Genomic DNA, 56,219 nt, shown 5'->3' on the forward strand with positions numbered 1-56,219 from the left:
GCGGCCGAGTAGACACGCTCCACGTTTTCACCCTTCCGGTCCGGTTGCGTCGCCCCGGAACCGTACTTGAACGAGTCGGCTCGCGCAGGTGAACGGTGAACGACGCCTCGCGATATGCGCGGCCACGTCCTCCGTTTTCAGGGTGTCCCGCGCGCGAAGGTCCCTGCCCCGAGCCGCGCGGTCCCCCCACTGATGAAGAGGATGGAGCACCCATGACGACGAAGCCCTGGCTCCTGGCGGTACTCGGCGCGCTGCTCATGACGGGTTGCGCGAGCAGCCCGCGCAAGACGCTGATGGAGCGCACCAGCAGCTATGTGGTTTACGACCTGCCCGCGCAGCAGGTGATGGACGCCGCGGAGGAGGTGCTGGGAGAGCGAGGCTACGCCCTGCTGCCCAGCACGGACCCGCTGCTCCTCCAGACCCCCTGGAAGGTCTCCGGCAACTTCGACGTCTGGTCCGCCTGGTCCCGCCGCTACGTCGAGGGCCGCAAGCGCGCCGACGGCCGCATCGTGGTGCGCGCATTCGAGGTCGCCGCCAACGTGCCCGCCCGGACCCAGCTCCTGCCGGGCATGGCCTCTTCCGTTTCCGGGACACCGGAGGACAAGCAAAACACCACCCCCACCATCATCCTGGCCACCGAGCCCGTCCTGGTCCGCTCCGCCAGGCCCGTCCTCCGCCGGGACTTGGAGCTCGAGTGGGCCATCATGGAGCGCCTCAACCCCGAGTTCGCCGGGCGCGTCAAGGAGCAGGTCGACGATTACCTCGCCCAGGGCGCCGCCCCGGACCTTCGGTGAATCGGCCGGGTGACGTACTTGAAATGTCCTCACCGGCTCCGATATCCCGCGAGGTACTCCAGAGGAGCGTCCCCGCGTGAAGCGAAGCCTGTCCGGCCTGGTCGTCGCCCTGTCCCTGTTCGCCTGCAAGGAAGAACCCCGAGGGAAGATGGAGCCCATTCCCCGTCCCCCGGGGATGAATGATGCACCCGCCCCCGAGGCGGACACCCCCGCCGCGCCTGCACGTCCCGCCGTGGACCCCTCCAAGGTGGTGCTGCGCTGGAAGCTCGCCTCGGGCGCGCCCGCTGCGTGGCGCCTCACCGTGGAGCGCACGGGCGGCGAGCCTGCGGCCAGCGAGCCGGAGGACAAGCCCGCCAAGGGCCGCAAGGGAAAGGGCAAGGCGAAGGAGGAGAGCCCCTCGCCCCGCTCCCCGGCGGCCGCGGCCTTCCCCAGCGCCCTCACGTACGTCATGGAGCGCACCGACTCCGGTGACTACCGGCTGCGCGTCGTCCCCGAGGGCAGCGGCGCCACGGCGGACGAGGCCACCATGAGCGAGCGCGGCTTCGTGCTGGAGGGCCTCCAGGGCATCACCCGCAACACGGCCACGCTGGTGCTCGAGCTGCCCCGGGACGCGGTGGGCCCCGGCGACACCTGGTCGCTGGCCACCGAGCTGGTGTCTCCGGACGAGCTCGGCACCACGTTCCAGGGCGCCCCTCCCGAGCGACGCAACCGCGTGAAGCTTGCGTCCCTGGCCCCCGCCGACGGGGGTGAGCAGGTGGCCACCGTGGAGTACGACCTCTACGAGCTGCGCTCCGGCAAGTACCGCCCCCCGCGCAAGCCGGCCACCGTGCCCGCGCGCGAGGCCGACGAGGAGTTCGACCGGAAGAACGAGGGCGACACGGGCGAGGCCGACGTCAGCGCCGAGGTGAAGGTGACCGGCCGCGGCGAGTTCCTGGTGAAGGCTGGCCGCTGGCGCTCCTGGGAGGGCACCCTCACCACCGTGACGAAGGGCCCCTTCCCCGCCGCCGCCCTCCAGGTGCCGCCGGGCACGCTGAGGCTGCGCCTCACCGAGCTCGAGTCGGCTCCGCCGTCGCCCCAGCCCACGGCCCAGCCGCAGCAGTAGGCGCGGCGTCCGACTCGCGCACCAGCCGCACCACCGCGTCCACCCACGCCGGGTGGGCGTTGAGGGAGGGGACGAGCGTCAGCGACTCGCCCCCCGCCTCGACGAACTGCTCCCGGGCGCGGATGCCCACCTCTTCCAGCGTCTCCAGACAGTCCGCGACGAAGGCCGGGCACATCACCGCCAGCCGCTTCACGCCCCGCTGCGCCAGCTCCGGCAGCACCACGTCCGTGTAGGGCTTCACCCACGGCGTGCGCCCCAGCCGCGACTGGAAGGACACTGTCCACCCCTGCCCCTGTGGCCCCAGGCCCAGCCGCTCGGCCAGCCCCCGCGCCGTCGCGAAGCACTGCGCGCGGTAGCAGTGGCGGTTGGCCTCCGTCAGCGCGTCACAGCAGCTCGAGGACGCCAGGCAGTGCGTCCCCGAAGGGTCGCTCTTCTTCACGTGCCGCTCCGGCACGCCGTGGAAGCTGAAGAGGACGTGGTCCGCGCGCGCCTCGGCAATCACCGGCCGCGCCACGGCGGTGAAGGCGTCCAGGAAGCCCGGGTGCGAGTGGAAGGCCGGCACCGCGCGGACGTTGGGCACGTCCCACCCCTCGGTCATCACCTCGTACGTGCGCGCCAGCGACGACGCGGAGGAGGACGCGGCCTCCTGCGGGTACAGCGGCAGCACCGTGAAGTCCGACACCCCGCGCGCCCGCAGCGCCGCCACCGCGTCCGGAATGGACGGGCTGCCATAGCGCATGCCCAGCGCCACCTCGTACTCGCCCGCCAGCCGCTCGGACACCGCGGCCGTCAGCTCCCGGCTGAACACCAGCAGCGGAGAGCCCGCCTGCGTCCACACCTTCCGGTACGCCTCCGCGCTCTTCGCCGGGCGCACCGGGAGGATGATGAGGTTGAGCAGCAGCCAGCGCCCCACCGGGTGGATGTCCAGCACGCGCGGGTCGCTGAGGAACTCGCGCAGGTAGCGGCGCACCGGCCCCGTCTCCGGAGCGTCCGGCGTGCCCAGGTTGAGCAGCAGCAGCCCCCGCTTCGCGCCCGGCGTGGCCATCAGTGCAGGGAGTTGGGAAGGGTGAGGGCAAACTCGGCGATGCGGGCCTCGAAGGTGGCACCGTCCGGCCGCACCATGTCGTAGGTGCCGCGCATGGTGCCGAACGGCGTGCGCAGCATCGCCCAGCTCGTGTACTCGAAGCGCTCGCCCGGCTCCAGGCTGGGCTGGCGTCCCACCACGCCCTCCCCCTTCACCTCCTCCACCTTCCCGGTGGCATCGGTGATGACCCAGTGGCGCGACTTGAGCTGCGCGGGCGCGCTGCCCTCGTTGGCGATTTCCACTGTGTACATGAAGGCGAACTGCCCGGCCTCCGGAGAGCTGCGCTCCGGCCAGAAGGTGGGCTTCACGGTGACGCGGATGCCATCAGTGGTGGCAGTGGAAGACATGCCTCCACATTTGGCGCCAACCCCCTCCGGTTGCAAGGAAAACGCCGGGTTGCCGGCCCGGCGGCCGCTCAGGTCTTCGCGCTCTCGCGGTCATGCCCCGGGTCCGGCGTCTTGGGCCAGATGAGCGAGGCGACGATGGAGCCCACCAGGATGCCGGCAATCACCCCCAGCGACAGGCCGATGGGCACGTGGATGTCGAAGTACGTGATGAGCATCTTCACGCCCACGAAGCCCAGGATTCCGCTCAGCCCCACCTTGAGGAAGTGGAACTTGTCCATGAGGCTGGCCACCACGAAGAACAGCGAGCGCAGGCCCAGAATCGCGCACACGTTGGACGTGTAGATGATGAAGGCGTCCTGGCTGATGCCCAGCACCGCGGGGATGGAGTCCAGGGCGAAGAGCAGGTCCGTGGCCTCCACCACCAGCAGGACGATGAACAGCGGCGTCACCTTGCTGCGCCCGTCCTCCTTCACGAAGAAGCGGCTGCCCTCGCCCAGGCGCGACACCGGCAGCACCCGGCGGGCGAACTTGACGATGCCCTTCTGCTCCGGGTCCAGCTCCTCTTCCTTGGACACCAGCATCTTCACCGCGGTGAAGACGAGGAACGCGCCGAACAGGTAGATGAGCCAGTGGAAGCGCTGCACCAGCGCCGCGCCCGCGATGATGAGGACCGCGCGCATGATGAACGCGCCGACGATGCCCCAGAAGAGCACCCGGTGCTGGTGCTCGGGCGCCACCCGGAAGTAGCTGAACACCATCAGGAAGACGAAGAGGTTGTCGACGGAGAGCGCGTACTCCACCACGTACGCCGTCAGCCACTGCAGGCCCTGCTCGCCGCCCCGGAAATGCCAGAGGCCCGCGCAGAACAGCATGCTGATGGTGATCCACACCACCGTCCAGATGCCCGCTTCCTTGGGCGTCACCGCATGGTCCTTGCGGTGGAACAGCCCAAGGTCCACCGCGAGCATCGCGAGGACGAAGACGTTGAAACCAATCCAGAGCGCGGCTTGCGTGTTCACGTGTGATTACCCGGTGCAGTGTCCAACCGGGCGCACCCTACTGGCGGCGCGCCCGGGCGTCGACCCTTCCGTGAGGAAAGGTCCTCCTCGACTCGACCCCACCACCGTCCCGCCGTGAGCTACTCCGTCGCCGGCCGCCGCAGCACCACCACGGAGCGGCCGGCTGCCTGCACCTTGCCGCCCGCGGGGGTGTGCGTGCGCTGCGACTCACCCGCCGCCGCCGTGTCCACCACCAGCTCCCAGTCCGCTCCCCACTCCATCGCCGGCAGCAGGAAGGTGATGGGCTCGTGGTGCGCGTTCATCAGCACCAGCAGCGTGTCCCCGACAATCCGGTTGCCCTCGTCGTCCGGGGTGGCGATGGCGTCTCCGCCCAGCAGGAAGGCCAGGGAGCGCACATACGGCTTCTCCCAGTCGTCCTTCTTCATCTCCTTCCCGTCCGGCCGGAACCACGCCAGGTCCTTCAGCTCGCTGTCCCACATGTGGGCGCCGCGGAAGAAGCGCCGCTTGTGCAGCACGGGCTGCTCGCGCCGCAGCTTGGCCATGCGGCTGGTGAACTCCAGCAGCGCGCGCTGGGTCTCGTTCAGCTCCCAGTTCACCCAGGACACCTCGTTGTCCTGGCAGTAGGCGTTGTTGTTGCCCTTCTGGGTGCGCCCCATCTCATCGCCGCCCACCAGCATGGGCACGCCCTGGGACAGGAAGAGCGTGGCCAGGAAGTTGCGCTTCTGCTGCTCGCGCAGGGCGTTGATTTTCGGGTCGCCCGTCTCGCCCTCCACCCCGCAGTTCCAGGAGTGGTTGTCGTTGGCGCCGTCGCGGTTCTCCTCGCCGTTCGCCTCGTTGTGCTTCTCGTTGTAGGTGACCAGGTCGTGCAGCGTGAAGCCGTCATGCGCGGTGACGAAGTTCACGCTCGCCGTCGGCTTGCGTCCGGAGAGGGAGTACAGGTCCGAGCTGCCGGTGAGCCGGTAGCCAATCTCCGCCGCCTGCCGGTCATCGCCCTTCCAGTAGCGGCGGATGGTGTCGCGGTACTTCCCGTTCCACTCGCTCCACAGCACCGGGAAGTTGCCCACCTGGTAGCCGAAGTCGCCCACGTCCCAGGGCTCGGAGATGAGCTTCACCCGGCTGAGCACCGGGTCCTGGTGGATGATTTGGAAGAAGGCCGCACGGGTGTCGTAGCCGTGCCTGTCGCGCCCCAGCGTGGTGGCCAGGTCGAAGCGGAACCCGTCCACGTGCATCTCCTCCACCCAGTAGCGGAGGGAGTCGGCGACGAGCTTCAGCGAGTACGGGTTCGTGGCGTTCCACGAGTTGCCGCACCCGGTGACGTCCATGTAGTAGCGCGGGTCCTTCTCCGTGAGCCGGTAGTACGCGCTGTTGTCCACGCCCTTGAAGGACAGCGTGGGGCCGTGGTGGTTGCCCTCGCAGGTGTGGTTGTAGACGACGTCGAGGATGACCTCGATGCCGGCACGGTGGAGCTGCTTCACCATGCCCTTGAACTCGTCCACCTGCTCGCCCCGCGAGCCCGACGCGCTGTAGCGCGCATCCGGCGCGAAGAAGCCCAGGGTGTTGTAGCCCCAGTAGTTCACCTTCCCGCGCTGGATGAGGAAGGGCTCGTCGACGATGTGGTGGATGGGCAGCAGCTCCACCGCGGTGACGCCCACCTTCTTCAAATGCTCGATGCTGGCCGGGTGGGCCAGCCCCGCGTAGGTGCCGCGCAGGGGCTCGGGCACGCGCGGGTGCAGCCTGGTGAAGCCCTTGACGTGCAGCTCGTAGATGACGGTGTCGGGCCAGGGGATGCGGGGCGGGGCGTCGTCCTCCCAGTCGAACGTGTCCGACAGCACCACCGCCTTGGGCACGCCCGCCGCGTCGTCGCGGGCATCCAGGAGGAGGTCCTCGTCCTTGCCCGTGGCCGGCGCCGGGTAGCCGTAGATGGGGGCCTTGTAGTCCACCTTGCCGTGGATGGCCCGGGCATACGGGTCCACCAGCAGCTTGTGCGGGTTGAAGCGCAGCCCCTTCTTCGGCTCGTGCGGGCCGTGGACCCGCAGGCCGTAGAGCGTCCCCGGCTGGAGGTCCGGCGCGTAGCCGTGCCACACGTGGTGGGTCGACTCCAGCAGGGGGAAGCGGCGGGTCTCCTTGGAGGGGTCATTCGCATCGAAGAGGCAGACCTCCACCTTCTTCGCATGCTCGCTGAAGACCGCGAAGTTGACCCCGTGCCCGTCAAACGTGGCGCCCAGGGGGTACGGCTTCCCTGGAAGCACCTCGGCCCTCCTCATCCCGTGCTCCTCTCCAACAACACCACCGGGAACTCCGCCAGGAGCGGTCCGAGGGGCAGCACCACGCCGCCCGGCCCACGCTCCGGCCGCACCTGACGCCCGGTAAAGACACTGCGGAACATCATGCCCGCATATGCCTCCGGGAGGTCGAGGAACGTGCTCCCATAGGCCCCCGACAGGCCTTCCGGGGATTCCAGGGCCGACAGGGTGTAACGCGGTGCACAGGCCACCACCACGTTCTCCCCCTGCTCGCGCGCGAAGCCCACCGCCGCCTGTGCCCGGGGGCCCGTCAAGTCGAGCGCCCGGTAGCCGCCGGAGCGGAACAGCCCCGGCTGGCGCTGCCGCAGCCGCAGCGACTCGGCCAGGACGAAGAGCTTCACCCGACCGTCATCCATGTCCTGCGTCAGCCGGGCGCACAGCCCGGGCCGGTCCGTCGCGGCCTCGGTGTCCAGCGCCTCCAGCAGCCGCGCGCGCAGGGAGAAGTCGACGGGGCGCCGGTTGTCCGGATCCACCAGCGACAAGTCCCACAGCTCGCAGCCCTGGTACGTGTCCACCACGCCGGGCGAGGCCAGCTTCATCAGGAGCTGGCCCAGGGCGTTGAGCTGCCCCGCGCGCTCGATGTGGCGCTTGAAGGCCCGCGCGTCCTCCAGGAAGGCGCCGCCCGTCTTCGGCTCGAAGCAGCCGTCCACGAAGCGGCCCACGGCCTCGTCATAGGCGCTGTCCGGGTTGGTCCACGAGGTGCGGACCTTGGCCTCCTTCATGGCCTTGCTCATGTACTCGCGCACCCGGCGCTGGAAGTCCGCCAGTTCCTCCTCCGGGTGGGACTCGCCCATGGGCCAGGCGCCCACCAGCGTCTGGAAGAAGAGGTACGCGTCGTTGGGGCTCGGCGCGGGGCCGGAGGGCAGCTGCGTCACCAGCCCCTCGGTGAGGCGGGCCCACTTCCTCACCCGCTTGCGCCACTCCTCGGGCAGCTCGGTCAGCACGTTGATGCGCGCGCGCACGTCCTCGCTGCGCTTGGTGTCGTGGGTGCTGGAGGTGAGCTGGCTCGCCGGCCAGTGCTCCGCGCGCTCCTGGTTGCGCAGGTGGAAGGTGGTGGCGCGCACCCCGAAGCGCTCCGGCTCGCCGCCCACCTCGTTGAGGCTCACCAGCCGGTTGTAGATGTAGAAGACGGTGTCCTCCAGGCCCTTGGCCATGACGGGCCCCGTGAGCTGCTGCAGCTTCATGGCGAAGCGCAGCATGACGGCGCGCTCGCGCTCCTGGGTGTGCTCCGGATAGCGGCGCAGGAGGATGTCGCGCAGGAAGTCGAAGATGGACGCGTTGGTGGTGGCGTTGCGCTCCTTGGCGCGCTGAATCGTCCACTCCACGTACTGCACGTCGCGCGCGTCCAGCTCCGGCCGCCAGCCATCCACATAGGTGCGGTAGACGGGGAACAGGGCGATGAACTCCACCAGCGCCCGCCGCAGCGAGTTGAGCGTGAAGTCGCGCGTGCGCCGGTTCATCTCGGAGATGCGGTTGAGCTCGTGGGCCAGCACGTTGATTTCGCTGGCCATGGACACGCGCATGATGAGCAGCTTCTTCTGGTAGACGAGCTCCGCGAAGTCGGCGCGCTCGCCGACGAAGGCCTCGTACGTCTCGGACAGGGACGCCTCGGCCCCCGCGTTGACGAAGATGCCGCTCACCGCGTTGGCGAAGCGGTAGCCGGTGGTGCCGTGCACGGCCCAGGACTCGGGGATGCGCTCGCGCCCGCCCTGAATCTTCTCCACCACCACGTACAGCGCCTTGCGCAGCGGGCTGTCCGGGTGTGCCGTCACCTCGGCCCGCCAGCGCTCGCGCAGCGACGTCTCCACCGAGGGCCAGCGCGTGTCGGCCTCGCCATGCTCCTTCAGGAAGAGGGCATGGGCCCGCTCCAGGAAGAAGCGCTCCTGCAGGTCCAGGAAGTAGGCGGTGGGGTCGAACAGGCCGTCCGGGTGGTCGATGCGCAGGCCCGTGACGAAGCCCTCGCGCAGCCAGCGGAAGATGCGCGCGTGCGCCTCCTGGAAGACGTCCGGGTCCTCCTCGCGGATGGCGGCCAGGCCGTTGATGTCGAAGAAGCGGCGGTAGTTGATTTCCTCGCCCGCCACCCGCCAGTGCGCCAGCCGGTAGCTGCTCGAGGACAGCACCGAGTCCAGCAGGTCGAACGAGCGCGCGTCACCGGGCTGGCCGTTGAAGACGCGGACGTTGTCCTCGATATAGGCGGCCACCTCGGGGCTTCCGGCCACCACCGCGGCGAGTCGGCGCTTGATGACCTCCTTCTCGCGGTGCCGCTCGATGACCTTGGCGCGCTCCACCTCCGTGCGCGCCGGCAGGTGCTCAATCGCGGTGAGGACGGAGAGCAGCTCCAGCATGCACGGGTGCTCGGCGCCGAGCTTCGCCTCCAGCCGCTCCAGGCCGTGGCGGAGGATGCGTCCGTACTGGCGGGGCGCCACCGGCAGCAGGTGCTCGTAGTAGTTGATGAAGAAGGCGCCCTCCCGGAAGGACAGCTTCAGCTCGCCCTTCTCCAGGGTGATGCCGTACTGGTCGCCCAGAATCGGCAGCAGCACCTTGTCGTGCAGCTCCTCCTTCACCGGTGCCCAGTCGATGTCGAAGAACTTCGCGTAGATGGACGAGGGGCCGTTCTCCAGCACGTCGAACCAGAGCCGGTTGTCGCGCTCGATGCCCATGTGGTTGGGCACCACGTCCAGCAGGTGCCCCATGCCGTGCTCGCGCAGGGTGGAGCACAGTGCGGCATGGTCCTGCTCGGTGCCCACCTCCGGGTTGAGCTGCTGGTGGTCCGTGCAGTCGTAGCCGTGGGTGCTGCCGGGCGTGGCCTTCAGGTAGGGGGACGCGTAGAAGTCGCTTATCCCCAGCCGGGCGAGGTAGGGCACCACCTCGCGCGCCTGCTGGAAGGTGAACCCCTGGTGGAGCTGCACCCGGTAGGTGGACAGCGGGGTGTGCGGGCGCGAGCCCAGCTCTCCCTGCACACGTGCGTAGAGGCCCTCGGCCAGGACCTCTGCGGACATGGTGGCGCCCCCCGCCTCCATGGAGGCGGCTCCCTTCTCTTCCAAACCGTCGAGCAACATGCGGCCCAGAGGTAGGTCCCCCTGCGTCCGTCCGCCAGCACGCAGATGCACGTCCGCCCTCTTTCCAACGCTCCATGGGCCCGCCAAGACTCCCTGGAACGGCGAGGGGCCCGCCGCGTGACGCGGCGAGCCCCCGGGTACAACCCACTGCCGGAAGAACCCGGCGGTGCGCAGCTCAGCTCAGCTGCTTGTTCACCAGCGCCGTCATCTCGAACATGGTGACGTTCTTCTTGCCACCGAAGATGGGCTTCAGCTTGTCGTCGGCGTTGATCTGCCGCTTGTTCTTCGCGTCCTGGAGGCCCTGCTTCTTGATGTAGGCCCAGAGCTTCTTGACGACCTCGGTACGAGGCAGCGGCTTGGTGCCGACGATCTCAGCGAGCGCGGCAGAAGGGGTCATCTCCTTCATGAACGAGGCGTTCGGCTTGCGCTTCGCCGCGCCAGCGGTCTTCTTGGCGGCGGGAGCCTTCTTCGCAGCAGCTTTCTTGGCGGCCATTCGTCTTGAGTCTCCTCCCCTCCGAAGGGGACGTTATACGGCTTTGCTTATGTGAAGCTGGAGCCGGATGCGGCGTAGAAGTAGCACGCCCGAGGCCGAAAAACAGCCCTCTGATGCGTTTTTCCCTCGGAGAATGCTCGGAGCAACGCCTCTGGAGCCCGAGAATCCGGCTCGGGAGCACGCTTTCTCCTCGGGCGAGTCCGGTGCGAAACGCCGCCGGAGGCCGAAAATCCGGCTCGGGAGCGCGTTCCTCCTCGGGGAATAGACTTCGGAACGCCTCCCGAGGCCGACAATCCGGCTCCGGCGCCCCCGGCTCCTCGGAGGAGAAGGCGACATCCCGCGGGGATTCTCCTTGCGGACCTGATGTGTTTTTTCGGATGAATCGCCCATGAAAGCTCTCATCACCGGTGCCGGCGGCTTCCTGGGAGCCTGGCTGGCGAAGGCCCTGGCGGCGCGCGGAGACACCGTGACGTGCCTGCTGCGCCCGGGAAGCGACGCCTCCGCGCTGGCCGGCGTCTCCTATAGACGGGTGGAAGGGGACGTGACGGCCCCGGCCTCGCTGGCCCCCGCGGTGGAGGGCCAGGATGTCGTCTTCCACCTGGCCGGCGTGCGACGCGGCGCGACGCGCGAGGACTTCATGCGCGTCAACGCGGAGGGCACCCGCTACCTGTGCGACGCCATGGTGGCCGCTGGCCACCGTCCTCGTCTGGTGCTGGCCGGCTCGCTGGCCGCCATGGGCCCCTCCTCCCCCACCCGCCCCCATGTAGAGGAAGACGCCTTCCACCCCCACGAGTGGTACGGCGAGAGCAAGGCGGAGGCGGAGCGCATCGCCTTCTCCTATGCGGACCGGCTGCCGGTGACGGTGACGCGCCCGCCGCGCATCCTCGGCCCCGGCGACAGGGAGAACCTCACCTTCTTCAAGCTGGTGCAGCGCGGCATCCGCCTGGAGCTCGTCGGAGGCCCCCGTCCGCTGACCATGGTGGATGCGGAGGACGTGGTGGACCTGATGCTCCTCCAGGCCGAGCACCCCAAGGCCGTGGGCGAGGCCTTCTTCTGCGCGGGCCCTGGCGGCCCCCTGTCCCTGGAGCAGGTGGAGGACCTGGGGGCGGCGGCCCTGGGCCTGCACCCCCGCACGGTGCGTCTCAGTCCCTGGATGCTCCGGGCCCTGGCCTCGGCGGCGGACGGGGTGACGCGGGTGACGGGCCGCAAGCTCCCGCTGAACCGGAAGCTGGCGCGGCAGCTGCTGGCCCCTGCCTGGACGTGCTCCGGGGCCAAGGCCGAGCGCCTGCTGGGTTTTCACCCTCGGCGTGATTTGCCGGACTCCATCCGCCGCAGCGCGGAGTGGTACCGCCAGCAGGGCTGGTTGTAGCCCCACTCCCGCCGGGGCATTCAGGCGCGCCCGCCCCCTCCCGCCATCGTTGACCACACCCCCCCAGGAGTGTCAGGAAGCCCGCTGCCCCATGCCCGCGAAAGCTGCCTTTTTCGATGTCGACGGGACGCTCGTGAAGACGAACGTCGTCCACGTCTACGCGTACTACGCGATGAACCGCGGCTCGGTCCTGGGCATCGCGGGACGTACGCTGAGCACCGCCGTCAGCGTGCCGCTCTTCGGCGTCATGGACGTGGTGAACCGGAAGACGTTCAACGAGTTCTTCTACCGCTATTACGCGGGGTTGAGCGAGGACCGGCTCGTCACCATCGCCCAGGACATGTTCGAGGACGTGCTGCAGCCGGCCCTCTTCGAGCAGTCCCAGGACCTCATCGACCAGGCCCGGCGCAGTGGCTGCCGGGTGGTGCTCGTCACCGGAGCCCTGGACTTCACCATGCGCCCGCTGGCCCGGCACCTGGGCGTGGACGACATGATCGCCAACAAGATGCAGTTCGTGGGCGGCAAGGCCACCGGCAAGGTGATTCCGCCCATCATCGAGGGCGCGAACAAGGCCAACGCCATCCGCGCCTACTGCGTGAAGGAGGGCCTGGCGCTGGACCAGTGCCACGGCTACTCCGACAGCGCCTCTGACTACGCCATGCTCGCGGTGGTGGGTCGACCCACCGCGGTGAACCCGGACATGCGCCTGCGCTCCATCGCGCGGGCGTACAACTGGCCCATCCTCGACCTCAAGTAGGCCCCGTTCCCATGCGCCCGTTCAAGACGCTCCAGAAGCTGTACGACGAGGAAAGCCAGGTCGTCATCACCGAGAAGGGCAGCCCCCCGCGGGCCCTCTTCTACGGCGAGGGCTTCCTGCAGGAGGACCTGCCCGTCGGTACGCGGGTCATCTTCCCCCGCCCCCCCATGGCCGGCGTGCCCAACGTCAAGGCCGCCATCCGCTGGGCCATCAACCACCCGGAGGGCATGGAGCCGCTGCACGCCCTGCTCAAGCCGGGCATGCGCCTGACGTGCGTCATCGACGACATCAGCGTGCCGCTGCCGCCCATGGTGACGCCGGACGTGCGCCAGTCCATCCTGGAGGTGGTGCTGGAGCTGGCCGCCGACAGCGGCGTGGACGACATCCACCTGGTCATCGCCAACGCCCTGCACCGCCGCATGACGGAAGGCGAGATGCGGCGCATGGTGGGGCAGAAGATCTACGACGCGTTCTACCCGGACCGTTACTACAACCACGACGCCGAGGACCCGGACGGCATCGTGGCGCTGGAGCGCACCTCCCATGGTGAAGAGGTCTCCGTGAACCGCCGCGTGGCGGAGAGCGACCTCATCATCTACGTGAACGTGAACTTCGTGCCCATGAATGGCGGGCACAAGTCCATGGGCACCGGCGTGTCCAACTACGCCTCGCTGCGCCACCACCACAACCCGAAGACCATCCGCGAGTCGGACTCCTACATGGAGCCGAAGGCGAGCGCGCTCTACAAGAGCAACGAGCGCATCGGGAAGAACATCGACAAGCACCTGAAGGTCTTCCACATCGAGACCTCGCTGAACAACCGCATGTTCGGCGCGCCCACGGACTTCCTCGCCAAGAAGGAAGAGGACTACACCGAGGGCGACCGGCTGAAGTTCCAGGCCATGCGCTACGCCCTGTCGAAGATGCCGCGCGCCGTGGCGCGCAAGGTGCTCAGCGCCGTGCCCGCGCCCTATGACGTCACGGGCGTGTACGCCGGGGCCACCGAGCCCGCGCACCAGAAGACGCTGGAGACGAGCTGGAAGCAGTACGTGGTGCCGGTGGAGGGGCAGAGTGACATCGTCATCTTCCCCATCCCCTTCATCTCCCCGTACAGCGTCAACTCCATCCTCAACCCGCTGCTCGTGCAGGTGATGGGGCTGGGCTACTTCTACAACCTGAACCGCGGCGTGCCGCTGGTGAAGAAGGGCGGCGTGCTGATTCTCCTGCACCCGGCCTACGACGAGTTCGACCCCGAGCACCACCCCAGCTACATCGAGTTCTTCAACCGGCTGCTGCCGGAGACGCGCGACTCGATGAAGCTGGAGCACAAGTACGAGAAGGAGTTCGCGGAGAACCCCAGCTACGTGCACCTGTACCGCAAGGGCAACGCCTACCACGGCGTGCACCCCTTCTACATGTGGTACTGGGGCGAGAATGGCCGGCAGCACGTGGGCAAGGTCATCGTCGCGGGCGCGGAGAACAACCACGTCCCGGCCCTGATGGGTTGGGACCGCACCGACACCCTCACCGAGGCGATTGAAGAGGCGCGCGGCTTCATGGGCCGCTCGGCCACCATCAGCCTGCTGCGGATTGCTCCGACGGTGATGGTGGACGTGAAGTGAGGTCGGACATGAGCCAGGGCCAGGGGCAGCTCCCGGAGCTGAACGTCTCCCGCGTCTTCACCGGCAAGCGCCTGCTGTTCGCGGGCTCCACCGGCTTCGTGGGCAAGGTGACGCTGTCCATGCTGCTGCACCGGTACGGGCAGGAGCTGGACAAGGTGTACGTGCTGGTCCGCAAGGGCAGCGCGGCCTCCGCCGAGCGGCGCTTCTTCGACAAGGTGGCCACCAGCGAGCCCTTCCAGCCGCTGCGCGACGCGTACGGCGACGCGGGCGCGCTGGAGTTCATCCAGAAGAAGTGCCACGTGCTGGACGGCGACATCACCGACCCGTGGGTGGGCCTCGAGGAGGCGCAAGTCGCGGAGCTCACCGGGAAGGTGCACGCCTTCATCAACTGCGCGGGACTGGTGTCCTTCAACCCGTCGCTGGAGGTGGGCCTCAACGTCAACACCCACGGCGTGAAGTTCGCCGCGGAGCTGGCGGTGCGCTGGGGCGTGCCGCTGGTGCACATGTCCACCGCCTTCGTGGCGGGCAACCGCGACGGGCTCGTCTTCGAGGACGAGGAGGTCCTCGGCTACTTCCCCAAACGGGACGAGCTGGACGGGCGCGACTTCAGCCTGGCGCAGGAATTGGCGGACGCGGAGCGCGTCGTCGCCCGGCTGCGCGAGCAGGCCGACGACAAGGCCCTCACGTCCACCTTCCGCAAGAAGGCCCTGGACCGACTCGTCGAAGAAGGCCGCGACGTCAACGACGAGAAGACGCTGCGGCTGGCGGTGGGCCGCGAGCGCAAGCTGTGGCTCAGCGGTGAGCTGGTGCGCGCCGGCATGGAGCGCGCCGCCCACTGGGGCTGGCCCAACACGTACACGTACACCAAGTCCCTGGGCGAGCAGGTGCTCGCGAGCACGCCGGGCCTGCGCTACTCCATCGTCCGGCCGTCGATTGTGGAGAGCGCGCGCCACTTCCCCTTCCCCGGGTGGAACGAGGGCTTCACCACCTCGGCGCCGCTGGCCTTCGCGGGCATCAAGAGCCCCGGCGGCATCCCCGCCGGCGAGAGCACCATCCTGGACATCATCCCGGTGGACCAGGTGTCCGGCGCCACCATCGGCATCACCGCGCACGCCATCGACGTGGAGGAGCGCCGCGTCTACCAGCTGGCCTCGGGTGACGTGAACCCGTTCTATGCCAGCCGCTCCGTGGAGCTGGTGGGCCTGTACCGCCGCCGGCACTACCGGAACAAGGAGACGGGCAACGCGCTGATGAACTCGCTGCGCTCGCGCCTGGAGCCGCAGCCCGTCAGCAAGAAGGAGTTCGAGCTGTTCAGCGCGCCCATGCTGGTGCGCGGCGCGAAGTTCCTGAAGAAGGCCATCGACGAGGTGCGACCCGCGTGGGGCGCGCCCGGCGTGCAGGCCATGCTGGACAAGGCGAAGGTGTCGCTGGACGACGTGGAGGAGCAGAACAAGGGGCTCATCGCCCTGACGGACCTGTTCCTCCCCTTCCTCTACGAGAACCGGTACGTCTTCCGCTGCGACAACACGCGCTCCGTCTATGCGCGCATGGAGCACTCGGACCGGCTGAAGGTGCCGTGGGACCCCGAGCACATCGACTGGCGCGCCTACTTCATGGAGACGCACCTGCCCGGCCTGGAGAAGTGGGTGTTCCCCGGCCTGGAGGAGGAGCGCGAGAAGCGCACCGTCATCCCCGCGCACCGCGACTTGCTGGAGCTGCTCGAGGCGACGGTGCACGCGTACCGCCACCGCGTGGCCTTCCGCATGGTGGCCGGCGAGCGCGAGGAGCGCTTCACCTTCGGCGAGGTGCACCGCTACGCCTCGCGCGTGGGCAGCTACCTGCTCGGCAAGGGAATCAAGCAGGGCGACCGCGTCCTGCTGGTGTCGGAGAACCGGCCCGAGTGGGGCATCTGCTACTTCGGAATCCTGCGCGCGGGCGCGACGGCGGTTCCGGTGGACCCGGGCCTGAGCGAGGCCGAGCTCATCAACATCTCCCGCCGGGCGGAGGCACGCGCGTGCCTGCTGTCCGAGGACGCCGCCAAGGACTTCCCCGGCCTCATCTCCGCGCTGGGTGAAGGCGTCACCGTGGCGAGCCTCGCCGAGGCGATGACGGGAAACCCGGCGCACCCGGACCGCATCGGGCCCGTGCGCAAGTCGGCCTCCGCGGACGACCTGGCCAGCGTCATCTTCACCTCCGGCACCACGGGCACGCCCAAGGGCGTCATGCTCACGCACCGCAACTTCGCCTCGCTGGTGGCGAAGCTGGCCGGCGTGTTCGACGTGGGCGTGGGTGACGGCGTGCTGTCGGTGCTGCCGCTGCACCACACCTTCGAGTTCTCCGCCGGCTTCCTCACGCCGTTCTGGCGCGGGGCGGAAATCACGTACATCGACGAGCTGACGTCGGACCGGCTGGGCGAGGTCTTCGAGACGGGCCGCATCACCGCCATGGTGGGCGTGCCCGCGCTGTGGCAGCTGCTGCACCGCAAGATTACGCAGGAGTTCGCCAGCCGGCCGCCCTTCGTGGAGCAGGCGCTGAAGGCGCTGATGGCCACGCACGGCGAGCTGCGCAACCGAGCCAACGTCAACCTGGGCAAGCTGCTGTTCTGGCCCGTGCACCGCAAGTTCGGCGGGCGCATCAAGGTGCTCGTCTCCGGCGGCTCGGCGCTGCCGGACGAGGTGCACAAGGCCTTCCACGAGCTGGGCTTCAACATCACCGAGGGCTACGGCCTGACGGAGTCCGCGCCGGTGCTGACGGTGACGGAGCCCGGCAACAAGCGCCAGCCCGGCACGGTGGGCCGCGCGCTGCCCGGCATCGAGCTGCGCATCGCCCACCCGGACAACGACGGGCTGGGCGAAGTGCTGGCCAAGGGCCCCAACGTCATGCCCGGCTACTTCGGGGACCGCGAGTCCACGGACGCGGTGCTCAAGGAAGGGTGGCTCCACACCGGCGACCTGGGGCGTCTGGACGCGGAGGGCCGGCTGTACCTCGTCGGCCGCGCGAAGGACGTCATCATCGACCACAACGGGAAGAACATCTACCCGGACGAGCTGGAGGAGCTGTACCAGGAGCACTCGCACATCAAGGAGCTGTCCATCGTCGGCCTGCCCGACGAGGCGGGCGGCGAGAAGGTGGCGTGCCTGTGCGTGCCGGACTACGGCGAGCGCCCGCGCGAGGAGGTGCGACGTGAGGTGGAGGAGCACTTCCGCAAGGTGAGCGCGGACATGCCCTTCTACCGCCGCGTGAAGGTGCTGAAGCTGTGGGACGGCGAGCTGCCGCGCACCGCCAAGCGCAGCGTCAAGCGCAAGCAGGTGGTGGAAGAGCTGCAGCGGCTGGAGCGCATGGCGGCCAGCGCCAGCAAGGCGCGCGAGAAGGCGACCCACCCCGGCACCGGCGGCATGGCGGACTGGCTCTACCCGCTCATCGCCGAGGTGTGCCACCGGCCCGTGGCGGACGTGCGGCCGGACGCGCTGCTCTCCGGAGATTTGGGCTTCGACTCGCTGATGCTCACCGAGCTGTCCTCGGCGCTGGAGGGCGCGGGCGTGCCCCTGCCCGCAATCGAAGACCTGACGCAGGTGCAGACGGTGGAGGACCTGCGCAAGGTGGTGGCGTCCTCCGGCAAGCGGCCCTCGGTGGAGACGCGGGCGAAGGACATCTCCAAGCAGAACGTGCGCGCGGAGGAGGTGGAGATTCCGGTGCCCGAGGTGGTGGTGGACGTGGGCCGGCAGCTCCTGGCCTTCGGGCAGAAGGTGCTCTACGGCGGCGTCTTCGACACGAAGGTGACGGGCAAGCCCTTCGTCCCGCAGAACCGCAACTTCCTCGTCATCGCCAACCACTCCAGCCACCTGGACGCGGGGCTGGTGCGCGTGGCGCTCGGGGACCAGGGCGAGCGGCTCGTCTCGCTGGCGGCGCGCGACTACTTCTTCAACACGCCGCTCAAGCGCGCCTGGTTCGAGAACTTCACCAACCTGGTGCCGATTGAGCGGCAGGGCTCGCTGCGCGAGTCGCTGCGCATGGCGGGCGAGGCGCTGCGCCAGGGATACAACGTCCTCATCTTCCCGGAGGGCACGCGCTCCACCACGGGGGAGATGCTGGAGTTCAAGAACACGCTGGGCTACCTCGCCCTCACGTACAACGTGGACGTGCTGCCGCTCTACATCGAGGGCGCCTTCGACGCGCTGCCCAAGGGCACCGTCTTCCCCAAGTCGAAGAACCTCGAGGTGCGCATCGGCCCGGTGCTGGGGCACGAGACGCTGCGGGCGCGAGTGCAGGGCATGGCGCGCTCGGAGGGCTACCGCTACGCCACCCGCATCGCCGAGGACGCGATGCGAGCGCTGAAGGACGGCCGGGTGTTGGACCTCGCCGCGCAGGAGCCCACTACGACGGCGCTCGTCCGCGCCTCCACCGGAGGGAAGGACTCGTGAAGCTGCTCGTAACGGGAGGCACGGGGTTTCTCGGCACGCACCTGGTGCCTAGGCTGGTGGCGGCGGGGCACTCAGTGCGGCTCATCGGCCGCTCGAAGCCCTCGGGTACGCCGTACGCGGGCACGGAGTACGTCCCCGGAGACTTGAAGGACCGGGACGCGGTGCGCCGCTCGCTGGAGGGCGTGGACGCCGTCTACCACCTGGCGGGGCTCGTCTCCTTCCAGCCTAAGGACGCGCGGAAGATGTTCGAGCTGCACGTGGACAGCACCCGCGAATTGCTGCGGGACGTGCGCGAGGCGGGCGTGAAGCGCGTGGTGCTGGCCTCCACCTCCGGCACCATTGCCGTGTCCAAGGAGGAGCGCGTCGGCACCGAGGACGACGACTACCCGATTACGGTGGTGGGACGCTGGCCGTACTACCTGTCGAAAATCTACGAGGAGAAGCTGGCGCTGGAGTACTGCCGCAAGCACTCCATCCCCCTCGTGGTGCTCAACCCCAGCCTGCTGATGGGGCCCGGGGATGACCGGCTGTCCTCCACGTGGACGGTGGTGAAGTTCCTCAACCAGGAGATTCCGGCCATGCCTGGCGGTGGCATCTCCTTCGTGGACGCGCGCGACGTGGCGGATGCCTTCGTCCAGGCGCTCACCCGGGGCGAGGTGTATGGCCGCCACCTGATGGGGGTGAATCTGCCCATGGTGGACTTCTTCCGGCGCCTGGAGCGCATCTCCGGCGTGCCCGCCCCCCGGCTGCGCCTGCCCTCGCAGGTCAACGTGCTGGGCAGCAAGCTGCTGGAGCGCTGGGCCAAGGTGCGCGGCACCAAGCCCGTGCTGGACCCGCAGGAAGTCGAAATCGGCGAGCACTGGTTCTGGCTGGACGCCTCCAAGGCCGAAGCCGAGCTGGGCTTCCGCGCGCGCGACATCCACGAGACGCTCTCCGAGACAGTGCAGCACATCTACGGGAAGATGCCGCCCCAGGCCCTGCCGGGCACCAAGGGCCGGCTGGCTGACTTGCGCGAAGGCACCTGAGTCACGCGCCGGACGTGGGGGCCCGCGAGTCGGGCTCCCGCGCACCGCCGGGCCTACCGCTCCAGCGGGCGCCGCGCCTCGTCCACCAGGCGCGAGGCCCAGGGCTCGGAGCGGTGGCTCCACACCCAGGCGGCGCCCAGGAAGCCGATGCCGAGCAGCACCAGCAGGAACCGCGCGAAGACGGAGGGGCCCGCTTCCTTCGCCACGGCCTAGCCCACCACCCGGTTGCGGCCCGTCTTCTTCGCCTTGTACAGGTTGGCGTCCGCGATCTTGATGAAGTGCGGGGGCTCGGTCATGTCCGCCGTCATCTCCGCCACGCCGATGGAGATGGTGACGGGAATCTCCTTCTCGTCGTAGACGAAGACCTTCTCCGCGATGAACCGGCGAATCTTCTCCGCGAACAGGCGCGCCTTGTCCGGCCCGTCCTCGGGCATGACGAGCGCGAACTCCTCGCCGCCGTAGCGCGCGAAGCACTGCTCACGGCGCACCATGCGCTTGATGGACTGGGCCAACTCCCGCAGCACGTAGTCCCCGGCCAGGTGGCCGTGGACGTCGTTGATCTGCTTGAAGTGGTCGATGTCGAACATCATCAACGTGAGCGAGCGCGTGTAGCGGCTGGAGCGCCCCATCTCCTTCTCGAGGTACTCGAGGAAGTAGCGCTTGTTGTTGATGCCGGTGAGGCCGTCCGCAATCGTCAGCGTGTAGATGGTCTCGTGGTACTGGGTCTCGATGTTGTCGCCATCGAGGAACTTGAAGATGGAGCCACCCACCTTGATGAGGTCCCCGCTGCGCAGCGGCGAGGCCTGCAGCACCTCCTGGTCGTTCAGGTAGGTGCCGTTGGTGGACCCCAGGTCCTCCACGAACATCCGCCCACCGCGGCCGAGCACGCGTGCGTGCCGACGAGAGACGTTGTCCAGGTCTACCCAGATGTGGTTGCCCTGGTCTCGTCCGATGGTCAGCTCGGAGTCGATGAGGTACTTCTTGCCAAGCTCCGGACCATGAATCTGCACGAGGCAGCACTCGGTGCTGCGCTCGGAGCGCACGTCCTTCAGCGTGGAGATTTTGGTAACTCGGGTTTCGTCTCCGGACATCGCCAGGGGAGGCTAGCAGCCCGCCCACCTTCGGGGAAGCCGCGCAACCCGTCGATCTGAGCCCGCACTCGGGTGGCCCGGAGCCCGCACCCGGAGCCCTCGCCCGGTGGCCCGGAGCCCGCGTCCCGGCCCCCCGCGCTCCCCGCGCGCCCCGCCTGCTCCCCTCGGGAACCCGGGGCGGAGCCCTTCTCCCACATCCGGCGCCCCCGGGGCGGCCGGGGGCACCTGAACAGCGGTTCGGCATTCAACGAAGGCGGGCAAGCGGGCACGTGTGCCCTTGTCGGGCAGGGGAGGACGGTTAACGTCGTCCGCCTATGTCCAAGGTACTGGCAATGATTCTGGCAGGAGGTGCGGGGACCCGCCTGGAGCCGCTCACCCGTGAGCGCGCGAAGCCGGCGGTGCCGTTCGGCGGCCGCTACCGCATCATCGACTTCGTCCTCTCCAACTTCGCGAACTCCGGCGTGTACCGGATGAAGGTGCTGACGCAGTACAAGAGCGACTCGCTGAACAACCACCTGTCCCGGGCGTGGCGGATGACGGCCTTCCTGGGCCACTACGTGGAGGCGGTGCCCGCGCAGATGCGGACCGGCGTGGACTGGTACAAGGGCAGCGCGGACGCCATCTACCAGAACCTCAACATCATCACCGACGAGGAGCCCGACTACATCTTCGTCTTCGGCGCGGACCACGTGTACCGGATGGACACGCGGCAGATGCTGGACTTCCACTGCTCGAAGAAGGCCGCGTGCACGGTGGCGGCGATTCCCGTCCCGATTGAGCAGGGACGTGAGTTCGGCATCATCGACGTGGGGCCGGACGGGCGGATGCGCCAGTTCCTGGAGAAGCCGAAGAATCCTCCGCCCATGCCGGGCAACCCGAAGATGTGCCTGGCCTCCATGGGCAACTACCTCTTCAGCACGGACGTGCTGGTGCAGGAGGTGGTGCGGGACGCGGCGGACGAGACGAGCGCGCACGACTTCGGCAAGTCCATCATCAGCGAGCTGTACAAGACGGCGCCCGTGTACGTGTATGACTTCGCCACGAACGAGATTGCCGGCCAGGAGGCGAAGGAGCGCGGCTACTGGCGGGACGTGGGGAACATCGACGTGTACTACGACTCCAACATGGAGTTGGTGCAGGTGGACCCCGTCTTCAACCTGTACAACGACCGCTGGCCCATCCACACGCAGCCCAACAACTACCCGCCGGCCAAGTTCGTCTTCGCGGACAAGGAGAACCACCGCGTGGGCAATGCCATGGACTCGCTGGTGGCGGAGGGCTGCATCATCTCCGGTGGCAGCGTGAATCGCTCGGTGCTGTCGCCGAAGGTGCGCGTCAACTCGTACTCGGAGGTGGAGGACTGCATCCTCTTCGAGAACGTCACCATCGGCCGGCGCTGCCGCATCCGCCGGGCCATCATCGACAAGAACGTGGAGATTCCGCCGGGGATGACCATTGGCTACGACACGGTGGAGGACAAGCGGCGCTTCCACGTCACGCCCGGCGGGGTGGTGGTCATCCCCAAGGGCATGAAGGTGACCTGAGGCACGCCATGGGTGCGGCGGGGGGGCTCCACCTGAGGCCGGCGCGCGAGTCGGACCGGCGCACCCTGTGGCGCATCCACACGCAGGCGGTGGAGGCGCTGTGCCGGGGCGTCTACGCGCCGCACGAGGTGAACACCTGGGTGCGGCTGCTGCGGCCGGAGGGCTACCTCCGGCCGGACAAGCCTCGCACGGTGCTGGTGGCCGAGCGCGGCCGGCGCATGGTGGGCTTCGGCCAGGTGGACACGCGCATGGGCGAGCTGGAGGCCCTCTACGTGGTGCCGGACGAGGTGGGCCAGGGCGTGGGCACCACCCTGCTGGCGGCGCTGGAGTCCGCGGCCTGGCGGGACGGGGTGCCGCTGCTGGGCCTGGACGCCAGCTTGAACGCCGAGCCGTTCTACCGGCGCCATGGCTACGTGTGGATGCACGCGGCCCGCAGGCCCCTCACGCCAGACGTGCAGCTGGCGTGTGTGCGGATGCAGAAGCGGCGGCCGGCCGCCGCCCATAGGGAGGAGCCGGCCACGCACTGAGTCCCGCTAGCTGAAGGAGGCCCGGACCTCGGGCTTGCGGAGCACCACCAGCGCCCAGATGCCCACGGGGATGCCCAGGCAGTAACAGGGGCCACAGCAGGGGATGATGGAGATGATGGCGGCCGTCATCGCCAGCCCGTAGCTCTGCAGGTTCTTCATCTTCAGGGCGCCGAAGAAGACCAGCGCGTTGAGGACGAGGAACGGCAGGGTGACCATGAGGCGCCCCCCGGTGGAGGACATGAACTCGGCGAAGCCCCGGAACTGCGCCAGGTCGGGGTTGTTGAGAATCTGGTCCATCTGCGCCGAGTCGACGGGCCGCACGAGGCTGAACAAGCTATAGAGGATGGTCAGCGCGGACATCACCATCAGCAGGATGGCCGGAATCGACACGGACTCCCGGGCCTGCGCGGGCGAGCCGCCCGGTGACATCGGTGTCCCGAAGTTGTTCTCCATGTGCCCCTCTTCCCCTGGGTTGCGTGGGTGTGGTGCGCGGGCACCAGCCCGGGCGGCGCCATTCCACCCGGAGAACGGCGAGCACGCCAAGATAAATGACGTGCCCGCCCGAGACTTCGAAGTCCGGAGCTCAGGCCTTGAAGGTGAGCAGGGGCGCCAGCCGCGCCACCTCGCGGACGATGCCGGCCTCCACCTGCGAGTCCACCACCGGGCGGATGGGCTTGTAGGCCGCGGGCGCCTCCTCCACCCGCCGCTCTGCCCGGAGGCTGATGCAGTCCACCCCGGTGAGCCCCAACGCCGCCTCGCTGTGGTCCGCCCCGCCGCGCGACATGCTGAAGCGCGAGCGCGCCCGGCCCGCGCCATGCGACGCGGACTCCAGCGACGCCGCGTCGCCACACCCCACCATGAGGAAGGACGTGGCCCCCATGGAGCCGGGGATGATGACGGGCTGCTCCGCCCCCGCCGGGCAGGCCCCCTTGCGCGCCAGCCACCCGCCCTCGTACGGCAGGGTGAGGTTGTGCGGCACGTCGTAGACGAGCGGCGCCTCTACCTCGCCGAACAGCTCCCGCAGCGTCTGGCGCAGCAATTCCGCCAGCAGCAGCCGGTTGAGGAAGGCGTAGTTGGCGGCGGTGGCCTCGGCCTCCAGGTACTCGGCCACCAGCCGCTCGTCGCCCAGCGGGAGGATGCCGCTGTCCGGGAAGGGCTGGCCCACGGGCCACGCCTTGCGCGCCCGCTCCTGCCAGGCCACGCCCACGTGCTTGCCCACGTCGCGGCTGCCGGAGTGAATCATGAACGCGAGCTGTCCCTCGCGCACACCCCACTGCCAGGCCCGCGCCCGGTCCTCCACGGCCTCCACGCGCTGCACCTCGACGAAGTGGTTGCCGCCGCCGATGGTGGCCAGCCCCGCGTCACGCACCACGCCCTCGCGGGTGAAGACGTCGGGCGCCCAGGACGGGTTGCCCTTCAGCCCGCCGCCCAGGTGGATGCGCTCCACCTCCGCGTCGAGCTGGGCGAGGTCCGCCCGGCCCGCGCAGCCCAGCGGGCGCTCCAGCGTCTCCAGCAGCCAGCCGGGGACGCCGTCGCGCAGCAGGGCCTCCGAGGCACGCGAGGACATGGTGACGTCCCGCGTGCCGAAGAAGTAGTGGCCCTTCATCCGCTCGACGAAGGCGTCGCGCTTCGCGAGGAAGGCGTCGACGGAGACGTCGGCGACGTGCAGGCGCATGCCGCAGTTGATGTCGGTGCCGATGGCACCGGGAACGACCAGGCCCCGCGTGTGCAGCACCGAGCCGATGGCCACACCGGAGTCACCGGGGTGGAAGTCGGGGGTGGCGCGCACGCGCAGCACCTGGCCGCCGCCCGGGTGCTTCAGGGCGGCAAGGTTGGCGAGCTGCCGGAAGGCCTTGCCCTCCACGGGCAGGTCCGGCGGGAGGAGCACCTCGGCGGGCGGCGCATGGGCGTCGTCCAGGAGGCGCACGGAGTAGAGGCGACCGTCATAGGTCACCTCGAGCCCCTCACGGGCGAGTGCCCGGAGAAGCCGATTCAGGTTCGGCTGCATGACCCAACTCAGGAATGGCCCCGGCTCCCGCACGCATGCGGGCCCCGGGGGGACGTGACAGAGAGATGGAGGGACCAGGGTTCAGCAGCCGCGGTCGCCGGACGGCACAAGGCCGTCCTCGCCGTGCACGGACGGGTGCAGGGGTGCTTCCTGACAGCGGGGACTACACGGCGGCGGACAGGCCGCCATCCACGTTGATGGCGGTGCCGCTGATGTAGCCCCCTCGCGGGGACAGCAGGAAGGCGACGAGGTCCGCGAACTCCTCGGCCCTGCCCACCCGGCCCAGGGGGATGCCCGCGTGGCGCGCCATCTCCTGCTGGAAGGACTCCACCGGCTTGCCCACCTCCTGGGCCCGGCGCACCCACTGGCCGCTCTCGACGATGCCCACCAGCACGGCATTCACGCGGACGCCGTGCGGGCCGAACTCCTTGGACAGCGCCTTCGTCAGCGCCAGGCCCGCCGCGCGCGACACCGACGACGGCGTGGAGTGCGCGCCCGGCGTCTTCGCGCCAATCGCCAGCACGTTGACGATGGAGCCGCCGCCGGACTCGCGGATGAGGGGCAGCACCTGCCGGGAGGCGCGCACGGCGGCGAAGAGCTTGAGGTTCAGGTCCTCCTCCCACTCCACGTCCGTCACCGACATGAAGGGCCGCGCGGCGGCGGAGCCCGCGTTGTTCACCAGCGCGTCCACCCGGCCGAAGCGCGCGAGCGCGGAGTCCACGAAGTGCTCCACCTGCCACGCCTTGGACACGTCGGCCTGGACGGTGAGCACGTCGCCGCCTTCCGCGCGCAGGGCCGCCGCGGTGGCCTCCAGGCGGTCCTGGCCCCGGGCACACAGGGCCACCTTCGCGCCCTCCCGGACGAGCCTCCGGGCCACCGCCGCCCCCAGCCCATCCGAGCCCCCCGTCACCAGCACCACCTTGCCACCGAGCTCCAGGTCCACGTGTCTCCTCCTTCACGGGCGCCAGGCCCGCACCGGAGGAGAGGAGGGCTGCTCCTCTCCCCGGGCTGACGCTCCGTGCGCCGGAAGCTACGCCATCAGGCCGGCTGCTTCATCGCCGACCGCTTCTTGTCGAAGGTGGCCAGCGTGGTGGCGATTTCCTGGTTGATGGCGCGCAGCATGTCCTGCTTCTCGCGGAACGGAAGGAAGGCGCTCTTGAAGCCGGAGACGATGATGGTGGCCAGGTCTTCCAGCGACAGGCCCAGCTCCTTGTGCGCCACCCACAGCTCCTTCGTCACCGTGGTGTCGGTGATGAGGCGGTTGTCGGTGTTGATGGTCACCCGCAGGCCGTAGTCGAAGTAGAACTTCAGCGGGTGCGCGGCCAGGCTGGACACCGCGCCCGTCTGCACGTTGGAGGTGGGGCAGACCTCCAGCGGAATCCGGTGGTCGTTGACGTAGTTGAGCAGGTCACCGTCCTCGCGAAGCCGCGTGCCATGGCCGATGCGGTGCGCGCCCAGGTTGTGGATGGCCTGGGAGATGGACTCGGGGCCGTAGGCCTCGCCCGCGTGCGCGGTGCAGTTGACGTTGTTCTTGAGGATGAGCTGGAAGGCGTCCCGGTGGTCCTTGGCGGGGAAGCTGGCCTCGGCGCCGGCGAGGTCGAAGCCGATGACGCCGCGGTTCTTGTAGGCCACGGACAGCTCGGCCAGCCGCATGGACGTCTGCGGGTTGATGTGGCGGATGCCGCAGACGATGACGCCGCACTTGATGCCCGTCTCCTTCTTCGCGGCGCGCAGACCCTCCAGCACCGAGTCGATGACGGTGGTCATCTTCAGGCCCTTCTGGAGGTGGAGCGCGGGCGAGTAGCGCACCTCCAGCCAGCGCACGTTCTCCGCCGCGGCGTCCACGGCCAGCTCGTACGCGGAGCGGTAGAGGGCGTCCGCCGTCTGGAGCACGGAGAGCGTCACGTCGAAGGCGACGAGGTACTCCTCCAGGCTCTTGCAGACCTCGCCCATGTGGATGGCCTTGGCCAGCCCGTCCTCGGTGTCCGCGGGCAGCTTCACCTTCTGCTGCTCGGCGAGCTCGAGGATGGTCTTCACCCGCATGGAGCCATCCAGGTGGCAGTGCAGGTCCGTCTTGGGTAGCGCGAGCAGCAGCTCTTCCGTCACCGCCAGCGTCGGAGGCGGCACGAAGTCCGTCCGCCGGGCGGAGGAGGGGATGCCGGTCGCGTTGGGAAACTCGTCTTCTCGAATGGTAGGCATGGTCGAAGTTCCTTCCTTGCGCCATCCTCCAAACCATGTCGCCCCGCGCCTGTCCATGGACGCCCTTGTTGCCCGCCCTGGCGCTGACTGTGGTGGCGGCCGCGGGGTGCCGGGAGCCCGCGGAGACGGCCTTCCGTTATTCCACCGACGCCTCGTCCCGCGCCGGGCTGGTGGCCCTGGCGGATGGCGTCGTCACGGGCAACGAGGCCGGCGCCGTGGTGCGGCTGGACCGGGACGGACGGCTGGTATGGCGCGTTGCGCTGGGCCGCGAGGTGGCCACCCGGCCCGCGCTGGCCGGGGACAGCGTCATCGCGGGCACGGTGGCGGGGGACCTGGTACGGCTGGCGCTCGCGGACGGGGCGGAGCGCTGGCGCATCACGGGAGAGCCGCCCGTCCTCTCACCCGCCGTGGTGGATGAGGAGGGGACCTCGGTGTACCTCGTGGCCCCGGACGGCGCCGTGCGGGCGCACGCGGTGGACACGGGCAAGGTGCGGTGGCGGCACCCCGCTCCCAAGGCCCAGGAGCCCGCGCCGGCCACCCCACGAGGGCTGCCCGCCCCTGCCCTCTCCGAGGGACTGCTGGTGGCGTGGCTCGGGAGCGCGGGGCTGGTGGCCCTCTCCACGGCGGATGGGACGCAGGCGTGGGCCCGGGACGTGCGGGACGTGGTGGGTCTGGAGGTGTGGCGGGGCGCCGTCTACGCGAGCACCCTCCAGGGGCGTCTTGTCGCACTGCGTGTGAAGGACGGAAGCCCCCTGTGGGAGCAGTCCCTGGCCGACAACCTCACCAGTCCTCCCTCGGTGGCGCTGGGGACGCTGTGGGTAGGGGCCGGGCCGGCCTTGCTGGTGGGGCTGAAGCTGGCGGACGGGAAGGAGGTGGCGCGCGTCACCCTTCCCGACCCGCTCAGCTCCCGGGTGACGTCGATTCGCGGGGAGTTGCTGCTGGTCCCCACCAGCGGACGCGAGGGCCGGCTCGTCGCGCTGAAGTCCGGGGGCTGGGAGCGCGCATTTTCCCTCCGCACGGACACGCCTCTGCGCACCCCGCCCGTGGTGATGGGGGACCAATTGTTCGTGCAGGGGCTGGACGGACGGGTGCTGTCGTGGCGGCTGCGGCCTCCCGAGCCTTGAGCCGGGGCTACCCGCGGTCCTCGGCGCCCCGGCGGTACCGTGCCGGAGTGAAGCCCGTGGCCCTGCGGAACGCCGTGGTGAAGCGACTCTGCGAGCTGAAGCCACACGCGAGCGCGATATCCGCGAGCGGCAGCTCCGTGTCTCGAATCAGCCCCTCCGCCTTCTCCACGCGGAGCCGCTCCACGTAGGCCCTCGGCGTCTCTCCCGTGGAGGACTTGAAGGCTCGCGCGAAGTGGTACGGGCTGAGCTGCGCACGCGCCGCCAGGTCGGCCAGATGGAGCGGGCCCTCCAGGTGCGCGATGGCGAAGAGGTGGACGCGTCGAAGCGCCGCGGGGGAGAGGCCGCCACGCGCGCGGTTCGGCCGGGGGCGACTGGAGGCCGGCACGCTCGCGAGAGAACGAAGCCGTGTGGCATGGGCCTCCTGGATGGCTCGCGTCTGGGCGAGGAAGCGCGCGACCACCGCCAGCTCGCCCGTGCGCCAGGAAGCAAAGAGCCGGAGTCCCTCGTCCCGGAGCGGGCCCCACAGGCTCTCAATCCATTCACGAGCGTGCGGGGTGAGCTCCACCCGGGCTTCCTGTCCGGAGTCCGAGGTGGGGAGCACGCGGACGTACCCCGCCAGCTCCAGCCGCTCGACCACCGCCGCGTTCTCACGCCTGCCCAGCCCCAGGGCAGAGACCAGCTCCGAGGCCGTGGCGGGCCCGTACTGCAGCCGGTCCAGGTACTGAAGCTCCACATGCCCCAGCGCGAGCACCGCCCCGGCGGCATCGTTCACGGCCTCCGCGGCGCTCTGGAACAGGGGAACCTCCCGTCCGAGCTCCATCAGCACCGCGTCACGCCTTGCATTGCCACGCCGGGAGGGAGCCTGGGCCATGCGGGATGTCCTCACCTGGGTCTCAGCACCACGGGCCCGACTCTGCCACGGCCCGCGGGGCCCCGCAGCCCGGCTGTCAGGCCCGCCTACGCCACCGCGTCCCTCACCGTGCGCCCGGCCGAAGAGGCCCTACACGCCCAGGACTTCGCTGGTTCGAATCCAGCCCCCTCCGCTTCGTGGAGGGGTAGCCAGGTGGTCGAAGGCACCAGACTGTAATCTGGCAGGTCTCCAACCATGGCTTCTCCACTCGGGCGCACTCCGCTTCCCCCACCGGGGTGACTCACCCCGGCATCAGGAAGCGGGCGATGACGCGCTTGAGGCCCACGCTTCCGCCGAACTCCACCGTCACCTTCGCGTTGGGCCCGCTGCCGTCCGCGGAGACGATGCGGCCGACGCCGAACTGCTCGTGGCGCACGCGCATGCCGCGCACGTCCCCGCCCACGCCGTCCATGTCCGACGACGCCTGCGAGTACGAGCGGTCGATGCGCGGCCCGTCATCCTCGTCCCACGTGCGCTTGCGCGGGGCCACCGCGACGGCCCGGGACGGCGCCGGCACCTCCTGCTCGCTGATGCCGAACAGCGCCGGGGGCACGTCCTGCAGGAAGCGGCTGGGCGGGTTGTAGCGCAGCTCGCCGAACAGCGAGCGGCACTGCGCCAGGCTCACGAAGAGCCGCTTGCGCGCGCGCGTGAAGCCCACGTAGCAGAGGCGCCGCTCCTCGGCCATGTCCTCGCTGGAGTCCGGGTCCTCGCCCTTGAGCGAGCGCGCGTGCGGGAAGACTCCGTCCTCCAGGCCCGTCATGAACACCGCGTCGAACTCCAGGCCCTTCGCCGCGTGCAGCGTCATCAGCGCCACCCGGCCATCGCCCACCTCCGCGTCCGCCTCGCCCACCAGGGAAATCTGCTCCAGGAAGGCCTGCAGGGGCGGCGTGTCCGCCGACAGCGGCGCCGCGTCCACCTCCGGAGGCACCTCGGCGGGCGCGTTCTGCGCCGCCTGCACCGCCGCTGCCGCCCGGTTCAGGTCGAACTCCTGCGCCGCGCCCAGGAACTCCTTGAGGTTCTCCGCGCGCGTCTGGGACTCGTCGCTGCCCTCGGCCTGCAGCGTCTCCACCAGCTTCGTCTCTTCCAGCATCTGGTGGACGGCGCCCGCCGCGTCCTTCGCGTCCTGCGCGAAGGCGGTCAACGAGGCCAGCAGCGCGCGGAAGCCCTTCAGCCGCTTCACCGCCGTGGAGTTGAGCGCGGGGATGCCCTCCGGCTCGGCCAGGGCTTCGTACAGACTCACCCCGCGCGAGTTGGCATGGTCCGTCACCCGCTCCACCGTGGTGTCACCGATGCCACGCGCCGGTGTGTTGATGATGCGCAGCAGGTCCGCGTCCGAGCGCGGGTTCACCATCAGCCGCAGGTACGCCGAGGCGTCGCGCACCTCCGCCCGGTCATAGAAGCTGCGTCCGCTCACCAGCGTGTACGGCACCCGCGCCAGCCGCAGCGCCTCTTCCAGCACGCGGCTCTGTGCGTTCACCCGGTAGAACACCGCCATGCTGGAGAACTTGATGAAGCCCTCCCGCTGGAGCGCCAGAATCTGCCGCGCCACCTCCTGCGCTTCGGAGCGCTCGTCCCGGTTGAGCAGGAGGTTGAGCGTCTGGCCCTTCTGGCGGTCCGACCAGAGCTTCTTGGGCATGCGCCGCGTGTTGCGGCTGATGACCTCGTGCGCCGCCGAGAGGATGTTCTGGTCCGAGCGGTAGTTCTGCTCCAGCTTCACCACCTTCGCGCCAGCGTACTGCTGCGGGAACTCGAGGATGTTGTCCACGTTGGCGCCGCGCCAGCGGTAGATGGACTGGTCGTCGTCGCCCACCACCACCAGGTTCGACGACGGGGGCGGCGCCAGCTGCATCAGCAGCTCGTACTGCACCGGGTTGGTGTCCTGGAACTCGTCCACCAGCACGTGGTGGAAGCGGCGACGGTAGTTGGCCAGCACGTCCGGCTTCGTGCGGAACAGCGTCACCAGCAGGAGCAGCAGGTCGCCGAAGTCCACCGCGTTCGCCGTGCGCAGCCGCGCCTGGTAGGCCGCGTACACCTTGCGGATGATGAGGCCGCGCTCGTCGCCCGGCTCCACCTGCATCTGCTCCGGCAGGCGGGCCGCGTTCTTCTCCTGGTCGATGCGGTGCAGGATTTCACGCGGCTGCATGGGCACCTCGATGCCCGCGTCGCGCATGGCCCGCTTCACCACGTTGAGCTGGTCCCCGTCGTCGTAGATGACGAACGAGCGCGTGAGCCCCACGTGCTCCGCCTCGCGCCGCAGAATCAGGGCCGCCGACGAGTGGAACGTGCTCACCACCAGGTCGTTCGCCTGGGCACCGAGCAGCTGGGTGAGACGCTCGCGCATCTCCCGGGCCGCCTTGTTCGTGAAGGTGACGGCGAGGATTCGCCACGGGAAGACGCCGCGGACCTTCACCAGGTGCGCCACCCGGCGGGTGATGACGCGCGTCTTGCCGCTGCCGGCGCCCGACAGGACGAGCAGGGGGCCGTCGCCGTGCAGCACGGCCTCGCGCTGGGGCGGGTTCAGGTCTTCGAGAAGGACGGATTCGTGGAGGCTCACAGGGGACTCGAAAAGGAACCCCTGCTTCTAACGTCTTTCACCGTCCGGTGGGCGTCCTTCCACCACCTGCCCGGTTGCCCGGTCCCCACCCTCGCGGGCCTCATATATAAGGATACGAGCCCATGTCCGACTCCCCGTCCGACCCGTCATCAAAGCCCTCGCAGGCCGACCTGGACCGCTACGCGGCGCTCTTCAACCAGAGCATCAACCTCCGCCACTTCGGCGCCCACCTCGCCTTCCCTGAGGGCCGCAAGACGGTCATCACCCTCCCGGAGCTCCGCCCTGAGCACCGCGGAGGGCTGGGCAGTGCCGCCGCCGTCAACGGAGGCATCCTCGCCGCCATGTTCGACCTGGCCATCGGCTGCTGCGGTGCCCTGGCGGACCCCTCCCGCCGCTGCGCCACCGTCCAGCTCTCCATGAGCTTCGAGCGCGCCGTCACCGGGGAGAACATGCGGGTAGAGGCGGAGGTGGACACCAAGACGGTCTCCCTCCTCTTCGTCTCCGCCCGGGCCCTCGACGGGCAGGGCCGCGTGTGCGCCCGCGCCCAGGGTGTCGTGAAGCTCTCCACCCTCCCCTGGCCCTCCGGCGAGAGCCCCGCAGTCACCTGAGCCCTGGCTCCGCCAACCGACCTTTGGCTACTCCTCCCCACATCTTCGCGGCACCCGCCGATATGTCCGCCACGGACACACGTTACCCGGGCACCGGGGAGCCGACGGGCCCCGGAGACGCCACAGAGCGACGGGAAGACGGCATGAGTGCAGCCGTGCAGGGCCTGCGGATGACGCTTCGGATGCCAAGGGAAGCCGAGGAACCAGTGGAAGAGGTGCCGGCGCGCGAGGGGGAAGAAGACGCCCTGTCGCGCCGGGCGCTGGTCGGCGACCGGGCGGCCTGGGACGCGTTGGTGGCACGCCACCACCGCCGGGTCGTGGTATCGCTGCTCGCCCGGGGCGTCCGGGTGGACCGGGCGCATGAGCTGGCCCAGGAGACCTGGGCGCGGCTCATCCAACAACAGCAGCGCGGGCTGCTGACGGAGCTGCGCCTGCCCAACCTCGCCCTCACCCAGGCGGCCTTCCTGGCCGCGGACGATGCCCGCCGCTCCCGGCGGGAGTCCATCTCCGGGGCGGTGGAGGAGCTACCGGAGCGGCAGCACCCGGTGGACCCGTCGGTGTCCGCGGAGCGGCGCCTCCTCTCGGAGGAGCAGCTGTCCCGCGCCCATGCCGCGCTGGCGCAGGTGTCGCCCGGCGCGCGCAACGTCTTCCTCCTGGCCTGTGACGGCCAGGAGCTACCCCATGCCGAAGTCGCCGCCCGGGTCGGACTGTCCGTCCAGCGCGTGCGACAGATCCTGTGCGAGGTCCGCAAGAAGCTGCGCACCGCGCTCGAGGAGGAGACCCATGCTTAAGCCCCATCTGACCCGCGACTCCGCGGAGCAATACATCCTGGGGGCGCTGTCACCCGAAGCGTCGGCCGCGCTGGAAGCGCACACGCTGGAGTGCGAGCCCTGCGCCCTGCTGCTTCAGGAAGAAGCCGTCCTGTCCGAGCAGCTCCACGAGGTGGCGCATGCCTTCCCTCCGGAGGACCGCGTCATCCGCCCCGCCCGCTGGCACGTGCGGCGCGTGGCGGCGGGCGCGGTCGGCGCGGCGCTGGCGGCGGCGGCCTCGCTGGCCCTCGTCCTGCTGCCCGGCGGCCGCGGCCACCATCCCACCCGCATCGACGGCGGCCTGGCCAGGCCGTCGCTGGAGCTGGAGGTGGGAGTGCCGCACGCCATCATCGTGGCCTGTCCGGACCTGGCCACCGAGGACTCCTGCACGCAGGAAGCCGCGGAGCGTGGGCTGCTGGTCCAGAACCCCTGGGGCACGGGTGAAGTGCCGCGTTACGAGGCCCGCACCGGCCTCCCCGAGGGCGCGGTGAGCGCGCGCGGCCCCGTGTCGCTGTGAGGACCCACGTCATGGACTTCCGGAAGAAACTCGCCACCCTGCTGCTCGCGCTGGCCGCCACCGCGGCCGGAGCGCAGCCCTCGGGTGGCGCCCAGAAGCTGCCGGTAGGCTGGTACGTGACGGAGAGCGCCCCCAAGCGCTACGAGGCGGCCGTGGACACCACCGCCACGTGCGAGGGCACCCGCAGCGCCTCGCTCCGCTCGCTGACGTCGGACGAGAACGGCTACGGCACCTTCATGCAGGCCTTCGGCGCGCAGGACTTCCGCGGCAAGCGGCTGCGCTTCTCCGCCGCCGTGCGCGCCAAGGACGTGGACGGCTGGGCGGGCCTGTGGATGCGCGTGGAGGGGCCGGACCCCAAGCAGCCGCTCGCCTTCGACAACATGCAGTCGCGCGCGCTGGTGGGCTCCAGGGGCTGCAAGCGCTACGACGTGGTGCTGGACGTGCCGAAGGAGGCCACCACCATCATGGCCGGCCTCATCATGAGCGGCACCGGCCAGGCCTGGCTGGACGGCGTGCGCTTCGAGGTGGTGGACACCTCGGTGCCGGTGACGGACCTGCTCGCCTCGCGCCCCGTGGTGGCGTCCGGCGGACCCGCCGGCCTGGAGGAGTCCTTCCCGGTCGCCTCGAACGACCAGCTTCCCCTGGGCCGCGTGGGCGACATCTGGTTCAACCATGGCCGCGTCGCCACGGACAAGCCGTATACCAAGCGCGGCGACGGCGTCTGGGTGAGCATCCTCTCCGAGGAAGTCTATGAGCACGGCATCGCCGTGACGGGCACCTTCGGTCAGCGCCAGCTGGACCTGAAGGTGAAGGCCGGTGGACCGAAGACGCTCGTCGACGGCACCTGGGGCGGAGAGCCGGTCAACATCCTCATCTCGACGGAGAAGGTCGTCATGCGCTGGGGCCGCCTCACGCGTGAGCTGCCGCGGGACAAGGGCGCGCGGGTGGACGGCACGTGCAACCGCTACCAGGTGAATGACGGGCCGCGCGTGACGGACCAGCTCGACGTGTGCGGCGCGGCGCTCGGCACCCGGCCTCCGGCGGCCCAGCTCGTCGTGGCCCTGCTGGCCAACGGCTTCCGCCCCACCCTGCCGCCGCAGACCTTCCCCATTCCGCAGCCGCCCGTGCGCAGCCGCCAGGCGCTCGACACGGAGCGCGGGTCGGGCATGGTCTCCCCCTGAGCGTGGGCGCCTCGTGAGCGCGGGGGCCCGTGAACAGCGGGCCCCGTCGCATCCGGGGTGCGTCCCTTCAGAAGGAGAAGTCGCGCTCCAGCGTCTCGCTGCCCGCCTGCACCGACAGGTGGGCCGAGCGCGCGCCCGTGGAGGACGCCGTCGTCAAATCGAACGCGAGCCCCTCGGGGCCCTGCGTGGGCTTGAGTGAGGGACGGCCGGGACTGAGGAACACCGCCGCCGTCACCGTCCGCCCCGACAGGGGCTGCACCAGCAGCCGGACGTGCTGGCGCTCACGGACCAGCACCACGCGGAAGTCGCGCCGCTCGTCCAGCACCTCGCGCTGCTCCGGGTGGCGGGCCGCGGAGGGACGCTGCGCCACCGGGGCGCGGGAGCTGCGCGCGGCGCGACCCACCGAGCCCTCCTCCATGTCCAGCGCCTCTTCCACCGCGTCCTCGCCCTCGCCCAATGCCAGCACGGCCTGGGCGCACTCGCCACAGCGGGCCGTGTGCGCGTCCACGCGCGAGCGCTCGTCCTCGGTCATCAGCCCCATGTCGAAACGCCAGAGGTCGTCCGCACTGAGGTGACGACGCGGGGGCGCATCCACCGGCGCCGCATCCGCCATGTCCGCGCGGCAGTCCACACAGACCTGGAGGTGGGAGGTCAGCGTCTGGGGCCTGCCCGTCCAGGTGGCCACCAGGTCATCGCAGTCGACCCGGGCGGAGAACCACCAGGCCGTGTCCTGCTCGGCGGGCTCGAGGAGGTCGCGCTCCTGCCGGCGCTGCGGATTGAGGGGAATGAACCAGCGAGCTCTCGGGCGGAGTGACGAATCCAATGTCCCGAGCGCGGTGAGAAAGCGCTCTCGAAGCTGCGCGGCCTCGCCGTCGAGGGCACCATGAAGGCCCTCCCAGGCGGCAAGTGCGCGGGCGGCGGAGGCGGCCCTGTCGCGGGCGGCAAGTCCCTCCATCGCCGAGGCCCTCCACATCTCGGCCTCGTCCCCCCCATCCAATGCAACTTCGACAGCTTCTTCCGCGGCCCTGAGCAGCACCGGCTGCAGCGACTGGGGCTTCTGTGCTTTCAGCCAGGCCTCCACTTGCGGTCGACCCAGGCCCCGGAGGGCGTCATCCACACCTTCAGTCCCCACCCGGGAGGAGCGCCGCAAGAAGTCTCCCGCGGCCTCGAGCACTTCACCGGGAGATGACTTCGCCGAAGACAGCTGGGAGCGGCGGGCGGAATAGCGGGACAGAGCGTCGACCTTCATGGATTCAATCCTCCTGGGTACCCGGGGTTGTGGCCGGGAAGGAGGCTCACGCTTCCTCCCCTTGCGACTCGCGCTGGAGATCCAACAGGTAGAGCTTCAGGTAGGCCTGAGCGCGACTGACGCGCTTGTAGGAGTTGACCACGCTGATGTTCAGACGGCGGGCACATTCTTCGTGATCCTCGACGTCCTCGTGGTGGTACAGCTCCCATGCGGAGGCCTCCTTCGGGTGCTCCTGCTGGAGTCTGGCAAACGCCGCCCAGTACAGCTCCTGGGCCTCGGCGCGCTCCTCGCGGCGCTTTCCTGCTTCGACAGCCTGGACCACCTGGGAAGGTGACTCCTCCATGGCGTCATCGGGGTCCGACGAAGGCGCCGCGAGCTCTTCGCGGTGCCTCCGGTAGAAGTCGATGGCCACGTGCTTGACGATGCGCAGGAAGAACGTCTTGGGAGACGCGCTGCGTCCGGGCATCTGCTCTGAGACGCCCCTGAACTGGTCCAGACCGCGGTCGATGAACTTCCCCACCGCGTCCTGGAAGAGCTCGTCCGCGTCCGCTGGGGAACCGCGGCCGTAGCTCGCCTGGATCTTGCTGATGACATAGCGCGCGGGGCGGCCCCACCGGTCCACCAACGAACCGAGGTGGGCCTTGAAGGGCTCGCCAGCGGCGCGGCGGCGGACCACCTCCGCGAACAATTCGTCATCCGTGAGCTGCTCGTACACCGGAAGGACCTGGGGGCTGTGCCGGGAGACCCCTCCCGGGAGATGGGATTACTGGGATGTGGCGCGGCAAGGTACCACGTTGGCATCCGCAGGCAGCCTCCGAGACGAGCACCTGTTACTTCCAGGAGCCCGACGCGGGCGGCGCCGATTTCCTGACAAAAACCTTCGAAAGGGCCTCTAAGGAGGGGAAGGCGGGCGGACGGCCGGAAAATCCCCCCGTCAGGAACGCCGGAAAAGCGGCGTCCCTGGCCGCATTGCTTTCGAGCGCCCGGCCGAAGCGGCCCTACAAGCCAGTGGTTCAACTCCACGCACCTACCGTCTGGTAGATGAACGTCGGCGGTCCGACACTGACCTCTCAAGTCAGCATCACCGGCTTCTTCACTCGGGCGCTCATTCTCTTTCGAGGTCCTGCGTCATGTCCGCCCGCACCATCGTCATCGGAGACCTCCACGGCTGCCTCGACGAGGCCCTGGAGCTGCTCGACAAGGTCGGCGCCACCTCCAGCGACCGCGTCATCTTCGCGGGGGACCTGGTGGACCGCGGCCCGAAGCGGCGCGAGTGCGTGGAGCTGGCGATGCGGCACGAGGCCATCCTCGGCAACCACGAAGAGAAGCACCTCCAGCAGCGCCGCCGGACGGACGACCGCCTGCTCCCCGACCACCTTGAGACGCGCCGCGTCCTGGACCCGGAGCACTACGACTGGATGGCGGGCCTGCCCCACTTCATCCGGTTGCCGGAGCACAACGCCATCGTCGTGCATGCCGGCATGGTGCCCGGGAAGCCGGTCGAGGAGCAGGACGCCTACCACCTGCTCCACGTGCAGTGCATCCAGCCGCCCTCTCCCAAGAGTTATTGGCCCTCCAAGGCTCCGGAAGGGTGGACGTTCTGGACGCACCACTGGAAGGGTCCGGAGCGGGTCATCTTCGGCCACACCGTCTTCGACAGGCCGCTCGTCACCGAGCACGCGGTGGGTATCGACACCGGCTGCGTGTATGGCCGCTCATTGACGGCGGTGGTGCTCCCCACCTGGGAGCTCGTCTCGGTGCCAGCCCGGAATACCTACCGGGGCGGCAAAGAGGTGGCGAAGATTCCGGTGCATGGCGACGTCTGCGTCTACTCCTGAGCACGTGCCGTCCGTAGCAGCCGGGGCCTTCCGCCCTCCCAGCACTGACAGCTTTCGCGCCCGTCCGACGGGGTCCAACACGCAAAGAGGTGCGGGTTCGAATCCCGCCGGGGCCGCCTATGGCCCCGTAGCTCAATGGTAGAGCGCTGGACCCTTAATCCAGAGGACAACCGGCCTCGTCACTCGGGCGCACCTTCTTCCCATGTCCCGAGAGGGGGACACCCATGACGACCCAGACGCAGAACACGAACCTGTTGCCGGAGGCGCAGCGCGGCCCGGCCGAGCGCCTGCTGGACCTGGTGCTCGGGGGCTCGGCGCACCTGTGGCACAACCGGCCCGGCATCGACCTGAACGGCACCTGGTACGCGGCGGCGCATGCCACCCCGGCCCAGAAGTCGCTCGGGCGTCCGGTGAAGCCCGGCCTCTTCGTGCCGGCGGCGGTGCGGCTCTACCGGCAGCTGCTGGACATCTACAAGCTCAACGCGGAGCTGATGGCGCACTTCGCGTCGTACGCGCTGACGCAGACGGACTGGCGTGACCTGAAGGTGGCCACGTGCGCGCTCATGCTGGTGCAGGAGCACGCGGGCCAGCCCGTGCGCGACGACCACGGCCAGGTGGCGTTCCACGACGACGACTGGCGGGCCATCGGCGAGGCGATGGTGCTCCACTACGAGCGCAAGTCCACGCGCATGCTCGCGCCCAAGGCCGTGCTGCGGGTGGCGGAGCTGCTCGAGCAGCCGGAGATTGCACGCCTGAACCGCGAGGCGGGCTTCGGTGACCCCGCGTCCCGCAAGGCGCCGCTGGGCCGCTGGAAGCGCGTGGCGTCCAAGTGGCTGGCGGCGCGTGAGGCGAACCTGCCGATGCTCCAGGGTCTGGTGAAGGCCGGGTACAAGGAGACGTTGAAGAAGCTGGCGCGCAAGGCGGGGTACAAGCCGAGCACGCAGGGCTTCTTCGAGGTGCTCGGCTGGAAGCAGAAGCAGTCCGAGGCAGGCCACCGCACGGTGGGCCTGAGCGGCCTGACGCTGGTCAAGCGGGAGCGCTTCGACGGCCTGTCGGAGGCGGAGATCTGCGAGTGGGTCGAGCTGGAGCGCCTCTCCTACAAGGAGGTGGTGGGCCGGCTGCCGAAGGACGTGGGTCTGACGCCGGCCATCATGGCGGCCCTGCTCCCGTCCCTGTCGGACCGTGACTTGCGGCTGATGACGCCGACGCTGGAGGAGCTGGGCTTGCTGGCGGAGCCCTCGGTGCGTGCGCGCTGGGACAAGGCCGTGGCTGCGTCCACGGACCAGCGGGCGCTGAACATCGCGAAGAACGTCCGCAGCGAGGTGCTGCGTCAGAAGCTGGAGGAGGCGAGCGACAACGCGGCACGCAACGCGGTGGCGGAGGCGACGGCCGAGACTGACGTGAGGGTGATGTTCCTCATCGACAAGTCGGGCTCCATGGAGGGGGCCATCGAGAACTCGAAGGAGGCGCTCGCGCGCATCCTCGCGGGCTTCCCGGTGGACAAGCTGCACATCGCGGCGTTCGACACGATGGGCACGGTGCTGAAGCCGAAGGCGGCCAACCGCACCGCGGTGCAGCACATGCTGGCGGGGCTGAAGGCGTCGGGCGGCACGACGCACGCGGCCGCGGTGCAGGCGCTGCACCGTGACGGCGTGAAGGTGCCGGAGGGGGCGAAGCTGGTGGTCATCGTGGTGGGAGACGAGGCGGGCGAGGCGGGTGACCAGTTCGCCCGGGCGTTCCGCGACTTCGGCTACACCGTGGCGGCCATGGCGTTGCTGGTGTCGGTGGCGGGTGCGCGCGGCAACACGGTGCGCACGTGCGCGGGGCAGCTGAAGGTGCCGTTCAGCGAGGTGAACGTGGACCAGTTCGCGGACCCGTACCAGGTGCCGCGGGTGCTGAAGGCGCTGCTGGATGCGCCGGCGGCACAGGGCGTCTCCAACACCACCACGCAGTCCGGGTGGGTGGAGCGGGTGATGCGCACGCCGCTGCTGAAGGTGGCGTGAGGTAACGGCAGCAGCAGTGGGAAAGGAGGAGGCGGCGTGGACTACCGGAAGTTCCTCGGGAAGGTGGAGTCGGCGGTGCTGCCGTATTTCGGCGGTGGCACCGTGGACGCCCCCTCGCGCCGCCTCCGTGTCGCCACCCCGGTCCGCCCGGGGTGGTGGCGCTTCGAGGTGCAGGGGCGGGTCGCCACGGCGCGCGAGCTGGCCGGGCCGGAGGGCCTGGAGGCGCTGCCGCGCGTGCGGGGGCATGTCTGGGGCAACCGGCTGGTGCGCGAGGGCGCGGTGGCCGAGCCCCTGGAGTTGATGCCGGAGGAGGAGCCGCCCCGGCTGGCGCTGGTGAGCGCCCGGCGGTGGCATGACGGCTCGCTGGTGTTCGACGGGCTGGAGTTCGAGGGCGAGGCGGAGGACGCGGCGCGCCGCGCGCTGGAGGAGGGCCAGTCCCTCTCTGGGGCGAAGGGCGTGAGCGCGGCCCTGCGGGCGGCGTTCGGCTACGCGCTGCTGGAGGCGGCGTCGCGGGCGCTGGCCATCCGCTTCGCGCCGGCGGAGGTGCGGGCGCGGGTGCTGGCGGTGGCGGAGGGTGGCCGCGCGAAGGCGGAGGAGTGCCTGCGGCACCTGGTGGCCGAGCGGGAGGCGCACCTGCGCGCCCGGGCGGTGCGCGAGGCGCGGAACCACGCGGAGCGGGCGGCGGCGGAGGCGCGGGCGCACACTGCGCAGGTGGTGGCCGAGGCGATGGCGCGGCCGCAGCCCGGGCGGCGGGGCTCGCGGGAGGACCCGGTGGAGCGCGCGGAGCGGGCGCTGCAGAGCGCGGGCGCGCGGCTGCGCGACGTGCGGCGGCTGGGCGGCAACCGGCTGGAGGTGACGTACGCGTTCATGGACGAGCGCTTCATCTCCATCGTGGACGCGGACTCGCTCCAGGTGGTGGACGCGGGGGTGTGCCTCGCGGGCGCGGACAGCGAGGTGACGCTGGAGAGCCTGCCGTCGGTCATTCGCGAGGCCATCGACACGGGCGTGCTGGTGATTACGCGGCACGCGTAACGGAGAAGGAGGAGGAAGCCATGACGACGCGAGAGGTGTGCCTGCTCATCGGCCGGGATGGCGCCGTGCTGTGGAGCGACGAGTCCGACAACCCCTTCCTCCTCCCCGACTCGCGCGAGCGGTGGGAGGCCATCTGGCAGTTGCGGGCGGAGCTGGCGGAGGTGGCGCACAGCCACCCCGAGGGCCCGCTCGGCTTCTCCGCCGAGGACGAGAGCACCATGTCCGCGCTCACCTCCGCGCTCGGGCGTCCGCTGCGGTTCTCCGTGGTGGCGCCCGGGGGCATGGTGGCGCGCGTGGACGGACGTGATGTCCTCGTGTCCGAGGAGCCCTGGTGGGCGGAGCCGCTGCGGCGCGTGTCCGGCATGCGCCACGCGCCCATGGCCCTCGCCTGACGGGCGTCAGATGGCCCGGCCCCAGAGGTCCCGCAGGTCCTCCGGGAGCTGGGACATCACGTCCTCCGCCTCGCCCTCGGAAATCTGGTGGCGGATGGCGTCCAGCACCGCGCGGACCACGGGCTCCACCGCGTCCGGGTTGAGCGACAGGTCCTCGCCCACGCGCCGCAGCAGGTGCTCCCGGCCGAACTTGGGTGGCAGCTCCTCCTCGTGCTTCTCGCAGCGGTGCAGCAGGTCCGTGAGCTTGCGAGGGAGCTGGGCCTCCATGTCCAGGGCCTCATCGCTGAGGATGCGCTGCTCCACCGCGCACAGCACCGAGACGGCTGCCTGCTGCGCCACGGCGGGTGACATGCCCCCTCGCTCGCACAGGTGGTCGAGGAACACCTTGTACGTCTGGCTCGCGCGCGACTCGTGCCGCAGCTTGCGCCGGACCTCGATGGGGACGTCGCGGCGGCCGGCTGGACGCTCGTCCTCCGGGGGGGCGCCCTTGCCCTGTTGCTCACGGTCATCGGCCATGGGGGTTCTTCCTCCAGGAGTGTCCTGTCTGGGCATCACGGTGCCCACGGCCTCCCGGAGGGGCACGCCCCGGACGGACCACACGCCGCCCGGCTGCCTCCTCGCCCGCTACGCCGCCTTGCGCACGTACGTGTCGAAGAGCGTCCCGAAGAAGAAACGCCCGAAGCGGGCGAGCGCCGCCAGTCGCTGCGCGGAGTCCCTCGCGTACAGCACCCGCAGGGTGGACAGCTGCACGGTGAAGTCCTTCGCGTTCAGCCGCAGGTAGCCCCGGTACACGCACGGCCCGGACTCGTCCTCGCCCCGGTGCACGGACACGAGCAGCCGCGTGGTGTCCAACCAGAGGTCCAGGCCCGCGTCGTCATGGACGTCCTTGTAGCCGTCGATGAAGAAGCGCTCGCCCGACTCGGAGACCACCGGGAGCTGGTAGCGCATCCGCCGGCCCCCCGGGCGAGCCTGGTCGCGCGTCATCAGGTGCAGCACGCCCCCCTCCACCGTCAGCGGTCGGGAGGACAGCACCGGCGCCAGGACGCAGCCGGAAATGCTCAGCCGGTGCAGCGGGTCCGCGAACACCGCGTCCAGGTCGCTCGCCTCCACCGTGAGGATGAAGCGGAAGGGCGAGGTGTCGCGACGCGCCGGGTCTCCCGCGCGCGCGAAGTCCTCGTCCACCGCGCCGGAGATGTAGCCGTACATCGTCTCGGTGAACTGGACGGACAGCGGCCGCGCCGGCAGCGGGGCCGGCGCCTCCGGCACGGGCGAGTAGTCCACGTCCCAGCCATGACGTCGCGCCATCAGGGCGACACAGCGCTCCGCCACCGCGGAGATGGTGAGCAGGGGGTTGGTGCCCAGCGGCCTCGGAATCACCGAGCCGTCGCTGATGTAGAGCCCCTCGTGGACGTCGGTGCCTTCCCCGCCCGCGAAGACGCGGCCCTCGTGGTCCACCACGCCCTCCTCCGCGCGCTCCGCCATGGCACAGCCACCCAGCGGGTGGGTGCACAGCAGCTCGTGGCCGGTGAGCTTGCTCCACAGCGGGTTGCGCACGAAGGTGCCGCCCAGCGCCTCCGTTGCGCGGCGCAGCCGCTCGTTCACCCGGGTGAAGACCGGCTGCAGGCCCGCTTCCGGCCAGTGCACGCGCACCCGGTCTCCCGCCATCCGCAGCTCGCCCACGCCGTCGTCGTGCGCCATGACGAGGAAGGTCTGCGTGTTGCGCATGGCGCCGAAGTACGGCCCGCGCAGGGCGCTCTCCGCCATGCGCCCCATTTCCTCCATGCGGTCCTTGAAGCCGCGGTCCGTGTCCTCTCCGGACACGGCCGAGGCCGCCGCGAGCAGCACCATCACCGGCCGGGCCAGGGCCCCGGGAATGGCGCCGTTCTCGATGACCATGCCGTCCTCCTGATGCGGCGTGGCCCGGTCATCGATGATGCCGCTGATGGTGGGGCCCACCGGCTCGAGCGTGCCGTGCGACTGGGCCCCGTGCCCCACCCCGTTGATGGTGACGTCCGTGTTGTAGCCGAAGGCCATCACATCGCCGTTGTTGCTGAAGCGCCGGCCGAGCTGCTCCGACAGCGACAGCCCCAGCGCCTTCGAGCGCAGCAATATCTCCGCCGTGCCCACCGTGCCCGCCGCGAGGATGACGCGGTCCGCGGTCACCCACAGGTCCGGCGCGTCGAAGCGCTCGCGGCCGGCGTTCATCGGCCGGTAGTAGATGCGCCAGCGCCCGCCGTCGCGCGCCAGGTAGCGCACGCCCACCTCGGTGAAGAGCTTCGCCCCGTGCCGGTGCGCGTCCGGCAGGTAGTTCATCAACACCGAGTTCTTCGCGCCGACGTTGCAGCCTGTCATGCAGTCGCCGCACAGCGTGCACCCGCCCTGGCGCACTCCCGCCGCGTTGACGCCAGGCTCGAAGGTGACGGCCAGCGGCGGTCGGCGGAAGGTGCCTCCCAGCTTCTTCGCGGCGTGCTCCAGCGCCTTCAGCGTGGCCAGCGGCGGCGCGGACTCGGGGTACGGCAGGGGGCGCAGCATGTGCTCCGCCCAGGCGAAGCCGTCCTCCAGCAACCCGTCCACGTCGTCCCGCAGCGCCTGGGGCCAGCGTGCGTCCAGGAAGACGCGCGGGTCCGGCCGCAGGGCCACGCTGGCGTTGATGAGGGACGTGCCCCCCAGGCCGCAGCCGTTGACGACCGAGACATCCCCGCCCCGGTGCACCTCGAACAGGCCGGTGGGGTTGCCCACGTCCAGGCCGCTCTCGGGGTCGAAGTGCACCTGCAATTCCCCGAAGAACTCGGACTCGGTGCGCGGGTAGTCGCCGGGCAGCAGCTCGCGGCCCCGCTCCAGCACGCACACCTGCTGGCCCGCGCGCGCCAGCCGGCTGGCGCTGATGGCGCCCCCATACCCCGAACCCACCACCACGACGGTGTAGTGGGACTCCAGCTCGCTCCAAGGTGACGACAGCCTGCGCATCGACGCTCCCAACTGGATTCTCCCGCCCTGCTCCGCCCCACACGCCGCACTGGTGCTACAGCCAGTGTGGCTGCCCGTGGAAGGGCGACCAGGGAGACAGACGCCCGAGCCGCCGTTCCTTGGCGCTGGGGAACCCTCTCCCCGCCCTCGGACATAGAAGGGCTTCTGGCAGCGGTCAAAATCCGTCCCACCTCACTCCAGCTCCGCAGCCTCCCCATCCGCGCGGCGGAGCGCGTTGACGAGCCGGTGCGCATGGCGTGTGGTCTCCGGCTCGCGGTACTTCGGGCTCACCTTCAGCACCAGGTCCACCGCGGTGGGCAGGTCCATCAGGTGGCCCGGAGACACATACACGGGCTGCACGCCCTTGCGAGTGCGCACCGCCATGCCCACCACCTCGCCCCGGTGGGTGATGGGCGCGGTGGAGCCCCGTGCCTCCCCTAACTTCCCGTAGGTGCCCACCAGCAGCGACTTGGCGCAGCCGACGGAGGGGATGTCGAACAGCAGCCCGCCATGGCACGCAATCCCCATCCGGCGGGGGTGCGCCGTGCCCTGCCCGTCGAAGATGAGCACATCCGGGCGCACGGTGAGCCGCTGCCAAGCGACGGCGACGATGGGCAGCTCGCGGAACGACAGCAGGCCGGGCACGTAGGGGAAGGCCAGCTCCACCGCCGCGCCCGACTGGGCCACCGGTGCCAGCGTGGCCGCGTCCAGCACCACGATGCCGCCGAACCCCGTGTCGCGCCCCTTCTCCGTGGAGATGTCCGCGCCTGCCACACGCTCCACCTTCAGCCCGGGCGGAGGCTGGAGCACCAGCAACTCCCGCAGCCGACGCTGCAGCGCCACCGCCTCCGTGGGCGTGACGTCCCAGCGGCTCACCTCCGACTGAAGCTCCATGCGCGCACGCCTCCTGTCACCCCCGCCCTCAATCTGGGGACCGTCGGCCCCGAGGCAACCCACCACGTCACGCTCCTCATACCCAACCGTGGACTAGCGGACGCGTGACGGCCCTCGGGAGCAAATCCCCTGTTCCTTGCCTCACGGCCTCGCGCGCCCCTCGTGTGGAATGCGGAGCCGACGGGCGTAGCGTGGGCCGTCCCAGGCACGGGAGGTCGTGATGCGTCGATTCCTTGCAGGTTGTCTCGCAGTGTCCGCGATGGTGGTGCCCTTCACCGCCAACGCCTCCGAGTGTGGCTACACATCCGCCGGCTGGAACGCCCCGAACGGCGCGGTGGTCTTCGACCGCGGCGAGGGCCCCATCCGCACCGTCATCGACGCCATCGGCGAGTTCCGCACGCACTCCATGCTGTCCCACGGCGCCATCGGCGGCGTGTCCCACGCCACCATGGAGGACCCGGACCAGAACTCGTGGCCTGGCGTGTGTGGGACGCCGCTCAACGTGAATCAGCTCCAGTACGGCTACCCGGGCCTGGAGCAGATCAACCAGGGCGGCATCTACCACTACATGTACAACCCGGACGGGAGCGGCCCGGTGTGGTCGGGGTGGCAGCTCGGCGACGCCATGGGCGCGGCCCAGGTGGCGGACAACCTCTGGTTCAACCACCCCTATGTCAGCGACGTGTCCCACTTCGACTCGGGCCAGTACATCGACCGGCCACTGTGGAACGGCGCGCGCGTGCCCTACTCGCTCTTCCAGTACCGGGACCTCCAGTCCGTCCACCAGATGCCTGGCAGCGCGGCGAACAACGGCATGGTGTGCTCCACCTTCCTCGCCTACGCGCACAACTACGCGGGCCGGGGCTTCGTGCCCGCGTACACGTATCCGCATGAGCGCATCGCCAACGCATCCAACTCGCTCTATTCGGGCGTCTACAACCACTGCAAGGCGTCGCTCGGGTGGTTCGAGAACGCGGCCCTGACGGTCATCTGCCCCATCTTCTGGAACGTGTGCGGCAACGCCGGCAACCAGGTGGCCAACTGCATGGCCGCCGGCCGCTGCGACACGAGCAGCAGCAGCGTCTGGAAGGGCGTGCGCGACAACGCCTCCACCACCGCCACCTCCATCAGCCCGGACCGCATCGGCGGCTGGGGCGTCCACCCCATCGCCTCCACGCTGTGGGCGAGCGACTACTCGCACCAGCTCCAGTGGAACTCGGGTGGCAACGTGTACGGCTGCTGGCAGTGAAGCGCTCCTGCTCCGTACCTGCTCCGGTGCGCCTGAGCGGCAACGCGTACGGCTGCTGGCAGTGCAGCACTCCCTTTCCGCTCCAGCTCCGGTGAGCCTGGGCGGCAACGCGTACGGCTGCTGGCAACAAGGCACTCCCTCTCATTGACCTGAACGCTCTGAACGGATGCGAGGCACCCTCGGATGAAGCCGGTGAACCCACCCTGCTGGAAGCGACGCTGGGCAATGATGCTGGGATTGGCGTTGGTGGTGCTCGGTGTCGGGTGGCTCCTCACCCTGAGCCCCACGACACCGTCCGCGCCGCCGCACACGAGCGCGAGGGCCTCCGTGCCAGACGAGCCTCCCTCCCCCGCGCCGGCGCCAGTCCCCGTCGGCGTCCCCCCCACGGTGGCGGCCGCGTCTCCGGCGGTGCCCGCGCCTCCGCCCGTCATCGACGCGGTGACTGTGGAGAAGCAGGAGGTGTGCTCCGGTGAGGACAACCTCATCAGCGTCCGGGCGCACTCGCCGGATGGCAATGACACGTACCTGCACACGACCATCGGCACGGGCACCGGAATGCGCGTGCCGCTGCGAGTGTGGCTGGAGCCGGATGGGACGTACGAGCTGCCCGTGGTGACGGTCTTCGGGAAGAACAACGTGGCCACGGAGGTGCCGGTGCCGCGCTACAAGGTGAAGCCCTGCGAGCCCGAGCGACTGGTAGAGGTCTTCTCCCGGCGACTCCCCAACGCCGACGAGGACTACGAGTTCCTCGCCCGCATCATCGAAGTGCCGAAGCGGGACGCGGCGCCACGCCCGCCCTTCACGCCGGTGAAGTACGTGTGGACGTTCGACGACCAGCACACGGTGACGACAACCACGCCGGTGGTGTCCCACACCCTGGGCGGTGCGGGAACGCAGCGCTGGGCCATGTACTTCCAGCACCTGGTCCGAGTGGACGTGTTCGATGCGAAGGGCCGGAAGCTGACAGGCCGCTCGTCGCTGCAGGTGCTCAACACGTCGTTCGAGAACTTCGACAAGAAGGGCGTCGTCACCGTGCTGGCGAAGGGCACCCCGCGCTTCCCGGTGCGTGGCGAGGACGGTGTGGTGCGACAGACCTTCCGCCTGTACCACCCATGGAAGGGACTGGTGCGGCTGGAGCGCGTGACAGCCCTTCGCGCCCGGGTGCCGGAGCCTGGCGCTCCGCCGCTGCCGGAGGACGCGGAGGAGGTGTCCCTGGGCGTGGACGCCATTCCCGAAGGCCAGGGCGTGGAGGTGACGGTGTCGCTGGACACGAAGGCCGAGCCCGACGTGTCCGTCGTCACCTACGCGCTGGAGGGGAACACGCTGGACGGACATCCTGCTCGGGGCACCTTCTCGGTGATGCGGCCGCCTCCCCAACCCACGAAGGAGAACAGCACGCCCATCACCGACCCGCTGCTGATGGCGAAGGTGAAGAAAGCCCGCGAGCTGCTGGGACAGCCCTTCGTCACCGACGAGGACCTCTGGCGACTGGAGCGCGAAGGGCGATTCGACGACATCAAGGTCCAGCGCGAGACGCCCTGACCGCCAAGCCTCGGCCGGAATGAACGCTCCTTCCAGGCTCCCCCCGCACCCGGCCAGACCACCCCCCTCCGGCGGAACGAACGTTCCTTCCAGGCGCATCCCCGCCGCCCGGCCGGACCGCCCGGCCGTCCACCGGTCCGGAACGACCGTTCCTTCCGGGCTCGCGACCGGCCACCTCCTGGGCCACCCCGGGTCCCCGGAAACGGAGTGACGTCTCCGAGCATGTCTGGAGATGCCTCTTCCCTCGGTGGCTGGCGGCCCTGGCTCCTGGTGCTGTGCTGCTGGTTACCGGCCTCCGTGCACGCGGAAGGCCCGCCTTACGATGGCGGCAACCCGGCGGTCCTTGCCGCGCCGGAGCCCACCACGGGCGCGCTCCCCACGGAGTCGCTCGATGCGCTGGAGCAGCGCATCCTCGGCAAGGGCTGCGAACCGAAGCTGCTCGGCGACGCCAGGCGACGCTTCATCGAGGCACAGCTCCTCTGTGACGCCCACCTGTCCTTCATCCTCATCCAAGCGGCGCTGGACGGCCACCCACTGCCCGACACGCCCAGACGCCTGAAGGCGCTGCTCGCGGATGCGCTCGGCAGGGCCAGGAGCCCCTTCCTTCGCGGAGAGAGCACGCGCGTCGAGGGGCACACGCTCCCCACCAGCGTGCTCTACCGGGGCTACGTGCTGCTGATGCTCGCGGGCATGGAGCGCGCGGGACTGGGTGATGCGGAGTCCACCGCCCTCTTCGACGCCCTGGCCGCGCAGCTCGTGGACGCGCTCGCGCACCAGCCGCTGCTGCCCAGCTTCGGCCAGTCCATCTGGCCCTGCGACAGCGCTCCGGCCGCCGCGGGCCTGCTGCTGCATGGGCGGCTGCGAGGAAACACCCGCTCACGAGACGCGGGCGAACAGCTCGTCGCGCGGCTCGTGGAGCTCGCGGGCCTGCCCACGGGCTTCCCCGCGAAGGTGGACGCGAAGGGCCGCCCCCTGGAGCCCACGCCTCGCGCCACGACGCTCGCCTGGACGGGTGCATTCCTGGCCATGGCGTCCCACCCGGCGGCGGGGACCTTCACCCGCACCCTGGTGAAGGACTACTGCGGCCGGCCGGCGGGAGACCTCCTGCCCTTCGCCGCGTGCCGGGAGTGGCCTCGGGGCGTGAAGGGGCGGGAGGACTCCGCCAGCGGCCCGCTCGTCCACGGGGGTTATTCCCTCGGGGCCAGCGCCCTGGCCATCGCCGCCACCCGGCTGTCCGGAGAGCACGGGCAGTGGCACGCCCACCTCCTCAACGCCGCGAGGGAAATGGGCATCCGCACCACGCTGGAGCAGCCCCGGAAGCAGCCGCTGGAGGCGTCGCTGTACTGGTGGGGCACCACCGTGCGCCCGTGGTAGCGCGCGGCGGAAGCTCGCGCCCTGGAGGCTACGGGGTGTCGCGCGCCTGGGCGGGCTTGCCCTCCTTGACCAGGAGGTAGCCGCGGTTCTCCTGCGTGTCCGTCGTGCGCATGGAGGCGAACAGGGAGGGCGCCTTCACCCACACCCAGCGCTGGTCCGTGGCATTGACGTCCATGACGAGGAACGAGTCGGACTTCGCGTCATACGCGGCCAGCGGAGAGATATGTCCGCCGCCCTGCTGCTTCAGCACGGGCCGGAAGTAGTTGACGATGACGTAGTCCCCTTCCGTCTTGAGGTTCTGCTTCAGCTCCTCGCGGATGGTGGTGTCCTTCAGCGAGTCGTCGAGGATGCGGAGCTTCACGTCCAGCCCCTGCGCCGCGAGCATCCCCGCGAGCTGGCGGAGCTGGATGCCGCCATCGGGCTTCGCAGCCTCGCCGCGAGGCAGACCGAAGACCTCCGAGCGGGTCTTCACCTCCTGCACCTTCTCGTCGAAGAAGTTGTTCTGGGTATAGCGGTGGAAGAGCGGGTCGAAGCCCGGGGGCAGCACCTTCCGGTCCTCGGCGGACACCAGCAACGGGTCCTGCGGCTTCGCCACCGCGTCATTCCCCATGCGCACGGCGTTGAGGACGATGACGGACGAGGTCGGCCCACAGAAGGCCTTGTTGCCCTGGGACTCGAACTGGTTGGCCAGGTGGAAGAAGTCCACCTTGTGGCGGCTGCGCTCGAGGCGCTTGATGGATTCCGGGGCGGCGAAGGTGACGAGGCCCGGGTCCGTGGGGGTGGCCCCCCTGGCCGGAGCCGTCATGGGCGCGAGGGCGATGAGCCCGCCGCCAAGGACGAGCAGCGTGGTGCGGAGCGTCTTCATGGATGGCGTTTCCTGGAGGAGTGCGCACGGAGCGCGCGGAGGAGCCTGCCACGGACCCGCACAGTGCGGAAATCCCGCACCCACGCCTCCCTGCCTGCTTGGGGCGGCTCCGGCACCACCGAACCGACACAGGTTTCACGCCTGTTCAATGACGGACCCCGCTCTCATCCCTCGGTGCCGAATCAGGGATAAACCGCATTTAGCGTCGATTCGTTTCACCAGGACAACCCCTCTCCTCAAGGTGAAACATGTATCGACACATCCTGAAGTGGACGCTCACGGTAGGCGCGGTGGTGCTGCTGGGTGGGTGCGCGTCGCAGCAGGTCCCGTGCAGGGACCCGGCCGCCGCCCGGGCCACGCTGAGCCAGAAGCGCACCGGGAAGTTCCTCACCGTGCGCAAGAAGGTGCCGGGTGAGTACATCGTCGTGCTCAAGGCGCCGGCGGAGAGCCTCCAGCAGGTCGCGGTGACGCAGGCCACCCAGAGCCTCACCGCGAAGTACGGCGGCGCCGCCTTCGTCGTTTACGAGCACGCGCTGCGCGGCTTCGCCAGCCGGATGAGCGAGGCCCAGGCGCGGGCCATGGCCAGTGACCCGGCCGTGGACTACGTGCAGGAGAACGGCGTGGTGTCCCTCTTCGAGAGCCAGCCGGGCCCCACCTGGGGCATCGACCGGGTGGACCAGCGGGACCTGCCGCTCGACAAGCTCTACATGTACAACGCATCGGGCCTGGGCGTGCACGCCTACATCCTCGACACCGGCGTGCGCTTCTCGCACCGGGAGTTCGGCGGCCGGGCGTCGGTCGGCTTCGACGCCATCGGCGACAGCATGAAGGGCAATGACTGCAACGGCCACGGCACGCACGTGGCGGGCACGGTGGCCGGGAGCACCTACGGCATGGCCAAGAACGCCACCGTCCACTCCGTGCGAGTGCTCGGCTGCGATGGCTCGGGCTCCATCTCCGGCGTCATCGCCGGCATCGACTGGGTGACGAAGAATCACCAGTCCCCCGCGGTCGCCAACATGAGCCTGGGTGGCGAGGGGGACCAGGCGCTCGACGACGCGGTCCGCCGCTCCGTCGCCTCGGGTGTCACCTACGTCGTCGCCGCGGGCAACGAGGACAAGGACGCCTGCAAGCACTCCCCGGCGCGCACGCCCGAGGCCATCACCGTGGCCGCCACCGACAGCGATGACCAGCGTGCGTCCTTCTCCAACTGGGGTGACTGCGTGGACGTCTTCGCGCCGGGCAACAAGATCACCTCCTCGTGGCACTACGGCGACAAGGAGACTCGCGTCCTCAGCGGCACGTCCATGGCGTCTCCCCACGTGGCGGGTGTGGTCGCCCTCTTCCTGGAACTCAACCCGAAGGCCACTCCGGACGAGGTCACCACCTCGCTGATCACCAACTTCAGCCCCGACAAGGTGGCCAACCCCGGCTGGTGCTCGCCCAACCGGATGGCCTACTCGGGCTTCATCGGTGCGGTGCCCCTGCTGCCCACCGTCATGAGGGAGCGCATCCAGGCGCCCGCCCCTGTCAGTGACAGCACCGCGCGGTAACCCTCCCACGCGCGGTGCGTTCCAGGCAGCCCGGCTCCCCTTCACGGGAGGCCGGGCTGTCTGCTGTCCGGAGCACGGCGGCCCAGGCCGCTTCCACGGGGCGTCAGGCAGCACGCCTCCGGGCGCATCCCGAAGCCCGGGCGTACCACCTCCGAAGGTGTCCGGCCCTCGAGCGCCCTGCATGGAGGCGTCAGGAAGCCACCGCCGGCCGCGTCCCGGCGGAGTGCCCGGCCGGCCGCGCTCCCGCGTCCCGCCTGGGGCGTGAGGAGGCACGAGAGGCCATGGCGACGCTCAACATCACCTATGACGGGATGTCCGCGGACGTGCCGGTGGAGCTGGACCGGCCGGTGTCGGACACGGACGTGCGGCGCATCGCCGCGGAGCTGGTGCGCTCCGGCGGAGTGCCCGGACTGCACCTGTCCACCCTGCGCGAGGACGCGTTCCAGCACTACGTCGTCGACCGGTTCCGCGGTGCGCGCGGCGACGAGCGCATCTACCTGCGCCCCAAGGTGCCGTTCGGCGCCCGGTGAGGTGAGGCCATGCGCATCGTCTTCTGTGGCGTGGGGGCCATCGGCTCCTCGGCGGTGGTGCTGTGCCGCAACCTGGAGGCCACGCTGGCCTTCATCGACTTCGACCGGGTGGAGTCCAAGAACCTGCTCGCGCAGGCGTATGTGAAGCCCTCGGTGGGAAAGAACAAGGCCGAGGCCCTCAAGCTGCAGCTCCTCAACCTGCACGGGGTGAAGGCCGAGTCCTTCGGAGTGCGCCTCACCCGCGACAACGTGGAGGCGCTGTGCGGCGGTGGCGACTTGCTGGTGGACTGCTTCGACAACCAGGACAGCCGCCTGCTGCTCAGTGAGTACGCGCGCAAGGCGGGCAAGCCGCTGGTCCACGGGGCGGTGAGCGCGGATGGCAACTTCGGGCTGGTGCGCTGGGATGAGCGCTTCACCCCGGACGCCGAGGACACGGCGGGCCAGGCCACCTGCGAGGGCGGCGCGCACCTTCCCCTCCTGGGCCTGCTGGCCGCGACGCTCGCTCGGGCCGTGCAGGACTTCGTGAAGCATGGGGTGAAGCGCGATGCCCTGGTGAATCTGACGGCGGTCATCCCCACCGCGGGAATCTGAAGAGAAGAGAGAGGCCCCGGAGCTCCCAGAGCTCCGGGGCCTTTCTCTTTCCGGCGCCAGCGCCGCCCCTTTCTCTCTATGGAGAAGCGCCCCCGCCGCCCTCCTGCCTGCCCGCTTCCCGAAAAGAAATCACCCCGCTGTCAGGGATGAATTATCCCCGCGTCAGTCCCCCATGAAAGGAGCGGTGGCCATGAATACGACGACGACGCGGAAGAGCCCGATGGTGAAGTCCCAGCATCCGAACAACAACCTCTGGCACGGCAGCTTCGCCTTCCCGTGCATTCGTCCGGTCGCCGCCCACAGCTTTCCCGTGGGACTCCGTTCGTATCGTGGCTACTCGCCCGACTCCTGCTGACGCTCCCGCCGTGTCACCGACACGCGAAGCCATGCAGAGGCCGGGCTCCCCTCAGGGAACCCGGCCTCTCGGCTTTTGGGCTCCCGCTCCTTCCGGGGACGTAGAGCGTTACGGAGACGCGTCGGCCTGTAGAGCCGGAGCCCGCGAGGGCCCGCTGGGTTCAACTCCCAGCGTCCCCATCACCCCTGTTTCGCAGCACCCGCACCACTCCTGGGTGTAGCTCAGTCTGGCCAGAGCGCACGGTTCGGATCCGTGAGGCCGCAGGTTCAAATCCTGTCACCCAGATACGCAATCGCAGTGCACGGGGCATGGCTTAAAGGCAGAGCTCCCGCTTGATAAGCGGGCGGTCCCGGTTCGAGTCCGGGTGCCCCGACTCCATGTTGGCCAAAGGCGAATGGTGAGCCACCGGATTGTGACTCCGGGGAAGAGGGTTCGATTCCCTCTGGTCAACCAGGCAGTAGCTCTCTGACAACTGAATCGCAGTGGTGAAGCACGCCGCCCGCTTTCGCAGGGGCGGCACGCAATACACCTCCGTAGCTCAACGGCTGAGCACCCGGCTCTTACCCGGGCGGTGAGGGTTCGAATCCCTCCGGAGGTACTCACGCGGGTGTCGTCCAGCGGCAGGACTTCGGTCTCCCATACCGAGGACACGGGTTCGAATCCCGTCACCCGCTTCACATCTATACCGGGGTGGCTAAATGGCTACAGCGGCGGGCTCTGACCCCGCAGATGCAGGTTCGATTCCTGCCCTCGGTTCTCGCAGCACGTAGCACGCAGCACATTCCCCGGTAGCTCAATGGCAGAGCACGCGGCTGTTAACCGCGGGGTTGAAGGTTCGAGTCCTTCCCGGGGAGCTGATTCATGGCCTGTTCCGCCTGGGGCGGCAGCGGTCTGCAAAACCGTTTGGGGCGGGTTCAACTCCCGCACTGGCCTCTCTTCGTCTCACCGCAGCATCTGCCGGCCTGGCGTAGGTGGTCCGCGCGCCTGTCTGAAGCACAGGAGGACTCGGTTCGATTCCGGGGGCCGGCACTCGCAGCACGCAGCACGTCGCACCGCAGCACCGTATAGGCCGCGCTCCGGAGAGCAGCCTCGACTCCAAATCGAAGCCAGTGGGGATCAACACCCCGGCGGCCTGTGTCTCACCCGCTCCTGTAGCTCAGCTGGAAGCAGCACCGGTTTCGTAAACCGGGGGTCGTCGGTTCGAACCCGACCGGGAGCACTTGTCGCACCGCAGTCTGGGATCATGGCTCAATGGGAGAGCGCTCGGCTTGCACCCGAGATGTCCGGGTTCGAATCCCGGTGGTTCCACTTCCGCCTCTGTAGCTCAGTTGGATGAGAGCGCACGGTTCCGAACCGTGAGGCCGCAGGTTCGAGCCCTGCCAGAGGCACTGTCGTCACACACGCTTCCGTAGCTCAGTGGATACAGAGCGGGCGCGTCCTAAGCGCACGGTCGCAGGTTCGAGTCCTGCCGGGAGCACAAGCAACGTCTTTCATGCGGAGTGGGACCGGCTGTCCCACCAGGCCTCATAAGCCTGAGCTGCAGGGTTCGACTCCCTGCTCCGCAACTTCTCATGCACGCCGAGCCAGCTGGAGACGGCGACGGTCCCACACACCGTATCTGCCGGGTTCGATCCCCGGGGCGTGCACACGCAGTCGCAGTGAGCAGCACCGAGGAGTGGTCAGAAGAAGCTCCCGAAGCACGTCCGCGTAGCCCAATTGGGAGAGGCCGCCGGCTCAAACCCGGCCGAGTGCGAGTTCGAATCTCGCCGTGGACATCAACCCAGAGGCGCCGAGTCATGGAGACGCTGGTACTGAGTCAATCCTACGAGCCCGTCGCGCGGGTCCCCTGGCAGCGCGCGGTGATGTTGATCTTCCAGGGCAAGGTCGAGGTGGTCGAGGAGTACGAGGACCGCTTCGTGCGCTCGGTGACGGTGGCGGTGAAGATGCCGTCCGTCATCCGGTTCATCCGCGGGCTGCGCAAGGGCCCCAAGGGTGTGAAGTTCAGCCGGGAGAACGTCTACCTGCGCGACCACTGCCGCTGCCAGTACTGCGGCATCAAGGTGTCGCGGCCCGAGGCCACGTACGACCACGTCCTCCCCCGCGCGCAGGGTGGCAAGACGTGCTGGGAGAACGTCGTCATCGCGTGTGTGCCCTGCAACCAGAAGAAGGGCAACCGCACCCCGGTGGTGGCGAAGATGGCGCTGCGCAGCACGCCGGTGAAGCCGAAGAAGGTGTCTGAGGCGATGCACCTGACCTTCATGTTCGAGAAGGGCATGCCCGTGTCGTGGGGCAAGTTCCTGGGTGACATGGCGTACTGGCACGTGGAGCTGGAGGAGTGAGGAGGCGGCTCCCCGCCCCGTGACTTCCCCGCGCGCCGGCAGGCGGGAGCGCTGCTGCCGGCAACTTTTCCTGGAAGGTCGACACCGAAGGTCGGTGGCCCGTTTCGAAAGCGGTGCGAGCGCCCCGTGCGCTTGGGGTTCGAGTCCCCTGCCTTCCTCTTTTCCTTTCTGGAGCATGCGGGCCGGGTGGCCGGCCGTCTGGCTGGAAACCAGGAGAGCCCCTTGAGGGCTCGTGGTTCGACTCCACCATGCTCCGTCTTTTCTGGAAGTTGGACTGGCGATGGCGCCAGGCCCCGCTGCTACCGGGTGCGAGCCGGCCTTCCGGCTTGAGGTTCGAGTCCTCCGACTTCCGCTCTTCTCCCTGCTGCCCTCCGGGGCCGGGCCCCTGCTCCGGGTGTGCACGGGATGACGTGGTCCCACACCGGCACGCAGCATGGCCGCGTGCCGCGCCGTCCCTAGCCTCCCGCCACCGGGTCTTCCCGGGCGCAGGGAAAGGACGCACACATGAAGGACTTTCGGATGGGGCTGGCGGCGGCGGGACTGGGCTTGCTCACCGTCACGGGTGGCCTCGCGCTGGGATGCGGGTCGGATGGCTCCACGCCGGAGCCCTCGCGGGACCAGCACAGCCAGGTCCCCGTGGGGGCCGAGGACCGCGAGCGCATCGAAATGGGGCTGACGCTCACCCCCGTGCCCGTGAACCTGAATGGGCTGGACCGGGACCTGGTGGGACTGGGCAGCTACATCGTCAACGCCCAGAGCGCCTGCAACGACTGCCATACCAACACGCCCTACGCCGTCGGCGGCAACCCCTTCCTGGGGGAGCCCGAGCAGGTCAATGCCGAGCACTTCCTGGCAGGTGGGATGAGCTTCGGTCCAGGGGTGGTGTCCCCGAACCTCACTCCGAACGCGCAGGGCCTGCCTGCCGGCCTCACCTACGAGGCGTTCCTGGCGCTGATGCGCACCGGCCGAGAGCCGAGTG

Annotated in this window: 48 protein-coding genes and 17 tRNA genes (2 of these 65 running past the window's edge); 44 read left to right on the forward strand and 21 right to left on the reverse strand. The window is 69.6% G+C overall.

From position 1 onward, the window contains the following. Positions 1-23: the beginning of a M24 family metallopeptidase gene (locus G4D85_RS01690; protein WP_164007233.1), read on the reverse strand. It extends 1,189 nt beyond the left edge of the window; only the first 23 of its 1,212 coding nucleotides appear in the window; it begins with the start codon at positions 21-23; its stop codon lies off the left edge, out of view. A 189-nt stretch (positions 24-212) separates the two neighbouring features. On the opposite strand from G4D85_RS01690, the gene G4D85_RS01695 reads away from it, so the two are divergent. Then, positions 213-794, forward strand: coding sequence for a hypothetical protein (locus G4D85_RS01695; RefSeq protein WP_164007234.1), 582 nt, complete (start codon positions 213-215; stop codon positions 792-794). A 76-nt stretch (positions 795-870) separates the two neighbouring features. Beyond that, a complete protein-coding gene (locus G4D85_RS01700; RefSeq protein ID WP_164007237.1) occupies positions 871-1,896 on the forward strand; it encodes a hypothetical protein in 1,026 nt (341 codons plus the stop codon). Here the strand turns inward: G4D85_RS01700 and hemH are convergent. From hemH to G4D85_RS01730, 6 genes are all read right to left on the reverse strand, one after another. Then, positions 1,838-2,941, reverse strand: coding sequence for a ferrochelatase (gene hemH / locus G4D85_RS01705; RefSeq protein WP_164007239.1), 1,104 nt, complete (start codon positions 2,939-2,941; stop codon positions 1,838-1,840). The genes G4D85_RS01700 and hemH overlap by 59 nt on opposite strands. After that, positions 2,941-3,327, reverse strand: a complete 387-nt coding sequence (apaG, locus tag G4D85_RS01710; protein WP_164007241.1) for a Co2+/Mg2+ efflux protein ApaG — start codon at positions 3,325-3,327, stop codon at positions 2,941-2,943. The genes hemH and apaG overlap by 1 nt, the downstream gene beginning before the upstream one ends. A 68-nt stretch (positions 3,328-3,395) precedes the next feature. Next, positions 3,396-4,346 carry a TerC family protein gene (locus tag G4D85_RS01715; RefSeq protein ID WP_164007243.1) on the reverse strand — a complete coding sequence of 317 codons (951 nt, stop codon included), beginning with the start codon at positions 4,344-4,346 and terminating at the stop codon, positions 3,396-3,398. A gap of 119 nt (positions 4,347-4,465) precedes the next feature. Beyond that, entirely contained in the window at positions 4,466-6,610 is a 2,145-nt protein-coding gene (gene glgX, locus G4D85_RS01720; RefSeq protein WP_164007245.1) for a glycogen debranching protein GlgX, read from the reverse strand. Then, on the reverse strand, positions 6,607-9,708 hold the full coding sequence (treY, locus tag G4D85_RS01725) for a malto-oligosyltrehalose synthase (protein ID WP_164007247.1): 3,102 nt from the start codon (positions 9,706-9,708) through the stop codon (positions 6,607-6,609). The genes glgX and treY overlap by 4 nt, the downstream gene beginning before the upstream one ends. A gap of 175 nt (positions 9,709-9,883) precedes the next feature. Continuing rightward, positions 9,884-10,201 (reverse strand): SWIB/MDM2 domain-containing protein, encoded by a 318-nt coding sequence (locus tag G4D85_RS01730; protein ID WP_164007249.1) that lies wholly within the window; start codon positions 10,199-10,201, stop codon positions 9,884-9,886. Positions 10,202-10,589: 388 nt separating this feature from the next. Between G4D85_RS01730 and G4D85_RS01735 the strand changes: the two genes are divergently transcribed. The 5 genes from G4D85_RS01735 (at position 10,590) to G4D85_RS01755 (ending at position 19,395) form a co-directional block, all read left to right on the forward strand. Beyond that, the gene (locus tag G4D85_RS01735) at positions 10,590-11,570 is read left to right on the forward strand and encodes an NAD-dependent epimerase/dehydratase family protein (protein ID WP_164007252.1); all 981 of its coding nucleotides are present in this window, start codon (positions 10,590-10,592) and stop codon (positions 11,568-11,570) included. A 91-nt stretch (positions 11,571-11,661) separates the two neighbouring features. Next, on the forward strand, positions 11,662-12,327 hold the full coding sequence (locus tag G4D85_RS01740) for an HAD family hydrolase (protein ID WP_164007254.1): 666 nt from the start codon (positions 11,662-11,664) through the stop codon (positions 12,325-12,327). 11 nt (positions 12,328-12,338) lie between these two features. Then, on the forward strand, positions 12,339-13,949 hold the full coding sequence (gene larAH / locus G4D85_RS01745; protein WP_164007256.1) for an NPN-dependent hydroxyacid isomerase, LarAH14/15/16 family: 1,611 nt from the start codon (positions 12,339-12,341) through the stop codon (positions 13,947-13,949). A gap of 8 nt (positions 13,950-13,957) precedes the next feature. After that, complete coding sequence (locus G4D85_RS01750; RefSeq protein WP_164007257.1) at positions 13,958-18,370, forward strand: AMP-binding protein; 4,413 nt, start codon at positions 13,958-13,960, stop codon at positions 18,368-18,370. After that, positions 18,367-19,395 (forward strand): NAD-dependent epimerase/dehydratase family protein, encoded by a 1,029-nt coding sequence (locus G4D85_RS01755; RefSeq protein WP_164007258.1) that lies wholly within the window; start codon positions 18,367-18,369, stop codon positions 19,393-19,395. Before G4D85_RS01750 ends, G4D85_RS01755 begins: the two co-directional genes overlap by 4 nt. A 53-nt stretch (positions 19,396-19,448) precedes the next feature. Here the strand turns inward: G4D85_RS01755 and G4D85_RS48750 are convergent, their stop codons facing one another. Then, positions 19,449-19,601, reverse strand: a complete 153-nt coding sequence (locus G4D85_RS48750) for a hypothetical protein (protein WP_205525379.1) — start codon at positions 19,599-19,601, stop codon at positions 19,449-19,451. 3 nt (positions 19,602-19,604) lie between these two features. Continuing rightward, positions 19,605-20,486 (reverse strand): GGDEF domain-containing protein, encoded by an 882-nt coding sequence (locus G4D85_RS01760; RefSeq protein WP_164007261.1) that lies wholly within the window; start codon positions 20,484-20,486, stop codon positions 19,605-19,607. A 314-nt stretch (positions 20,487-20,800) separates the two neighbouring features. Here G4D85_RS01760 and glgC point away from each other — a divergent pair, with 314 nt between their 5' ends. Further along, the gene (glgC, locus tag G4D85_RS01765) at positions 20,801-22,030 is read left to right on the forward strand and encodes a glucose-1-phosphate adenylyltransferase (protein WP_164007263.1); all 1,230 of its coding nucleotides are present in this window, start codon (positions 20,801-20,803) and stop codon (positions 22,028-22,030) included. 8 nt (positions 22,031-22,038) lie between these two features. After that, a complete protein-coding gene (locus tag G4D85_RS01770) occupies positions 22,039-22,557 on the forward strand; it encodes a GNAT family N-acetyltransferase (protein ID WP_164007265.1) in 519 nt (172 codons plus the stop codon). A gap of 6 nt (positions 22,558-22,563) precedes the next feature. Here the strand turns inward: G4D85_RS01770 and G4D85_RS01775 are convergent, their stop codons facing one another. The 4 genes from G4D85_RS01775 to add all read right to left on the reverse strand — a co-directional run bounded on the left by G4D85_RS01775 (position 22,564) and on the right by add (position 26,764). Continuing rightward, complete coding sequence (locus tag G4D85_RS01775) at positions 22,564-23,010, reverse strand: hypothetical protein (protein ID WP_164007267.1); 447 nt, start codon at positions 23,008-23,010, stop codon at positions 22,564-22,566. 130 nt (positions 23,011-23,140) lie between these two features. Next, positions 23,141-24,565, reverse strand: a complete 1,425-nt coding sequence (locus G4D85_RS01780; protein ID WP_164007269.1) for an RtcB family protein — start codon at positions 24,563-24,565, stop codon at positions 23,141-23,143. 163 nt (positions 24,566-24,728) lie between these two features. Continuing rightward, positions 24,729-25,508 carry an SDR family oxidoreductase gene (locus G4D85_RS01785; protein WP_164007271.1) on the reverse strand — a complete coding sequence of 260 codons (780 nt, stop codon included), beginning with the start codon at positions 25,506-25,508 and terminating at the stop codon, positions 24,729-24,731. 95 nt (positions 25,509-25,603) lie between these two features. Continuing rightward, complete coding sequence (gene add / locus G4D85_RS01790) at positions 25,604-26,764, reverse strand: adenosine deaminase (protein WP_164007273.1); 1,161 nt, start codon at positions 26,762-26,764, stop codon at positions 25,604-25,606. 65 nt (positions 26,765-26,829) lie between these two features. On the opposite strand from add, the gene G4D85_RS01795 reads away from it, so the two are divergent. Further along, on the forward strand, positions 26,830-27,888 hold the full coding sequence (locus G4D85_RS01795) for an outer membrane protein assembly factor BamB family protein (protein WP_338052851.1): 1,059 nt from the start codon (positions 26,830-26,832) through the stop codon (positions 27,886-27,888). Between the two features lie 7 nt (positions 27,889-27,895). On the opposite strand, the gene G4D85_RS01800 is transcribed toward G4D85_RS01795, so the two are convergent. Beyond that, complete coding sequence (locus tag G4D85_RS01800; protein ID WP_164007277.1) at positions 27,896-28,759, reverse strand: helix-turn-helix domain-containing protein; 864 nt, start codon at positions 28,757-28,759, stop codon at positions 27,896-27,898. Positions 28,760-29,039: 280 nt separating this feature from the next. Further along, entirely contained in the window at positions 29,040-31,352 is a 2,313-nt protein-coding gene (locus tag G4D85_RS01805) for an ATP-dependent helicase (protein ID WP_164007279.1), read from the reverse strand. Positions 31,353-31,474: 122 nt separating this feature from the next. On the opposite strand from G4D85_RS01805, the gene G4D85_RS01810 reads away from it, so the two are divergent. From G4D85_RS01810 to G4D85_RS01825, 4 genes are all read left to right on the forward strand, one after another. After that, positions 31,475-31,960: a PaaI family thioesterase gene (locus G4D85_RS01810; protein WP_164007281.1), complete on the forward strand. Its 486-nt coding sequence runs from the start codon at positions 31,475-31,477 to the stop codon at positions 31,958-31,960. A gap of 143 nt (positions 31,961-32,103) precedes the next feature. Then, positions 32,104-32,751, forward strand: coding sequence for an RNA polymerase sigma factor (locus G4D85_RS01815; RefSeq protein WP_240359019.1), 648 nt, complete (start codon positions 32,104-32,106; stop codon positions 32,749-32,751). Then, positions 32,744-33,286 carry a zf-HC2 domain-containing protein gene (locus G4D85_RS01820; protein WP_164007285.1) on the forward strand — a complete coding sequence of 181 codons (543 nt, stop codon included), beginning with the start codon at positions 32,744-32,746 and terminating at the stop codon, positions 33,284-33,286. Before G4D85_RS01815 ends, G4D85_RS01820 begins: the two co-directional genes overlap by 8 nt. 11 nt (positions 33,287-33,297) lie before the next feature. Next, positions 33,298-34,467: an AraC family transcriptional regulator gene (locus G4D85_RS01825; RefSeq protein ID WP_164007287.1), complete on the forward strand. Its 1,170-nt coding sequence runs from the start codon at positions 33,298-33,300 to the stop codon at positions 34,465-34,467. A 67-nt stretch (positions 34,468-34,534) separates the two neighbouring features. Here the strand turns inward: G4D85_RS01825 and G4D85_RS01830 are convergent, their stop codons facing one another. Then, positions 34,535-35,716, reverse strand: a complete 1,182-nt coding sequence (locus tag G4D85_RS01830; protein WP_164007288.1) for a hypothetical protein — start codon at positions 35,714-35,716, stop codon at positions 34,535-34,537. A gap of 46 nt (positions 35,717-35,762) precedes the next feature. Continuing rightward, entirely contained in the window at positions 35,763-36,431 is a 669-nt protein-coding gene (locus G4D85_RS01835; protein ID WP_164007290.1) for an RNA polymerase sigma factor, read from the reverse strand. Between the two features lie 415 nt (positions 36,432-36,846). On the opposite strand from G4D85_RS01835, the gene G4D85_RS01840 reads away from it, so the two are divergent. The 4 genes from G4D85_RS01840 (at position 36,847) to G4D85_RS01855 (ending at position 40,981) form a co-directional block, all read left to right on the forward strand. Further along, positions 36,847-37,554 (forward strand): metallophosphoesterase family protein, encoded by a 708-nt coding sequence (locus tag G4D85_RS01840; RefSeq protein ID WP_164007292.1) that lies wholly within the window; start codon positions 36,847-36,849, stop codon positions 37,552-37,554. A gap of 224 nt (positions 37,555-37,778) precedes the next feature. After that, positions 37,779-39,557 carry a vWA domain-containing protein gene (locus tag G4D85_RS01845; protein ID WP_164007293.1) on the forward strand — a complete coding sequence of 593 codons (1,779 nt, stop codon included), beginning with the start codon at positions 37,779-37,781 and terminating at the stop codon, positions 39,555-39,557. A gap of 36 nt (positions 39,558-39,593) precedes the next feature. After that, on the forward strand, positions 39,594-40,589 hold the full coding sequence (locus G4D85_RS01850) for a hypothetical protein (RefSeq protein ID WP_164007296.1): 996 nt from the start codon (positions 39,594-39,596) through the stop codon (positions 40,587-40,589). Positions 40,590-40,609: 20 nt separating this feature from the next. Then, positions 40,610-40,981: an MPN domain-containing protein gene (locus G4D85_RS01855; RefSeq protein WP_164007298.1), complete on the forward strand. Its 372-nt coding sequence runs from the start codon at positions 40,610-40,612 to the stop codon at positions 40,979-40,981. A 6-nt stretch (positions 40,982-40,987) separates the two neighbouring features. Here the strand turns inward: G4D85_RS01855 and G4D85_RS01860 are convergent, their stop codons facing one another. The 3 genes from G4D85_RS01860 to G4D85_RS01870 all read right to left on the reverse strand — a co-directional run bounded on the left by G4D85_RS01860 (position 40,988) and on the right by G4D85_RS01870 (position 44,842). Then, positions 40,988-41,497: a DUF2267 domain-containing protein gene (locus G4D85_RS01860; protein ID WP_164007300.1), complete on the reverse strand. Its 510-nt coding sequence runs from the start codon at positions 41,495-41,497 to the stop codon at positions 40,988-40,990. Positions 41,498-41,605: 108 nt separating this feature from the next. Continuing rightward, positions 41,606-43,948, reverse strand: a complete 2,343-nt coding sequence (locus tag G4D85_RS01865; RefSeq protein WP_164007302.1) for a GMC family oxidoreductase N-terminal domain-containing protein — start codon at positions 43,946-43,948, stop codon at positions 41,606-41,608. Positions 43,949-44,140: 192 nt separating this feature from the next. Next, positions 44,141-44,842: an endonuclease V gene (locus G4D85_RS01870; protein ID WP_164007304.1), complete on the reverse strand. Its 702-nt coding sequence runs from the start codon at positions 44,840-44,842 to the stop codon at positions 44,141-44,143. Between the two features lie 220 nt (positions 44,843-45,062). Between G4D85_RS01870 and G4D85_RS01875 the strand changes: the two genes are divergently transcribed. From G4D85_RS01875 to G4D85_RS01885, 3 genes are all read left to right on the forward strand, one after another. Continuing rightward, the gene (locus G4D85_RS01875; RefSeq protein WP_164007306.1) at positions 45,063-46,091 is read left to right on the forward strand and encodes a hypothetical protein; all 1,029 of its coding nucleotides are present in this window, start codon (positions 45,063-45,065) and stop codon (positions 46,089-46,091) included. A gap of 225 nt (positions 46,092-46,316) precedes the next feature. After that, a complete protein-coding gene (locus G4D85_RS01880; protein ID WP_240359020.1) occupies positions 46,317-47,633 on the forward strand; it encodes a hypothetical protein in 1,317 nt (438 codons plus the stop codon). 222 nt (positions 47,634-47,855) lie between these two features. After that, entirely contained in the window at positions 47,856-49,007 is a 1,152-nt protein-coding gene (locus tag G4D85_RS01885; RefSeq protein WP_240359021.1) for a hypothetical protein, read from the forward strand. 28 nt (positions 49,008-49,035) lie between these two features. On the opposite strand, the gene G4D85_RS01890 is transcribed toward G4D85_RS01885, so the two are convergent. Further along, a complete protein-coding gene (locus tag G4D85_RS01890; protein WP_164007311.1) occupies positions 49,036-49,872 on the reverse strand; it encodes a phytochelatin synthase family protein in 837 nt (278 codons plus the stop codon). Between the two features lie 248 nt (positions 49,873-50,120). Between G4D85_RS01890 and G4D85_RS01895 the strand changes: the two genes are divergently transcribed. The 23 genes from G4D85_RS01895 to G4D85_RS02005 form a co-directional block, all read left to right on the forward strand. Further along, positions 50,121-51,425, forward strand: coding sequence for a S8 family peptidase (locus G4D85_RS01895; RefSeq protein ID WP_164007313.1), 1,305 nt, complete (start codon positions 50,121-50,123; stop codon positions 51,423-51,425). A 281-nt stretch (positions 51,426-51,706) separates the two neighbouring features. After that, positions 51,707-51,955: a hypothetical protein gene (locus tag G4D85_RS01900; RefSeq protein ID WP_164007315.1), complete on the forward strand. Its 249-nt coding sequence runs from the start codon at positions 51,707-51,709 to the stop codon at positions 51,953-51,955. A 9-nt stretch (positions 51,956-51,964) separates the two neighbouring features. After that, on the forward strand, positions 51,965-52,546 hold the full coding sequence (locus G4D85_RS01905; RefSeq protein WP_164007316.1) for a HesA/MoeB/ThiF family protein: 582 nt from the start codon (positions 51,965-51,967) through the stop codon (positions 52,544-52,546). 190 nt (positions 52,547-52,736) lie between these two features. Continuing rightward, positions 52,737-52,901, forward strand: a complete 165-nt coding sequence (locus G4D85_RS01910; protein WP_164007318.1) for a hypothetical protein — start codon at positions 52,737-52,739, stop codon at positions 52,899-52,901. Positions 52,902-52,995: 94 nt separating this feature from the next. Next, positions 52,996-53,080, forward strand: a tRNA-Tyr gene (locus tag G4D85_RS01915). Between the two features lie 31 nt (positions 53,081-53,111). Continuing rightward, positions 53,112-53,186: transfer RNA gene (locus G4D85_RS01920), tRNA-Pro, on the forward strand. Positions 53,187-53,203: 17 nt separating this feature from the next. Beyond that, positions 53,204-53,274: transfer RNA gene (locus G4D85_RS01925), tRNA-Ile, on the forward strand. An 8-nt stretch (positions 53,275-53,282) separates the two neighbouring features. Continuing rightward, positions 53,283-53,354: transfer RNA gene (locus G4D85_RS01930), tRNA-His, on the forward strand. Between the two features lie 74 nt (positions 53,355-53,428). After that, positions 53,429-53,499, forward strand: a tRNA-Lys gene (locus G4D85_RS01935). A 5-nt stretch (positions 53,500-53,504) separates the two neighbouring features. Continuing rightward, positions 53,505-53,575: transfer RNA gene (locus G4D85_RS01940), tRNA-Gly, on the forward strand. A 10-nt stretch (positions 53,576-53,585) separates the two neighbouring features. Continuing rightward, a tRNA-Gln gene (locus tag G4D85_RS01945) sits at positions 53,586-53,657 on the forward strand. A 26-nt stretch (positions 53,658-53,683) separates the two neighbouring features. Further along, positions 53,684-53,755 (forward strand) — tRNA-Asn (locus G4D85_RS01950). A gap of 9 nt (positions 53,756-53,764) precedes the next feature. Continuing rightward, positions 53,765-53,834 (forward strand) — tRNA-Cys (locus G4D85_RS01955). 23 nt (positions 53,835-53,857) lie between these two features. Beyond that, positions 53,858-53,930: transfer RNA gene (locus G4D85_RS01960), tRNA-Phe, on the forward strand. Between the two features lie 116 nt (positions 53,931-54,046). Beyond that, a tRNA-Thr gene (locus G4D85_RS01965) sits at positions 54,047-54,120 on the forward strand. An 18-nt stretch (positions 54,121-54,138) separates the two neighbouring features. Continuing rightward, positions 54,139-54,209, forward strand: a tRNA-Ala gene (locus tag G4D85_RS01970). A gap of 5 nt (positions 54,210-54,214) precedes the next feature. Beyond that, positions 54,215-54,289: transfer RNA gene (locus G4D85_RS01975), tRNA-Arg, on the forward strand. A 14-nt stretch (positions 54,290-54,303) separates the two neighbouring features. Then, positions 54,304-54,378: transfer RNA gene (locus tag G4D85_RS01980), tRNA-Arg, on the forward strand. Positions 54,379-54,394: 16 nt separating this feature from the next. Next, positions 54,395-54,466, forward strand: a tRNA-Met gene (locus G4D85_RS01985). Between the two features lie 136 nt (positions 54,467-54,602). Then, positions 54,603-54,676, forward strand: a tRNA-Leu gene (locus tag G4D85_RS01990). Positions 54,677-54,697: 21 nt separating this feature from the next. Then, a complete protein-coding gene (locus G4D85_RS01995; RefSeq protein WP_164007320.1) occupies positions 54,698-55,240 on the forward strand; it encodes an HNH endonuclease in 543 nt (180 codons plus the stop codon). Positions 55,241-55,410: 170 nt separating this feature from the next. Next, positions 55,411-55,496, forward strand: a tRNA-Ser gene (locus tag G4D85_RS02000). A 248-nt stretch (positions 55,497-55,744) separates the two neighbouring features. After that, positions 55,745-56,219: the 5' portion of a cytochrome C gene (locus G4D85_RS02005; protein WP_164007323.1), read on the forward strand. The gene runs 131 nt beyond the window's last position; the window shows 475 of its 606 coding nt (coding positions 1-475); it begins with the start codon at positions 55,745-55,747; its stop codon lies beyond the right edge, outside the window.

The sequence above is a fragment of the Pyxidicoccus trucidator genome (genome assembly GCF_010894435.1).
In the GTDB taxonomy this organism is placed as follows: Bacteria; Myxococcota; Myxococcia; order Myxococcales; family Myxococcaceae; genus Myxococcus; species Myxococcus trucidator.

Coding starts and splice junctions, on each gene's coding strand:
- G4D85_RS01740 (WP_164007254.1), top strand. CDS start 11,662: ATGCCCGCGAAAGCTGCCTTTTTCGATGTCGACGGGACGCTCGTGAAG.
- G4D85_RS01895 (WP_164007313.1), top strand. CDS start 50,121: ATGTATCGACACATCCTGAAGTGGACGCTCACGGTAGGCGCGGTGGTG.
- G4D85_RS01860 (WP_164007300.1), bottom strand. CDS start 41,497: ATGGCCGATGACCGTGAGCAACAGGGCAAGGGCGCCCCCCCGGAGGAC.
- G4D85_RS01820 (WP_164007285.1), top strand. CDS start 32,744: ATGCTTAAGCCCCATCTGACCCGCGACTCCGCGGAGCAATACATCCTG.
- G4D85_RS01770 (WP_164007265.1), top strand. CDS start 22,039: ATGGGTGCGGCGGGGGGGCTCCACCTGAGGCCGGCGCGCGAGTCGGAC.
- apaG (WP_164007241.1), bottom strand. CDS start 3,327: ATGTCTTCCACTGCCACCACTGATGGCATCCGCGTCACCGTGAAGCCC.
- G4D85_RS01855 (WP_164007298.1), top strand. CDS start 40,610: ATGACGACGCGAGAGGTGTGCCTGCTCATCGGCCGGGATGGCGCCGTG.
- G4D85_RS01865 (WP_164007302.1), bottom strand. CDS start 43,948: ATGCGCAGGCTGTCGTCACCTTGGAGCGAGCTGGAGTCCCACTACACC.
- G4D85_RS01750 (WP_164007257.1), top strand. CDS start 13,958: ATGAGCCAGGGCCAGGGGCAGCTCCCGGAGCTGAACGTCTCCCGCGTC.
- G4D85_RS01695 (WP_164007234.1), top strand. CDS start 213: ATGACGACGAAGCCCTGGCTCCTGGCGGTACTCGGCGCGCTGCTCATG.
- G4D85_RS01910 (WP_164007318.1), top strand. CDS start 52,737: ATGAATACGACGACGACGCGGAAGAGCCCGATGGTGAAGTCCCAGCAT.
- G4D85_RS01810 (WP_164007281.1), top strand. CDS start 31,475: ATGTCCGACTCCCCGTCCGACCCGTCATCAAAGCCCTCGCAGGCCGAC.
- G4D85_RS01735 (WP_164007252.1), top strand. CDS start 10,590: ATGAAAGCTCTCATCACCGGTGCCGGCGGCTTCCTGGGAGCCTGGCTG.
- treY (WP_164007247.1), bottom strand. CDS start 9,708: ATGTTGCTCGACGGTTTGGAAGAGAAGGGAGCCGCCTCCATGGAGGCG.
- G4D85_RS01845 (WP_164007293.1), top strand. CDS start 37,779: ATGACGACCCAGACGCAGAACACGAACCTGTTGCCGGAGGCGCAGCGC.
- G4D85_RS01830 (WP_164007288.1), bottom strand. CDS start 35,716: ATGAAGGTCGACGCTCTGTCCCGCTATTCCGCCCGCCGCTCCCAGCTG.
- add (WP_164007273.1), bottom strand. CDS start 26,764: ATGCCTACCATTCGAGAAGACGAGTTTCCCAACGCGACCGGCATCCCC.
- G4D85_RS01825 (WP_164007287.1), top strand. CDS start 33,298: ATGGACTTCCGGAAGAAACTCGCCACCCTGCTGCTCGCGCTGGCCGCC.
- G4D85_RS01775 (WP_164007267.1), bottom strand. CDS start 23,010: ATGGAGAACAACTTCGGGACACCGATGTCACCGGGCGGCTCGCCCGCG.
- G4D85_RS01760 (WP_164007261.1), bottom strand. CDS start 20,486: ATGTCCGGAGACGAAACCCGAGTTACCAAAATCTCCACGCTGAAGGAC.
- G4D85_RS01730 (WP_164007249.1), bottom strand. CDS start 10,201: ATGGCCGCCAAGAAAGCTGCTGCGAAGAAGGCTCCCGCCGCCAAGAAG.
- G4D85_RS01800 (WP_164007277.1), bottom strand. CDS start 28,759: ATGGCCCAGGCTCCCTCCCGGCGTGGCAATGCAAGGCGTGACGCGGTG.
- G4D85_RS01815 (WP_240359019.1), top strand. CDS start 32,104: ATGAGTGCAGCCGTGCAGGGCCTGCGGATGACGCTTCGGATGCCAAGG.
- G4D85_RS01900 (WP_164007315.1), top strand. CDS start 51,707: ATGGCGACGCTCAACATCACCTATGACGGGATGTCCGCGGACGTGCCG.
- G4D85_RS01875 (WP_164007306.1), top strand. CDS start 45,063: ATGCGTCGATTCCTTGCAGGTTGTCTCGCAGTGTCCGCGATGGTGGTG.
- G4D85_RS01840 (WP_164007292.1), top strand. CDS start 36,847: ATGTCCGCCCGCACCATCGTCATCGGAGACCTCCACGGCTGCCTCGAC.
- glgX (WP_164007245.1), bottom strand. CDS start 6,610: ATGAGGAGGGCCGAGGTGCTTCCAGGGAAGCCGTACCCCCTGGGCGCC.
- larAH (WP_164007256.1), top strand. CDS start 12,339: ATGCGCCCGTTCAAGACGCTCCAGAAGCTGTACGACGAGGAAAGCCAG.
- hemH (WP_164007239.1), bottom strand. CDS start 2,941: ATGGCCACGCCGGGCGCGAAGCGGGGGCTGCTGCTGCTCAACCTGGGC.
- G4D85_RS01885 (WP_240359021.1), top strand. CDS start 47,856: ATGTCTGGAGATGCCTCTTCCCTCGGTGGCTGGCGGCCCTGGCTCCTG.
- G4D85_RS01780 (WP_164007269.1), bottom strand. CDS start 24,565: ATGCAGCCGAACCTGAATCGGCTTCTCCGGGCACTCGCCCGTGAGGGG.
- G4D85_RS01905 (WP_164007316.1), top strand. CDS start 51,965: ATGCGCATCGTCTTCTGTGGCGTGGGGGCCATCGGCTCCTCGGCGGTG.
- G4D85_RS01880 (WP_240359020.1), top strand. CDS start 46,317: ATGATGCTGGGATTGGCGTTGGTGGTGCTCGGTGTCGGGTGGCTCCTC.
- glgC (WP_164007263.1), top strand. CDS start 20,801: ATGTCCAAGGTACTGGCAATGATTCTGGCAGGAGGTGCGGGGACCCGC.
- G4D85_RS01870 (WP_164007304.1), bottom strand. CDS start 44,842: ATGGAGCTTCAGTCGGAGGTGAGCCGCTGGGACGTCACGCCCACGGAG.
- G4D85_RS01995 (WP_164007320.1), top strand. CDS start 54,698: ATGGAGACGCTGGTACTGAGTCAATCCTACGAGCCCGTCGCGCGGGTC.
- G4D85_RS01890 (WP_164007311.1), bottom strand. CDS start 49,872: ATGAAGACGCTCCGCACCACGCTGCTCGTCCTTGGCGGCGGGCTCATC.